The 51976-nt window shown below is 41.6% G+C and carries 42 protein-coding genes and 3 pseudogenes; 18 read left to right on the plus strand and 27 right to left on the minus strand.

What is annotated here, in order from left to right:
• Positions 1 to 60: 60 nt before the first annotated feature.
• The 19 genes and pseudogenes from V7K89_RS33135 to V7K89_RS33220 form a co-directional block, all read right to left on the minus strand.
• Positions 61 to 1020: an extracellular solute-binding protein gene (locus V7K89_RS33135; RefSeq protein ID WP_335194977.1), complete on the minus strand. Its 960-nt coding sequence runs from the start codon at positions 1018 to 1020 to the stop codon at positions 61 to 63.
• Between the two features lie 629 nt (positions 1021 to 1649).
• Entirely contained in the window at positions 1650 to 2264 is a 615-nt protein-coding gene (locus V7K89_RS33140; protein WP_335194979.1) for an alkaline phosphatase family protein, read from the minus strand.
• A 406-nt stretch (positions 2265 to 2670) separates the two neighbouring features.
• Positions 2671 to 7443 (minus strand): esterase-like activity of phytase family protein, encoded by a 4773-nt coding sequence (locus V7K89_RS33145; protein WP_335194981.1) that lies wholly within the window; start codon positions 7441 to 7443, stop codon positions 2671 to 2673.
• Positions 7444 to 7920: 477 nt separating this feature from the next.
• Entirely contained in the window at positions 7921 to 13341 is a 5421-nt protein-coding gene (locus tag V7K89_RS33150) for a phytase (protein WP_335194983.1), read from the minus strand.
• Between the two features lie 176 nt (positions 13342 to 13517).
• On the minus strand, positions 13518 to 14081 hold the full coding sequence (locus V7K89_RS33155; protein ID WP_335194984.1) for a hypothetical protein: 564 nt from the start codon (positions 14079 to 14081) through the stop codon (positions 13518 to 13520).
• A gap of 504 nt (positions 14082 to 14585) precedes the next feature.
• The gene (locus tag V7K89_RS33160; protein WP_335194986.1) at positions 14586 to 15362 is read right to left on the minus strand and encodes a COP23 domain-containing protein; all 777 of its coding nucleotides are present in this window, start codon (positions 15360 to 15362) and stop codon (positions 14586 to 14588) included.
• Positions 15363 to 15731: 369 nt separating this feature from the next.
• A pseudogene (locus V7K89_RS33165) lies at positions 15732 to 16457 on the minus strand (Uma2 family endonuclease).
• Positions 16458 to 16722: 265 nt separating this feature from the next.
• On the minus strand, positions 16723 to 17061 hold the full coding sequence (locus V7K89_RS33170) for a pentapeptide repeat-containing protein (RefSeq protein WP_335194988.1): 339 nt from the start codon (positions 17059 to 17061) through the stop codon (positions 16723 to 16725).
• Positions 17062 to 17308: 247 nt separating this feature from the next.
• The gene (gene psb34, locus V7K89_RS33175; protein ID WP_335194990.1) at positions 17309 to 17479 is read right to left on the minus strand and encodes a photosystem II assembly protein Psb34; all 171 of its coding nucleotides are present in this window, start codon (positions 17477 to 17479) and stop codon (positions 17309 to 17311) included.
• A 235-nt stretch (positions 17480 to 17714) separates the two neighbouring features.
• On the minus strand, positions 17715 to 17885 hold the full coding sequence (gene psb34, locus V7K89_RS33180; protein WP_335194992.1) for a photosystem II assembly protein Psb34: 171 nt from the start codon (positions 17883 to 17885) through the stop codon (positions 17715 to 17717).
• A gap of 278 nt (positions 17886 to 18163) precedes the next feature.
• Positions 18164 to 19804: a mucoidy inhibitor MuiA family protein gene (locus tag V7K89_RS33185; protein ID WP_335194994.1), complete on the minus strand. Its 1641-nt coding sequence runs from the start codon at positions 19802 to 19804 to the stop codon at positions 18164 to 18166.
• A gap of 275 nt (positions 19805 to 20079) precedes the next feature.
• The gene (locus V7K89_RS33190) at positions 20080 to 21006 is read right to left on the minus strand and encodes a LysR family transcriptional regulator (protein ID WP_335194996.1); all 927 of its coding nucleotides are present in this window, start codon (positions 21004 to 21006) and stop codon (positions 20080 to 20082) included.
• Positions 21007 to 21253: 247 nt separating this feature from the next.
• Complete coding sequence (locus V7K89_RS33195; protein ID WP_335194998.1) at positions 21254 to 22048, minus strand: BMC domain-containing protein; 795 nt, start codon at positions 22046 to 22048, stop codon at positions 21254 to 21256.
• Positions 22049 to 22105: 57 nt separating this feature from the next.
• Entirely contained in the window at positions 22106 to 22861 is a 756-nt protein-coding gene (locus V7K89_RS33200; RefSeq protein ID WP_335195000.1) for a transferase, read from the minus strand.
• Positions 22862 to 23019: 158 nt separating this feature from the next.
• Positions 23020 to 23277 carry a ribulose bisphosphate carboxylase small subunit gene (locus V7K89_RS36225; RefSeq protein WP_442941833.1) on the minus strand — a complete coding sequence of 86 codons (258 nt, stop codon included), beginning with the start codon at positions 23275 to 23277 and terminating at the stop codon, positions 23020 to 23022.
• 96 nt (positions 23278 to 23373) lie between these two features.
• Positions 23374 to 25041: pseudogene (locus V7K89_RS33205) on the minus strand (ribulose bisphosphate carboxylase small subunit); the annotation flags it as partial.
• Between the two features lie 167 nt (positions 25042 to 25208).
• On the minus strand, positions 25209 to 25511 hold the full coding sequence (locus V7K89_RS33210; protein ID WP_322729866.1) for a EutN/CcmL family microcompartment protein: 303 nt from the start codon (positions 25509 to 25511) through the stop codon (positions 25209 to 25211).
• A 6-nt stretch (positions 25512 to 25517) separates the two neighbouring features.
• Positions 25518 to 25862 carry a carbon dioxide-concentrating mechanism protein CcmK gene (locus tag V7K89_RS33215; protein WP_335195004.1) on the minus strand — a complete coding sequence of 115 codons (345 nt, stop codon included), beginning with the start codon at positions 25860 to 25862 and terminating at the stop codon, positions 25518 to 25520.
• A 91-nt stretch (positions 25863 to 25953) separates the two neighbouring features.
• Positions 25954 to 26262 (minus strand): carbon dioxide-concentrating mechanism protein CcmK, encoded by a 309-nt coding sequence (locus tag V7K89_RS33220; protein WP_012410633.1) that lies wholly within the window; start codon positions 26260 to 26262, stop codon positions 25954 to 25956.
• 657 nt (positions 26263 to 26919) lie between these two features.
• Between V7K89_RS33220 and V7K89_RS33225 the strand changes: the two genes are divergently transcribed.
• From V7K89_RS33225 to V7K89_RS33240, 4 genes are all read left to right on the plus strand, one after another.
• The gene (locus tag V7K89_RS33225; RefSeq protein WP_335195005.1) at positions 26920 to 28776 is read left to right on the plus strand and encodes an NAD(P)H-quinone oxidoreductase subunit F; all 1857 of its coding nucleotides are present in this window, start codon (positions 26920 to 26922) and stop codon (positions 28774 to 28776) included.
• Between the two features lie 88 nt (positions 28777 to 28864).
• Positions 28865 to 30370 carry an NADH-quinone oxidoreductase subunit M gene (locus V7K89_RS33230; RefSeq protein WP_335195008.1) on the plus strand — a complete coding sequence of 502 codons (1506 nt, stop codon included), beginning with the start codon at positions 28865 to 28867 and terminating at the stop codon, positions 30368 to 30370.
• Between the two features lie 100 nt (positions 30371 to 30470).
• Positions 30471 to 31601, plus strand: coding sequence for a CO2 hydration protein (locus tag V7K89_RS33235; RefSeq protein WP_335195051.1), 1131 nt, complete (start codon positions 30471 to 30473; stop codon positions 31599 to 31601).
• Positions 31602 to 31717: 116 nt separating this feature from the next.
• Positions 31718 to 32449 carry a class I SAM-dependent methyltransferase gene (locus tag V7K89_RS33240; RefSeq protein ID WP_335195010.1) on the plus strand — a complete coding sequence of 244 codons (732 nt, stop codon included), beginning with the start codon at positions 31718 to 31720 and terminating at the stop codon, positions 32447 to 32449.
• A gap of 23 nt (positions 32450 to 32472) precedes the next feature.
• Here V7K89_RS33240 and V7K89_RS33245 read toward each other — a convergent pair whose 3' ends face one another.
• Both V7K89_RS33245 and V7K89_RS33250 read right to left on the minus strand, forming a co-directional pair.
• A complete protein-coding gene (locus tag V7K89_RS33245) occupies positions 32473 to 32937 on the minus strand; it encodes a GNAT family N-acetyltransferase (protein WP_335195012.1) in 465 nt (154 codons plus the stop codon).
• A 132-nt stretch (positions 32938 to 33069) separates the two neighbouring features.
• The gene (locus tag V7K89_RS33250) at positions 33070 to 33837 is read right to left on the minus strand and encodes a Uma2 family endonuclease (protein WP_335195014.1); all 768 of its coding nucleotides are present in this window, start codon (positions 33835 to 33837) and stop codon (positions 33070 to 33072) included.
• Positions 33838 to 33986: 149 nt separating this feature from the next.
• Between V7K89_RS33250 and V7K89_RS33255 the strand changes: the two genes are divergently transcribed.
• Both V7K89_RS33255 and V7K89_RS33260 read left to right on the plus strand, forming a co-directional pair.
• A complete protein-coding gene (locus tag V7K89_RS33255) occupies positions 33987 to 35024 on the plus strand; it encodes a serine/threonine protein kinase (RefSeq protein WP_335195016.1) in 1038 nt (345 codons plus the stop codon).
• Positions 35025 to 35084: 60 nt separating this feature from the next.
• On the plus strand, positions 35085 to 36452 hold the full coding sequence (locus V7K89_RS33260) for a serine/threonine protein kinase (RefSeq protein WP_335195019.1): 1368 nt from the start codon (positions 35085 to 35087) through the stop codon (positions 36450 to 36452).
• Positions 36453 to 36630: 178 nt separating this feature from the next.
• Here the strand turns inward: V7K89_RS33260 and V7K89_RS33265 are convergent, their stop codons facing one another.
• The 5 genes from V7K89_RS33265 to V7K89_RS33285 form a co-directional block, all read right to left on the minus strand.
• The gene (locus V7K89_RS33265) at positions 36631 to 37029 is read right to left on the minus strand and encodes a helix-turn-helix domain-containing protein (RefSeq protein WP_335195021.1); all 399 of its coding nucleotides are present in this window, start codon (positions 37027 to 37029) and stop codon (positions 36631 to 36633) included.
• Positions 37013 to 37312 (minus strand): type II toxin-antitoxin system HigB family toxin, encoded by a 300-nt coding sequence (locus V7K89_RS33270; RefSeq protein WP_334985758.1) that lies wholly within the window; start codon positions 37310 to 37312, stop codon positions 37013 to 37015. The genes V7K89_RS33265 and V7K89_RS33270 overlap by 17 nt, the downstream gene beginning before the upstream one ends.
• A 160-nt stretch (positions 37313 to 37472) precedes the next feature.
• Positions 37473 to 38105, minus strand: a complete 633-nt coding sequence (locus V7K89_RS33275) for a Uma2 family endonuclease (RefSeq protein ID WP_335195023.1) — start codon at positions 38103 to 38105, stop codon at positions 37473 to 37475.
• Between the two features lie 199 nt (positions 38106 to 38304).
• A complete protein-coding gene (locus V7K89_RS33280) occupies positions 38305 to 38667 on the minus strand; it encodes a hypothetical protein (RefSeq protein WP_335195025.1) in 363 nt (120 codons plus the stop codon).
• A gap of 160 nt (positions 38668 to 38827) precedes the next feature.
• A complete protein-coding gene (locus V7K89_RS33285; protein WP_335195026.1) occupies positions 38828 to 39064 on the minus strand; it encodes a hypothetical protein in 237 nt (78 codons plus the stop codon).
• Positions 39065 to 39107: 43 nt separating this feature from the next.
• Between V7K89_RS33285 and V7K89_RS33290 the strand changes: the two genes are divergently transcribed.
• The 10 genes from V7K89_RS33290 to V7K89_RS33335 all read left to right on the plus strand — a co-directional run bounded on the left by V7K89_RS33290 (position 39108) and on the right by V7K89_RS33335 (position 49313).
• Positions 39108 to 39296, plus strand: coding sequence for a hypothetical protein (locus tag V7K89_RS33290; protein WP_335195028.1), 189 nt, complete (start codon positions 39108 to 39110; stop codon positions 39294 to 39296).
• A 26-nt stretch (positions 39297 to 39322) separates the two neighbouring features.
• Positions 39323 to 39601, plus strand: a complete 279-nt coding sequence (locus V7K89_RS33295; protein ID WP_335195030.1) for a hypothetical protein — start codon at positions 39323 to 39325, stop codon at positions 39599 to 39601.
• Between the two features lie 306 nt (positions 39602 to 39907).
• On the plus strand, positions 39908 to 40402 hold the full coding sequence (locus tag V7K89_RS33300) for a hypothetical protein (RefSeq protein WP_335195032.1): 495 nt from the start codon (positions 39908 to 39910) through the stop codon (positions 40400 to 40402).
• 229 nt (positions 40403 to 40631) lie between these two features.
• Complete coding sequence (locus V7K89_RS33305; RefSeq protein ID WP_335195034.1) at positions 40632 to 40955, plus strand: DUF6464 family protein; 324 nt, start codon at positions 40632 to 40634, stop codon at positions 40953 to 40955.
• Positions 40956 to 41246: 291 nt separating this feature from the next.
• A complete protein-coding gene (locus V7K89_RS33310; RefSeq protein ID WP_335195036.1) occupies positions 41247 to 42509 on the plus strand; it encodes an ABC transporter substrate-binding protein in 1263 nt (420 codons plus the stop codon).
• 7 nt (positions 42510 to 42516) lie between these two features.
• Positions 42517 to 43467 (plus strand): branched-chain amino acid ABC transporter permease, encoded by a 951-nt coding sequence (locus V7K89_RS33315; protein ID WP_335195038.1) that lies wholly within the window; start codon positions 42517 to 42519, stop codon positions 43465 to 43467.
• Positions 43468 to 43652: 185 nt separating this feature from the next.
• Positions 43653 to 44576: a branched-chain amino acid ABC transporter permease gene (locus tag V7K89_RS33320; protein WP_335195040.1), complete on the plus strand. Its 924-nt coding sequence runs from the start codon at positions 43653 to 43655 to the stop codon at positions 44574 to 44576.
• A gap of 23 nt (positions 44577 to 44599) precedes the next feature.
• Positions 44600 to 45391, plus strand: a complete 792-nt coding sequence (locus tag V7K89_RS33325) for an ABC transporter ATP-binding protein (RefSeq protein ID WP_335195042.1) — start codon at positions 44600 to 44602, stop codon at positions 45389 to 45391.
• A 173-nt stretch (positions 45392 to 45564) separates the two neighbouring features.
• Entirely contained in the window at positions 45565 to 46548 is a 984-nt protein-coding gene (locus V7K89_RS33330; RefSeq protein WP_335195043.1) for an AraC family transcriptional regulator, read from the plus strand.
• Between the two features lie 107 nt (positions 46549 to 46655).
• Positions 46656 to 49313: a TonB-dependent siderophore receptor gene (locus V7K89_RS33335; RefSeq protein ID WP_442941832.1), complete on the plus strand. Its 2658-nt coding sequence runs from the start codon at positions 46656 to 46658 to the stop codon at positions 49311 to 49313.
• A 305-nt stretch (positions 49314 to 49618) separates the two neighbouring features.
• On the opposite strand, the gene V7K89_RS33340 is transcribed toward V7K89_RS33335, so the two are convergent.
• Positions 49619 to 50470 carry an Rpn family recombination-promoting nuclease/putative transposase gene (locus tag V7K89_RS33340; RefSeq protein WP_335195047.1) on the minus strand — a complete coding sequence of 284 codons (852 nt, stop codon included), beginning with the start codon at positions 50468 to 50470 and terminating at the stop codon, positions 49619 to 49621.
• Between the two features lie 161 nt (positions 50471 to 50631).
• Between V7K89_RS33340 and V7K89_RS33345 the strand changes: the two genes are divergently transcribed.
• Together V7K89_RS33345 and V7K89_RS33350 are read left to right on the plus strand one after the other, a co-directional pair.
• Positions 50632 to 51363 (plus strand): ABC transporter ATP-binding protein, encoded by a 732-nt coding sequence (locus tag V7K89_RS33345; RefSeq protein WP_335195049.1) that lies wholly within the window; start codon positions 50632 to 50634, stop codon positions 51361 to 51363.
• Positions 51364 to 51396: 33 nt separating this feature from the next.
• A pseudogene (locus V7K89_RS33350) lies at positions 51397 to 51876 on the plus strand (Uma2 family endonuclease); the annotation flags it as partial.
• Between the last annotated feature and the right edge of the window lie 100 nt (positions 51877 to 51976).

Raw genomic sequence — 51976 nt, forward strand, 5'->3', positions numbered from 1 at the left:
ACTTAAATGTGTAGCTACACTAATTCGTTTCGGCATTAGTCATCTTTGCACTCACTACTTCTATCGTAAGCGATTATCCGGACATGATATTACTTGAACTTTTTGCTGTTTGGCAGCAATCAACTTTTTCTGCAATGCAAAAGCTACACTCACAGCAAGTAAAATTCCACCAACCCCCTGAGATTCGGGAACTGACTTCGGACTATTAAATCCATACTTTGCTAGTATTTTTTGTCCAGTTGGTGAAAGGATATAATCAGCTAGTTTTGAACCTCCAGGATTCGCATCCTTAAGTACTGTCAAACCATAGTCAGCTTGGGTTTTTAAGTTATCTGGCAATTCTACTATCTGTAAACTTGGTGAAATTTGTTGGGCAGATAAAGCACTGGTGTAATAGACCAAATAGATGTCTGCTTTGTTGATATCTTGCAGATAGTAGACTATACTGCCCCCCGGACTATTCCTCTCTGGCGGCAATGTTCCTGATAATATTACAGCTTTACCATTCAGTTGGGCAAAGCTGCCTGGATTAATTTGTTCAGCTTTGCGAAATACTTCGACTCCGTAATCTCCCAAGGGATCGCTTACAGGTTTGGAAATACCCAATTTAACGTTGGTATCGAGAAACTTATCAAGCAGATTCTCTGTGGTGAGTGACACTTCAGGGGTGGCGATCGCATAGATAGGATTTCTGGCAAACGTTTTGACTTCCCCACTTAAGTTATTTTGATTTAGTACAAGGGCATTACCTAAATCTGCACTGGCAAAGACATCTGCCTTTTCTCCAGCCAACAACCGATCTTTCAATGAACCAGAGGAAGCAAATTCTGTTTTCACAGGAATCCCATATTCTTGGGTAAAAGCACTAGCAACTTCCGAAAGCCCACCCCTCAAGCTACCAGCAGCATATAAAGTCACCTCAGGAGGTGCAGCCAGTGTGGCTGCTAAAGTCTGTTTTGTAAAAGTAAGATTGACAACTAATGCAGTCAGCGAAGCGGCAAGCAAATACTTTTTCATCATTTTTTAATTGCCCATAAGTAAAGAAAAAATCACTTTCTCGTTTTTGATAAGCTAAAACACATATTTCTTGCATAGTCACTCGTGAGGTTTTTTGACTGCTGAGAGTTGACAGTCAAGAGTTAACACTCAACAGCCAACACGACCATATATGATTTAAAAAGTGTGGAACAGCTTAACTAATGCTTAAACAGTCTCGATCTGAGCGTTTAAACTTTATGAATTATTCAACAGTATTGATGGCGTATGCTTTTATACAATTTAGTGTTTTTGGTTGAAGTTATCATACCAACTTGGTTGGATAAAATCAATTCAACTACGTAATTAAACGCTGACTTTATCAAAACTTTAAGTAAAAAGTTTTTTATCTTGATGAGATTACGTACATGACAAGACTTTAGGAGTGACTACGACAATGGTGTTTTTACGATGCCTACAGCGAGCGTACCCTGCTTTTAAAGCGTCTCGTTAGCGCAGTCTCTCGTAGAGAAGAGAAGCGATCGCAATTTATTTGATATCAGGTAAAATGTGGCGTAAAGCTATAATTTGAGGCAGCAATTTGAGGCTAGAAGCATGACTACAGTAGCAATTTTACCAATAAGAGACGCTAGTAGTCTATCAAGCCAACTTTGCTAGGTGATACAGATTTTAGGTAAACTAATTGAAGCCTGTAAAAGCATATCATTATGGCAAAAAAAGTATACCGTAAGTTTGAGTACAGAGAAAGCAGAAAAACTGTGTAGGCGTAGCCTGCCGTAGGCAATGATTGTATTGGGAGTAGGAATAGTACCTGTAGTACCACCTTCTCGGTTAACTTGGGTGACATCTTGGATAGCAACAGGCCCTAATTTACCAACGGCTGCTGTATTGAAACCCTGCGATCGCGCGTAAGCTAGAAGTGACTCTTCATCTAAAAAGTTGTTACCGGGAAACTTTTCGTCGATATCCCCCAAAACCGCATCATTTTCGATAAATGGTGTGACACTACCATTGGCATTAGCACTAGGAAAACCAGTGTAGATAGTGTTACTAAAGTCACCTGTATCACCAAGATAATGTCCTGTGGCGATCGCAGCAGCATTCGGGGTGGTAAATGTGGGAAACAGCGAATGACTATTGGCGAAACTAACTCCTTGCTGACGGATGCTATATAAAGTTGGGGTATCAGTTGGGTTTACAGAACCGTTACGCAAGCCATCTGCAACAAAAATAATCACATTTCTACCATTGCCGTTTGTATCAGCCATACCGATTACTCCTTAAGTATTATGAGCTACGAGCGATACCTACGGTTGGCTACGCCTACGTAGCAATTGTGTGTCTATATGAGCGATTAATTACACTCAACCCAAGCGAAAAATTATTGGCTACAGAGACCTAAGTAGTATTTGGCGACAAAATGCTTAGTGTCTACACAAACTAGTGCAGACAATTAAATGAACTTAACTTTGGTTACTGTTTCAAAAAATAGTTTTTCAATGTTTAAGGAAAGTTATAAACAAGTTAAGATTTCGGACAAAAAGTAAAATAATTTTTAAGACAAAATTACTAATAGATATAAAAAGCGAGGGAATATGATTCCCCCGCATTAGCAAAATCGCTATAGCTTAACTAATGAACTCAGGTTGAATCTAAGCTGTAATCATCTTTTGGCTAAACGATACTCGCAGAAAAAACGAAATCATTTGCTGTAAGGCTAGTTGCTGTAATTCCCAGCAAGGAAGCCAACTCTGTATTTCCAGTTTTCACGATAGTATCACTACCCTGTTGCAGCAGTGTTAAAGCACTAAATTGAGCGATCCCAACACCGCCAAGCCCGATTTTATCAATACCGATCGCAAAATCAGTCACAATATTCTTGCTAATTGGCAGACTGGCGTTAGCAATCCAGAATTGATCGACACCAGTACCACCACTGAGGCGATCGCCACCCCCTTGTCCAGCAAATAGCACATCATCACCATCGCCACCAAATAGCGAATCATTGACACTGGAAAAGAGTTTGTCATCACCAGAACCACCGTAGAGATGGTTATTGCTACCTTGACTCTTGAGAGTATCGTTACCCGAGCCACCGAAGGATAATTGACGCGAACCTTCAACAACTGTCAAAGTATCATTACCTGCTGCCCCAAGTAAATTATTAGTACCATTAGCTTCTACCACGGTAATTTCATCATCACCAGCACCACCATCAGCATTAGTGTTGTTAGCAGGGCTATTTGCGCCAATTAAGACTTGATCGTTATCGTCCCCTGTGGACACCGAGGAGTCACCGCCGACCACCACAGTGTCTTCACCATTCCCAGTCACAATTGTGTTACCTTTAGTACCGTTTACAAAGTCTGCTCCATCACCTGTGAATAAGGTTTGATTTGGTTGAACGGTAATATCATCGCTGCTATTGGAGCCAAATTTAATTTCTTTAGCTTGAGGTTGACCTAAACCAGGAGCAAGGTTAAGGGACTTCTCTAACTTCAGTTCTAGAATCTCATTGTTGTCTATAACTGGATTTTCAGGATCGTTCCCAGGACGACCGATAGAGAAGGGATAGTTGTTGTCATTAGCCACCAAAATGGTATTTTTGTCAACAACCAGAATATTTTCAATAGTTTGGAATGGGAAATCGAAGGTAGTCTTACCGTCCCCATTGAGGTCTTTGGGGTCTTGGATGTTTAACAAGTCTGCAACTTCTTCTTTAGCGACATAGCCATTAGAATCTGTTTTAGACAAGTCTATTTTGTAGATCCTCTTAAATTTAGCCGCAGCCCCTTGATTGTTATCCCGTTCAATGACAAGGTACTCATTATCATTAATGACTGCTAAATCTCCGATGGAATTTGACGGATTATCCAATCTGTAGTAATGTAACTGCTCGCTGTATTTGTGGCTAGCAAGGTCAAATTCGTTAATCCGCAAAGCACCAGGAGTATCACCTTGGACTGTGCCTTCTAACAGCATATAGAGCTTGGTTTTGCTGGCGTTGATTGCTCCGCCTTCAAAACCTTTGGAACCAGCCAAGTTAGCAAAAGCATCTCCTGAAAGTACATCGGGGTTTTGTGGCGATCGCACTACATTATATTGAGGATTGTCTCTGAGTTGATCCCGTACCTTATCTCCGATATCTGGGAAGTCTGTAAATAGTGCATCTACTCCTAATTGATAGAACTGCTGAATTTCTAGCTCTAGCTTACCTTTGTAATCTGCTGCTAAGTATTGATCTTCCGCCCGGAAGGTGTAAGGGTGAACCTGTAACCCTGCATTGTGAGCATCTTGAATTAAAGTAGTAGGAGGTAACGTTGTTTGATCAGCCTCATTTACTACCCCATCTCCATTGACATCATCTGCTTTGCCATCGCCATTGGCATCAGTGCTTTTAACGCTAACAATCATCCGCTTCCAAGGGCCAATGCCATCAGCATAAGTGGCAACTTCAGCCAAGCCTTCTGGAGTTCGCAAGTCGCCATAAGTGCGAGTGTCACCACTGACTTTCAAATCATAAGGCTGACTTTCGATAATCTTACCGTTGATATCAATGTCACTGGCATCTAAAAGTTGCACAAGTGGAATATCTACACCTGCCGCAGGCATAATGCGATCATGCAGTTCTTTAAGGTTACTCACTTCAAAGGACTGGATGAAAATCTGACTTGGGTCAGTAAAGTTATTTGCTTTGAGCGTATCAATGAGTAACTGACTGATGTTTCTGTTTATTTTTTCCGTCGTGCCTACATAAGTAGCTTCATCGGCCAAATAGGTCGGATGCTTAGTTTCCGGGTAGATACCAATCTTTTTACCTGTTTCGGCTTCTACTTGCTTAACTAAATCGATGATTTCCGTAAGAGTAGGAATCTCAAATTTATCGTCAAAGGAATGATCGCGGAAAGGTAAACGTTCTTCTGCGCGTAGAGTTTTGATTTCAGCTAAGGTGAAGTCTTCAGCAAACCAACCTGTAATTGTGTTGCCATCTAAGCTTACTGTTTTTTTGCGATCGGCAAACTCTGGATGTTTGTAAACATCTGTGGTTGTATTGTTGAAATTAACAGTGCCATCAGCATTTAAAACTGCTAAAGCTGGCTCATGGCGAGCAATTAGCACACCATCTTTTGTTACTACCAAATCAGGCTCAATAAAGTCAGCGCCTCGCGCAATTGCTTGCTTGTAAGACTCTAAGGTGTGTTCTGGACGATAGCCACTTGCACCTCTATGACCAATGACTAATGGTGCTTCTCCATCTAAAGTTTTGAAGCGATCGGGTGTATTGATGGGAGCCTCTAATAACTTACCAGTGGCATCAAAATGCAGCAAGTAGGGGCCAAACTCGTCTCCAATCCAGATTGTCCCATCTTTATCAAAGACAAATGACTCTACATCAAAGTCTGTACCAGTTAGTAATCTGTCATTAGTTCCTTCGTTAACAATTCCAAAAGGAACTTTGTGGTTAGGGTCAGACAGTTGAATATAGTCTAAAACTTTAACGCTGCCGTCTCCATTTTCTGTTCCCTTAAAATTTGGGTCTAGACGATTGATCCGCAGTAGAAAATCTGCACTATTATCTTTGCTACCGTAACCGTTATCTGACAAGAAGTAGAAAGAGTTGTTATTAGCAAATTGAACACCACTAAAGCCTTGTATTGGCTGTCCTGGGAAAGGCCCGGTTCTACCATTCGCTGAAACGTCTTTGCCAGAAGCAGGCCCATCACTAAAAGTATCAGCAGGTAATGAGGCAAAGCCCACTAACTCAACTTTTGGTACTATTGAGGCAAACATCGTTTGGTAGATGTGGGTTTGATCGTTTAAACCCGCAATTCCTGGAATATCAGAACCGTAGGCGTTATAACCTTTACCTATCAAGCTGTTTAACACTTCAGAACCAGCACCTTGGTAGTAAACAGGTACCGGACGGTTAGTGTGAGTTCCCCAACCATACTTGACAGTGGGATCTGACCCCCAGTAGTGTCCAACTTCTGCTGGGGTATCCAAATTGGTTAATGCTTCAGCACCTTGATTTTTTACTAAAGTCGGAAAGTCACCATCAAGAGTCAGGTAGTGATCGTGGTCAGCTGTAACGATAAGTTGGTTTTCTTCCCAACCACCATTTTTTTCGATCCAGTCAATCGTAGATCCAACTGCCTTATCGAAGTCTAACGTGGTGCCGATCAAATTGTCCATGTTGTTATCATGGGCAGACCAATCGATATCGCCACCCTCAACCATCAACCAGAAACCATCGGGGTCTTTACCCAACACATCTAATGCAGCGTTTGTCAAGTCATTGAGGGTTGGGTTTTCGTTAACCTCTTTGGCAATGAAAGATGCATCCGTCTCTCCGGGAAGCAGTGGACGTGTGGTGTCCACTTTGGCGCTATCACCTTGGTTAGTGAAAACGCTGAACATATCTAAACCAGTAGTGCTGTAGTCGCCGTTGGCAGAACTTACAGGTAAGTTACCATTTTGACCACGCGCACCGTATAGACCGAAGAGGCGATCGCCTTTTTCTGGATCGATTGTCGCCGCCGTTTGAGCTAGTTTCTGTGCAGCATTTTCACCCCGCTCCAAAAAGGTGTAATCGTAGATGTTATTAGTTGGTTTAGTGCTAAGTTCTGTGTAAGTAGATTGACTAATATATTCATTGCTCGTATTCGGCTCAACCCCGTTTGGTAGTAAGTCTCCAGGAGCTGAAAGAGGGTGTCCACCACCAAGTAATACCGTCGGTTGATAGACACGGAGTTGCTGTTGCAGGATGTTGTCTAATGCCGGATAGTCAGCATCATACTTGCTGCGACGGTTAACGTTGGCAGCAGCAGCAGCAGGTGTGGCGTGGTCAATGGGAACTGAAGTTACCAAACCAGTAGATTTACCAACTTCGTTTGCAGTTTTGAGAATTGATTCTAGAGGATTCTCAAAAATATCAACGCCAACAGCGTTGTTGTAGCTCTTGACACCAGTGTACAGAGTTGTAGCGGTGTTTGCAGAGTCAGGATAGCTGTACTTAATATATTCAGGATCGTTACCAGGAGTCCAAGGATTAACACCACCTCTGGTAGGGTCATAACCTACTAGATTTCCAACAACACCATCACTGACTTTTGCACCACCTGTTGGGGTATTACCTGGGTTAAAAGTTGGATCAAAGGTGAAACCAGGGCGAACCGGGCTTTCTCCTGTGATCGGATTAGTACCGTCAAGAGCGGAATTACCATTACCAAAAACTCCATTACTATCAGCGATCGTTGTCCCATAAGTGGTTGCCAAACCGTAGCCTTGGAGTGTTTGGAAGTTGAGTCCTTGACCCTTACCTTGTGTATAAAAATCGTTTAGATTAGCACCTGTCTTACCATTTTGAATCTCTTTATAGATGGATGCAGCACGAGCCATTTCCCAACCCATACCATCCCCAATCATAATGATGACGTTCTTAGCCATGAAAGAAAATCTCCCTGTGTTTAATTGTTGAGATGGTCTTCGCTCCAGTGGAATCAAAAAAGTAATATGGTGAGTAAAAACTAATAGTTTTAGGCTTCAAAGATGTAATTGACTTGTAAGCTTGTTGAGTCTGAACTATTAAATGTCAACCACCACTACAATTGATATCTCACTAGAGCGTTTTGGTATCAAAAGTAACTATGAAAATTGCATATTAATTAACATACATAGCCAATGTTGTGAAAAAATTGTGGGCTGGTTAAGAAATCTTGTATTGTAATCTTGCACCTAATATGCGATTAACAAACTTATACGTATTTTTAATGAGAAAAAGTTGTTTTTATATATTAAAGCGATGCATTTATTGTCAGTTTTGTCAAATAATAATTTATTTATCTTTAATTGCTTTTACAATAAAAATGGAGTACAGCTTTATTAACTTTGGTTGTGTAATAAAGCTGTAACAAGGCGAACAAATTAAGCGACAATACTGCCAAAGAAAACGAAGTCATTTGCTGTGAGAATATTTGCTCTAATTCCCAGTAATGAAGCTAACTCGGTATTTCCGGTTTTCACTAAGGTGTCACTACCCTGTTGCAACAGTGTTAAAGCACTAAATTGAGCGATACCAACACCGCCAAGCCCGATTTGATCAATGCCGATCGCAAAATCAGTCACAATGTTCTTGCTAGTTGGTAGACTGGCGTTAGCAATCCAGAATTGATCGGCACCAGTACCACCACTGAGGCGATTTCCACCCTGTTGACTAGCAAATAACACATCATCATCATCGCCACCAAACAGGGAGTCATTGACATTAGAGAAGAGTTTGTCATCGCCAGAACCACCGTAGAGACGGTTATTGCTACCGTTACTCGTGAGGATATCGTTACCTGAGCCACCGAATAATGATTGACGAGTACCTTCAATTACTGTGAGATTATCATCACCTGCTGCTCCAAACAAATTATTGCTACCACTGGCTTCCACCACGCTAATAACATCATCACCATTGCCACCATCAGCACTGGTATTTTGAACTGAGTCATTTTGACCAATAAATATGCGATCGTTACCATCTTCCCCGGAAACTGAAGAGTTACTGCCTGCAAGCACTGTGTCATCACCGTTTCCAGCCAGGATTGTGTTACCTTCAGCACCTTCTACAAAGTCTGCTCCGTCACCTGCACTAAAGAATTGTCCTGGCTCAAGATTGACAGTATCGCTGTTACTAGAACCAAAACCGTTTGGGAAAGTAGGCTCTACAGTTGTCAGATTATTAGGTAGTTCAAGAATACCGAGTTTTTCAGCAGCCGTATTACCCGTAATATTGAAGTCATTGTCGTTAATCAAGGCTAGGGTGTTGGGTGCTACCAATGCTAGACCTTCTAACTTTTCCACCCCGGTGTAACCCAACTGAGCAGCATTAGCGATTAGACTTTTGGTGACAGGGATAATATTGGCAGTAGCTAACTCCGCAGAGGTCAGTTGTTCAATAGTTTTACCAACTGGCAAGTTAAAGTTAGCAGGGTTGTTGATGTTGGTCGCCCCAGCTAAATCAATTTGGTAAATTAATTTATTGCCAGCAGATGTAGCATTGTCGTCTCGCTCAACTATTGCAAATTTGCCGTTACCCAAAGAAACTGCATCGCCAATCTTATCAGTTCCCGGTAGACCTTCTAGGCGATATAAATACTCTCCTGTTACTTGCTTGGTGACAATATCAAACTCTAGAATTCGTAAGTTGAGAGAACTTTTGGAAGTCGCGTCATTGGCGACATCTGGATTATCGATCGCACTCTGAATAAAGGCATATAATTTATTACCTTCTAGTGCGACAGCTTCAAATCCTCGGTTATTGCGGCGTTGGGCATAAACTGCTGGCAATACCTCAATGCCAAAAGTTCCAGCTGGTTGATCCGGGTTGGGTGCTGTGGCAGTTCCTTGAGGGATAAAGCGGTCAATCAGCTTACCATTAACATCAAAGTGGTAAATTGCCGGACGGTACTCATCCACCAACCAGTAATCTCCATTTTCTGCAACTACAATTCCCTCTAAGTCAGCACCCAAAGGATCGTTAGCTAGAACATTGTTGTCTAAGTCAACGGCAATTTCATCTGTGTAGGCTAAACCGTTTCCTACAGCTTGCAAGTTAGGAAGTCCCGTTAATGGGGTTGTTCCATTTTGGCGCAATAGTTCTGTTCTTTTGGTAATGCTGATTTCACCTGTGGTGCGGTTGAGTTCAAAGCTGACTATTTCTGGTTGGAAGTCGGGTAATAAAAATGGTCTTTTGACACCATCAGGTTCTCCGTTGGGGCCACGATCTGTATTGGTGACAAATTTCAGGTTGCCATTTGCTGCAAACCCTTGGAAATATAACCCAGAAAAACCACCCAAGAAAATATCTTGATTTTCAGAGGTTGTGCCTAGTTTGGGTAGATTTTCAAACTCATAGATGGTCAGCTTGGGTTGAGCGACAGGATTGCGAGGATCGTAACTAGTAGTGTCGATATTTAAAGAATTAGGGAAAGAATTGGCAATATTTTCCCAAGGCACCAGCTTAAAGTTAGAACTGACGTTTTCACCATCAATGGTCTTGGCAGGTTGATTGGAGCCGTCTTGAGTGATAAATAAACCAAATGGGAAGTTAGGCCCCAGTGGCACGTTAATGACATCAGCACCATCTGACTCTTGGACGCTATCAATTGATCCATTGTTACCAATGGCAAAGTTACCCACGTATTCGTTATTACCTTCACGAGTGTAGGCAACAAAGGTACTATCGCCTTGGCTGGATGCTAGCAGGTAGCCTGTACCGTTTTTGCCGTAGTAAATGGTCAACCCTTCAGCGTCATCGGTGAGGTGAGAACCACCTTCAAAACGAACGCGGTCAATCAACTTGTCTGTTGTGCCACTATCTGGTTCTGCGTTGAATTTCCAGATGCCCACATCTTCTTGGGCTATGTAGAGAAAGCCGGTTTCTTGGTCAACCACCATACCCTCTGTTTGAGGAGAACGCTCAGCTGCGGTGGGCGAGGGGATGGTGAACTCCCGCACCAGTTCAGCACCGATTTTGCCATTACCTTTGTCAATTAGCTTGAACTGAGCTATATCTCCAGTTTGTCGGCGACTGGTAAAGACATAGTAATCATTAGTTACGGGGCTACGGTATAGGGCAAGTCCGTAAGAACTACGAGTGGATGCAGAATAAGGAGGTTCAAAAGGCAATCCTTGGAAAATAGTACCAATATTGCTATCGGTGATATCTTCCAAATACTGACCGGAAGTGGTGGGGTTGGGGTTAATTTTGAAGATTGCTAGTTTATCATTTTGGCGATCGCTAGCTACGGCAATATCAACAGATTGATTGCCTAATTTAAAACCGTATTGCAGGTCAATGTTATTGTAGCGAATGCCACCAGGATTAACTGTTTGTAACAAATTACCAGACAAGTCATAAACTCGCAATCCAGCATTTTTGACTGAGGTTAATACTAGGCTCTCGGCAGAATTTGTCGCGTTTACATAGATAGCAGGATCGTCAGCATCAGCACGTTGATCCACTGGTAGGGTTTCATCGTCCAATAAATCGGGACGAGTTTCTACTCTGGGTGCAGCAGTTGGAACTAAGTCTGCATTCAAAGTGAGGATTTGGGTAAATTGGCTTTGGTTGAAGTTGTTATCACTTACCAGCACAATCGACTGGCTACCATCTGCTAGTTTGGGGCCAAAGGTAATACCTTCGATGTTATCTGTACCGTTAGGCAGGTTTAAGTCATTTAAATTCAACAGCAGACGTTTTTGAGCGGGTTTGATAGTAGCTAGTTGTTCAGTACTCAGATTGTTGAGAGAATCGTAAAAGCTAATGTCAGTTGCACCTTGCAAAGAAACTTCATAGATTTTGATCGTATTACCTACACCTTGTGCAAAAGAACGTTCTAACGCTAGTAATGTGCCACGATTATCTATTGCTAATAAATCTGCTAAACCATTGTCAGCGGAGCCTGTGCTAGGGTTAGGCGGTTGGGCAATTGCATCAGTAATGTAGAGGTATTCTTTTTCTGGTTGTCCAGTAACCAGATTGTATTGCAGAATCCGGGAAGGGCTGCCACTAGTGAGCGAAGCCTTTAATCCGTCTTGGGACAGCGCGTTTTCAGTGGCGGTAAATAGAGTTTTCTCATCGGATGTGATGGTGAGGCTTTCAAAGGCTAAATTATTATAAACACCTGATGTCTGCGTGTCATCTGCATCGACAATGCCGTTGCTGTTGGTATCTTCTACTACTGGCAAGAATTTTCTAGGGATAGGTAGCGATGCTACTTCTTGCCCCGTAGTCAGCGAAAACTCTTTAATAAAAGGATTGGTAACGCGACCAGTAGCAGGGTTGACTTCGCCTTCAGAAGAGATGAAAACAGTACCATCGTTAGTTAAAGCAATACCTTCTGGGTCGAGGCTGTTGGTTGCAAAAAAGTTGCCATTGATATCTTTTAGGGTTGTAACATTAGTAAAAATCACCCCGGAATCGGTAGCAGTGAAGGTATAAAAACGGGCAGGGGCAACTTGGGAGCGATCATCTGAGATTGCATAGTAGCGGTTGTTAACTGCATCGTAGGTGACACCAGATAGTCCCCCTAGTGCAGTCGGTGTTCCATTGACAGTTCCCGCCACGCCAGCAGGAATAAAGCCTGTGGTAAAAGTACTCTGCTCCACAAATCCAATATTAGGAATGGTTTTACCTGGTTCGGTTGTCCCAGTTTGCACATCTGCAAATACTAGACGATGGTCAGAACTAGGGAACGGAAAAGTACCTACTGGGGAAAATGTTGGATCAGTATTTAGAGGCCAAAATACTCCTGAGTCAGCAATTGTTAGGTCACTTGAAGGTAGCACATAGTCAGTCTGCAGGTTTCCGGGAGTATTATCAGCAAAGTCTGCGGTGTCAAAGCTAGGATTACCTTTTTGGTTAGTGTTTGCACCACCCTGCAAATCTGCTTGTTGGAGACCACCTAAACTGGTAGGGACGACATTAGTATTGATATTGGAATTTTGCAAGAGTTGGCGAATAGCGTTATCAAAACTATCACCATCCAAAGGATCAGCATTTTGGTCACCCACAATCACAAAGCTTGACCCAGTATCAATACCACCTGTTTTACCCTCGTCATCATAAATGTAATTAGCATTACCAGGGGTTATGTAGTCTGCCCAAAAGCGGATCTCGTCGTGATTACGCTTACCGTTGCGGTCTTCCGCGCCATCAAAGGTTGGGGGCGTGGGGTGGCTGGCGAGGATGTGAATTGTTTCGCCGTTTACCTGGATGGGTACATCCCAGTGACTTTTAGAAGAAAGGCGTAGAACTGCCAATTCCTCCTCAGAATACCAATCATTTGGCTGTGGTGTTGTCGGCTCATCAGGAAGCAAAGCATTGGGCATATCCTTCCAAAGGAAGTTTTGGAAGCTGCGGATGTTAGCAGTGTCGATAGGATATTTGGATAGCAGCAATATCCCGTATTGACCAGGAAAATTCCCAAATCCGAAAGCATCATCACCGTATCCAGCTGTACCTGGGCTTGTAACCGCTGTACCGTCGTTATTTAAGTCCAACCCAGAGGCAATACCTGTATTGGAAGGAGCGATGTAGAAGTAAGGGTAGTCAACGGGTGTTGTACCATTCTGGCTGAGGGCTAGGTAATTTTGCCGCAATAGTTGAACTGCCTCCGGTGAATAGTCAAACTCGTTAATTAGCAACACATCCGGGTTATTACGCTGAATGATTTCTGCAACTGCCTTTGCTTGAGCATTGTCAGGAGTAGACAAATCACTGACTAATTGACCTTCAGCGTTCCGATTTAGGGAAGCATTGAACTGGGAAAAACGAATTGTATTAGTAGTTACCATGTTTAATTGTGAGATAGATTCCAGACATGAGACTGCTTTGAAAATTGGGAGGTGGAATAAGGAACCGCAGAGGCGCAAAGTGTACCAAGAAATCGGAATTTGAGAGATATTTTGCGGAAGTTCTATTAAATCTGCATTAAACAAAAACAAACCGAGTATCTGTTGTTTGCTAGTACTTAAATTTCCTCTGATGTGCCAAAGTTTGCAGTAAGTGAAGCAAATACCACAACCGTATTGCTGGCAGCGCAGAAGTCAGCAACGACAAATAAGCGATCGCTTCTAGGATCAAAGGCGGATATTTCGGCTCCATTAGTACTGGTGAAGCCACCAACTTTCTGCAAAATGCTGGAGTTCTTGTTGGTAATCGTAATATTTTGGGAAGTTGTTTCTGCTTCAGTTCCTGAGTTAGAGTTGACGGATAAATTGACTGTAGGATTTTCACTAGCGATCGCAAAGTTTGTGGTGTTAGGAATTACCGTCGCCCCGTTACCTCCGACATCAATTGTCCAATTAGCACTATTGTTAACAAACGCTTTATTGCTGACAAAACTGGCTTGTCCACTACGGAAACCAGTATACTGACCATAGTCAGTGCTACCAATGGCGGTTGGACTCGAAGCTGTGCCATCACTGAAATAAATAGTTGTATTCGGATCTATATCTACAAATGTGACAATAGACCAGCCATCTTCATCAGTATTGAAAGAGGTAAAAGCAATATCGCCCTGTATCAAAGCCATTAACAACGTCTCCTTCAATTTATTTCGTATTGTTTGAAAATCGCTTGAAAAGCTGATGTTCAGTAATAATTTGCCAATACAATCAAGTCACATTGACAATTCCAATATCATTATCAAAAAAACTATTTATTATTCAAACAAACTACAATTTTTACTAGTATTAATTCATATTCAGCAACCTCAACTTATCTCAGCAACATTAAGAAACTGCTAGCAAAAGGTTAAAAGAACAAATATTTGGTATTGAGTTGCCTTCAGAATATACATCTGGATTTAGATGCCCGACTTCTCGAAGAAGTCCGGGAGGTAGTAATACCAATTCAAAATTCATGCATTAAGAAAGCCAGACAGAATAAAGGTTTGGGAGTATGTATCTGTCGCATTCATTTCTCAAATTGGTATAATTTTATGCCCATAAAAAAAGACGGACAAGATGCCCGCCCCACAATAAGTAGTTGGATATTTTTTATTTGAAAGTCATTTTGTATTAAAAGCCACTCTTGCTTACCGGAACTTACCAGGATTTAGACGAGCACCGTTAGGTTGAGACTGACGACGAATTGCCACTCCACTCCGCAAATTGTTTCCAGTTCCGCCATCTTGGCGATCGAGGAAAGGTTTCAAATTAATCGCACTTCTAGATGAACTAACCCGATTATTGCCACCGCCTAGAAGTGTACGTCCTAAATTATATAATTCGTTGCCTCCACTACTGCGATCGCCATAAGTGTTAACGGCTATAGTCTGCTGTCCACTGTCAGCAGTAGTCAAGTTTTGAAAAATGCTATTGCGGATAACATAGGGATCTTTCCCATTGGGGACTGTTAGCACAATTCTACAGGTTGGGTTAGTTTCAGTTGTGACGCAGACAATATTTTCGTTATTTTCTACGGCTGTCTGGAGTTCTTGTAAGCCATCTGGGCGATAAAGTTCTAAACGGCTAGCAATTGCTGCACAACGCCTTTGTGCATCCCAACCACCGCCCAAAGCCGCAGGTGCTGCCCAAGGAAAGAATTGTCCTGGTTGACTTTGGGGCTGATACATGACAGTATACTGTCCATTGTAAATCTGACAAGTAAACCGAGTTGTACCGTCAGCTGAGGGTGGTACGCCTGTCGATGTGTCTATTGGGACTGGTGCTGATGTGCCGCCTGATGGTACTGTTGGTACTACTACACCATCGCCATTAGAATCATATTGTGCCATTGCTGCCGAATTGCCCAGACACAAAGATAAGCCAAGACTGCCCAAAGATATCAACCGCAGCATTTGTGATGACATAAATCATCCTCCAAGAGAAGTAGGTAGGGAATTGATAGTTTAAGTGACGAATAATTTTAGCTTTTGATTCAGCAAAAACCTATTTTTTCTTCTCTTGCTTTTTTTTCTTTGAGTAGCTTTTTCATCCTTGCTTGAATTTCTGTATGACACTCCACTATTTTGTAAGCTTAACAGTTGTAGCTACTACGCGTATAGTATTTATTTACTTCAACTGAGTCACTCAAATAGTTGAAAATTTTATTTGTGTAGCTGTAGTCACATAGGTTATGACAGTATTGAGCGCTCAAAGTCTTGAAAAACTGGGTTTTTACTCAGCACGGGCTAAACGCCCCGCTACCGCTAACAGCACTCAGCACTTTGCTATATATGCTAAGGCAAATTATTTGGATCGATACCTTGAGATTGTAAATAGGCAATTAGCCGTTCTTTTTGTTGGCGTTCCTGTTCAATTTGTTCCACTGCCCAAAGTAACAAATTACCTGCCTCATCCCACCAGCGCAACCAATAACCAATTCTGGCTTCTTTTGTTCCTTGCCAAGTTCCCAGAAATAAACTCATTGAATCAATCCAATGACGACCATTTTCATCAGGTTGCTTTAACTCGTAGCGCCTGTTTTCGAGTTGGTAAAATTCTAACAAACCACCATAAGGGTCAAAAATTATATAAATTGGGACTTGAAGAATCTGCTCGTAAAAAAACTATTTTCCTGGTGGATAGGTTCGTTTAAAAGAGTATTCTCCACCCTCAGTATCAGAGAGAAATTCCATCACAATTGCCGGAATATCTCCATCTAAATTGGGTGTATAGCTTTTGCGTTCTCCTAAAACCTGATTTACCGATGGTACATAAACCCAGTCGGGTGCTTTAACAACAAATTGCCCGTTTATCGTCGCACAAAGTCCAAAATTTGAGGCTATTAACATCTGTGGTTGGATGAAACCACTTATCTCAAGACTTTCGTGCAAAGCACCAGCCAATAGTGGCTGACCTGTATTTTCCACTGGTTCATCCTCTAGCTGAAAATCTGCAGGCAATGCTTCCCAAGATATTATCAATTCTGTTGAAGATTTAGCTTCACCGAGTTGGGTTGCCATAAACACCCCCCTTTTATTGATTTGTCTTTATTTTATGGCTGACCAGTGGTTTGTTGCTGACGGGGTGATAAAAAAACTAGGATGCAGATAAAATTGCATTGATTCTCAACTAACAACAGTCTCACCAGTCGTGATCGTCGTTGAGGATACTTCCATCCTCCAAAACAAGACCTCTGACGCGAGTACCAGTCCAGTCAACATTACTCACATGCTTGGCACCACTCATATTAGTGTTACCCAGCCAAGTTTGAGTGATAGAAGCGGATCACAATTCAGCACCTCTCATGTCACTATCCATGAACTTAACAACATCCAAACAAGCTTTAGTCAAATTGGCTCCACTCAAATTAGCACGAATCAATTTGCACTGACCCAAGTTAGCACCAGTCAGATTAGTGTTACTCAAATTGGCATCAGTAAGATTAGCACCAGCCAAGATAGTATCAGTCAAGTTGGCTCCACTCAAATTGATTCCACTCAAGTCAATATTAATAAAAACATCTTCCATTGGTTCGGAGCCGCTGATATTAACACCACTGAGATTGAGACCGCTAAAATTTATTTCCCCAGCAGCATATCTTCTTCTCAATTCTTCTCCATCCATAATTTACCTCCCATATTAATCAACACGTTTATGCTATTGCTTTGAGCGATACCAGCGACGAACTGTGACGCTTGTTCGTCCTTAGTGTCTCTCCTTGGAAGAAGACTCGCTAACACACTTGTTTGACAATATAATACACTCGCCGTTTGGGATGGATAAAACACAAAAAACCCCAGCAAAACTAGCTGAGGTAAGGTCGAGAAGTGAGATTAACGATGAGATACAGCGATACCCAAATCAAAAAATCTTAACTAACGCTAAAACCAACCAAAACTAAAGTTGTGACGATTAAAGTTGCAAAAAGACCCTGTAAGACATATTTACGTTGTTCCCAAATTGCTGGGTACTCAGCGTAGTACATCTGAGGTTCTGCTGCGTAGTTGTTGAGAATGCCGTTTTCGTTAATGGTGGTGTACATAGTTTTTTGTTTTCTTTGTTTTGTTATCTTATGTAACTAAATATAACAGTTTTGTTACAAATCATCAATAAGACTTGACAAAAAAAGACTGATGGTAGATATAAAACTGACTTATCAGCATACCACTACTGTTTAAGGCATACGTAAAATACAAAAAACCCCGGCGAAACTAACCGAGGTAACAGAGAGAAGTATGAATGACGATGAGATACAGCGATACCCAAATCAAAAAATCTTAGCTAACGCTAAAACCAACCAAAACTAAAGCGGTGATGATTAAAGTTGCAAAAAGACCCTGTAAAACGTATTTACGTTGTTCCCAAATTGCTGGGTACTCAGCGTAGTACATCTTAGGTTCCGCTGCGTAGTTGTTGAGAATGCCGTCTTCGTTAGTGGTGGTATACATGGTTTTTTCTCTTCTTTATTTACTTATGTAACTAAATATAACAATTTCGTTACAAACAGTCAATAAGACTTGACAAAAAAAAGACTGATGGTAAATATAAAGCTAACTTATCTGCGATCGCAGATTCTGGCGAAGCGGTTCTAAGCAATGAAAGCAGGTTGTATATAGTCCTCTTTTACCACTCTAGACAGAGGAAAAATAGCGATCGCATTGTAATGACGGGTAAAAAAATGGTGAATTAGAAAATGGAACTTGGAGAGTTTATTTTTTAAGATTTCCTAAATATCTAACCCAACTACCATTAAGTCGGGCGGATATTCAACATTAAACTGGTAATATATCTCTTGTCGTTCTTGGGCTGGAAGAGTTAATAGCCATTCTAAAATCCCCATTTCACCAAGTTGAATTTGTGGGTTGCTGCGACTGAGACGGATTTTAATTTGCTCGTTGCGGCTAACTGGCAATTGTTCAGTGAGTTTCAGATTTACTTCTCTGTCGAGTAAGTTAATAATTATCAATCGATAACTATAACTAATCCGCCGCTGATTGCTAATAAATCTTTTATCTACCAGACGTTCAGCTAAATCGCGCTCAATTTTTAAACCTTCATCAATTCCTAAATTCAGTTTAAATTCTTGCCCTGGTGAAATATTCTCCAACCTAGTACTACCGACAAAAACGTTGTCGTGGAAAATATTCGCTTTACCTGGTAACAAAGTCGCACCGTTGGGACTATTTTTCACATTCGCTTGTAGATAAGCAAAACTTACCAAGCGCGGCATTGCTACATAATCGAAGCTACAAGAATAATCATCGTTGAAAATTGTAGTTTTATGGGGTGCGCCATCACTGGGAATGTTACCACCATCATTCAGTTTAAAGGTAACTACACTCCCTTCTTTAGATACTTCTGCTGTAACAGTTTCTGCTGCAATAAGACTATCTTCTGTAACTTCATCTTCTTCTTCTTGCCAATCTGTAGCAGCAGAAGCAGGCGGCTCTGGTATGCTAGGCAGTGGTGGTGGCTGGGCAGCAAATCGAGCTCGTCTTTGTTGTCGCGCTATTCGTGGACGTGGGGTATCAATATACCAAGGTTCAAGTTTGGGTGGAAGTGTACCTAATCCTGGTTTAGCGGTAGAAAGGGTGAGATTTGCACCAATCCAGTCTTCGCCAGTGCTTTGGGTAATTTCTGCAAGGTAACTCAGATGTACAATATTGCTGGTAGTGCTAAAACGCAAGTCATAAAGCGGATTCCAGCTAGCGCGATTTACAATGTAGGATACCTCTAATTCAAATTCACCTTCACCTCCGACTTCAATGGCTACAACTAAGCTAAAACTTTCTTTAGGATGGGGTGTTTGGATTATTTGCAATGAGGTGTGGAGTGCTTGCAGCTGTTTGTCTAATTCCTGCTGTTGAGTTTTGCATTCTCCAGATGCGATCGCATATTCACTATACTGGCTTCCGAGAAAGTTGAGGAAATCCAAAGTTTCGCTGAGGCTGAGATTTTTCCGAGACAAACTCTGTGCAAAAGGTTCTTCTGTTTTTTCACGTAAGCCGACGATAAAACTAGATTGCAATGCTAAAGCATCCACCTGAGCTTGCAGGTGGCGTTTTTCTGCTTCTAATTGCTGAATTTGCCTTGTCAAATGTGCTACTCGCTCTGCTAGAGGTTCAGTAGTATAGATGCGATCGCTACTAACTCCCACCAAGCGCACCTCTACCGTACCTGTACCGCTAACCCGAATAGACTCAGTTTCTAGAGTCATTGGCACTGGGGTAATTACTAATTCCTGTTCAATTCCTGTTAAATCAACTACACCCCGCCGTGTAACCAATGCTCTGTCAGAATACACGGTAACAGCTACAATCTCGCTTTGTACTGTTTTGCGCCAAGATGGTATTTCCGGGTTAAACACTACCAGTTTTCCCCCATTTTTAATGATTCTGCTGGTTAATTGTTAATGTTTACCAGTCTAACAGTTAACCCCTATAGAGTAAAACTTACGCAAAAAACCTCTTGAACTCTTATTCCTCTGTGTTCTCTGCGTCGCGCCAGTTGCTTCAAGTCGGGGAACCCGCCCAACGCACTGGCTTCTCTGTGGTTTAATTTTCCGTAACCTGTGCGTAAGTCCTGTAGAGAATTCGTAATTTATAAATTACAAATTACGAATTATCTTATCCGTGAATTGGTTTATAAGGTACTATAAACAGTATCAGCTTTTTGTTTAACAATATTTTTTGCCGCTGCTAGTAGATACTCATAATAGGCACGAGCGACGATAGATAGCTGCTTGCCAGATGGGTAAACCATGTACCAATCCCGCTGAATGGGGAAGTGTTGCACATCTAAAATGCTGAACTCTGAAGCGTCTGATAGTAAGGTATGACGTGATAAAACAGAAATTCCTAAACCACCTGCGATCGCTTGTTTAATTGCTTCATTACTTCCCAATTCTAGCTTGACTTTTACCGTTATCCCTTCTTCTTCAAATAGCTTTTGGACGGCGCGACGAGTTCCTGAACCTGGTTCCCGCATAATAAAAGGTTGGTTAGACAGGCGTTGTATAGGAATATTTTTTTCTTTGGATAAAGGATGATTAGTTGGTGCAAAGACTATCAAGGGATTTTCTAGAAATGGTTCACAAGTCACATCTATATTGTCTGGAATTTGACTCATAATATATAAGTCATCCAGATTCTGACCCATCCGTTCCAAAATTTGTTCGTGATTTGTAACTTGCAGCGAGATATCAATCCCTGGATAAAGTTCGCAAAATGGCCCTAACAAACGTGGGATAAAATATTTTGCTGTTGTAATCACTGCCAAACGTAATTGTCCTTGTTTTAGCCCTTTTAAATCTGCTACCTTCATTTCATACTGGGCTATATTGTGAAAAATCTGCCGACAAGTAGCAAATAATTCCCGTCCTGCCTCCGTCAGATACAATCGCTTCCCTACTTGCTCAAATAGTGGCAAACCTACCGATTTTGTTAGTTGCTTGATCTGCATAGAAACAGTAGGTTGAGTGAGAAACAATTCCTCAGCAGCACGAGTGAAACTACTGTGCCGTGCCGCCGCCTCGAACACCTTTAATTGGTGTAGCGTCGCTTGGTTCAAAGGTGATTCTCCTATATATAGCGATTAACAGATATAAAACTAGTATTGCTGAACACTGGCAAATAGATATAGTAATGCTCACAGAAAGTTACGAGTTTTATCATAGATAAAACTCTATTATTTATATTAAAATAAAGGTATTTTAATTATGGATTGAAGAAGCTATTATTCAGAATAGCTAAAGCGTAAGATGCCTTCCATCTAAACGATGAATGCTGGATGATGATTTTTTAAAATTCATCTATCATCATTCATCATTCCATAATTCTTCTTGAACTTTTGTAGGTAGTTTAGTTAAGTCTGGTAATCTTAGTACCTCGATTTCCGCAACTTGTTCTTTTTCTTTAATATTCACTGGCAAGTTTAACGGTTCGCTTTCTTCTATCCAGCAGCTTGCCAATGGCAAAGTTTGCTCCATTTCATCCAGCGGTCGAGGAATTACCATCACTGCATTTAATTCCCCAATGCGTTCTGCTTCAAACATTCCTGCTTCCACTGCTACCGCCACATTTGCTACAGAACCACGAATAATTGCTGTACACAAACCCCCACCAATTTTTTCATAAGCTGCTAAATGAACATCAGCAGCTTTGAGCATAGCATCACACGCTCCGACCATCGCTGGAAATCCTCGCGTTTCTACCAAACCAATTGCTTGATTACTCAGACGGCTGGAATTGCCCTCTTGCATTAATTTAGTGAAACGGGTTGTGATCGGAAGTACTCTATCTAGGTTGGGATAAGGTCGGGGAATCACTAAGCTAGAAACCAATTGACCAAACTGTTCAGCCGTTTGCACGCCTGATTCTACCGCCAGACGCACGTCAGCAATTCCACCCCGGACGATCGCAGTACAATGACCGCCACCAATTTTTTCATACCCTACCAGATGAACTCCAGCCGATTTCAGCATCATATCCGCCGTCCCAACGATCGCCGGAAAGCTCTGGGTAGAAACTAAACCCAAAGCAGTATCTTGAAAGGTTTCTCGACTACTCGCTCCCTGGATACTGCGAATAGACCGTTGATTATATGTTTCCATGATGAATTCTCCAAAATACGGAAAAAGCCGACAACTTACAATTAACACTTACTCGAACTAATCGTCAGAGTTTGGGTCGCTCAAGGATTGTCTATGAGGAAACAGTGTAGTCAACAGTCTGTTTATACTCCCTTGTCCATAAATTTGAGTCCCAAAACCGTTAGGGGATTCTGCGGCTGGCTGACTAGGGTCTAAGTTCTGTTCTGTAGACGGTTGGGCGGCTTTTGCCAAAGTTGAGTCAGCATAATTCGTTGGTTCCTCCACAGGAGGAGGCTGACTTTCTGGAGTCACAGGAGATTTAAAATAAGAAATCGACTTGTTTTGTTTGAAATCTACAAAAGCCGAAGCTGAGAAATTAGTTACTCCACCGGAGCGATTTTCCTCTTCCTTCGGTGATGGTGCATTTGTAGTAGAAGTTGGGTTATTTGTAGATGGTTCTGACTGCTTTGTCAGGGCAATCTGCCGACTGGTGTCTCCTAAAATGGAACCAGGCGGTATTACTTGTCCAGGTTCAACCGAATAGTTAAAAACTGTAGTCGCTGAACCAATACAAGCATTTGCGCCAATTTTGCCCTTGCCAATCATCAAAAAACCTGCTCCCAGGTTTGCACCTGCTTCTACTTCTAGGGTGCCTTCATGGACTTGGAGAATTGCTCCCATGCCAATACAGACCCCTGGCCCAATGACGATCTTGCTGTTTACAGCTGCTTGGAGGATCACCCCAGGTGCAAGTACCGCGCTTGGATGAATAGTCACCTCACCACTAATGTAAGTATCAAAGTTATTGCTGAGGCGCAGTAGCGGCACAGACATGGAAATTTTAACCTCGGAAGCCAGATGTAGTTCTGAGTGATGAGTGGTGAGTGGTGAGTGCTGAGTAATTAGTATTTTCCAAAATCCGAGTTTACAGTTGGTATGACTGGTGTCTTTAAAGTGTTAACTCAGCACTCAGCACTTTTAACTCAGCACTGCTACGGTCTTTGAATAATCGTTTCTAATACGCGACGCTTGGCTTTGGGGTCAACACCAATTAAGCGCACATATTCCCCTGGATATTCGTGGAGATGCCCTTCTATAGCGGCGATCGCTTCTCTTTCTGAAGATGCTTGAATTTGACCGATACTATTCCAGGAATTTATCCGGAAGCGGCGCTCATCCACGTGTTCAAGGCTAATTTTAGACCCGCTAGCCAATAATTGCCGCAGTTGGTCTATGACTTCACTACTCAAGCGGGTACTGGTAGCTGTTGCTGTAGCAGTAGTGGAGTATGCACTGCTACTGCTACTAAATGATTTCTGACTGCTAGATGAGGCTACTTGATCGTTTGGACGTTGGATAATAGTCTCTAATACCCGCCGTTTGGCTTTGGGGTCAATACCAATTAAGCGTACATATTCCCCTTGGTATTCGCCGAGGTGTGCTTCTATAGCTGCGATCGCTTCTCTTTCTGAGGAGGCTTGGATTTGACCGATACTAGTCCAGGAATTTATACGGAAGCGGCGCTCATCCACGTGTTCAAGGCTAATTTTAGACCCGCCAGCCAATAATTGCCGGAGTTGGTCTACTACTTCAGAACTCAAGCGCTTACTGCTAGCTGTTCCCGTACCAGAGGGTGCTGTACTACTAGTAAACGATTTATGACTACCAGAGGAAGCTACTTGACCATTTGGACGTTGGATAATGCTTTCTAATACCCGCCGTTTGGCTTTGGTGTCAATACCGATTAAACGTACGTACTCGCCTTGATGACTTGCGATACATTCTTCCAAAGCCGAGATGACTTGATTTGTGGAAGTTGCTTCAATTGGCTTGCAACTAGTCCAAGAACCAGTGCGGAAACGCCGCTCATCTACGTGTTCCATGCCAATTTTGTAACCACCCGCCAATAGTTGGCGGATTTGCTCTAGAGTTTCGCCATTGACTTTGCCACTGCTAGAACCGTTACCATTACCATTATCATTGCTGTAGCTGCTGTAATTGTAACTGTTATTACCACGACTAGCCGGAGCTTTAAAGCTGGTAGCTGGTTTTGCATCATCATTAGGACGTTGGATGATGGCTTCTAGCACGCGCCGTCTACCTTTGTCAATGCCAAACAGTCGGACATACTCGCCGCTATGATTTGTTAAACAGCTTTCTAATGCTGCGATCGCTTCATTGAGCGATCTTGTTTCGATTGGTTGACAACTAGTCCAAGAACCTGTGCGGAAACGTCTTTGGTCTACATGTTCCGTACCAATTTTATACCCTTGCTCCAATAGATACCGCAACTGATCTATTGTTTCTCCACCCAAGCTATTGCTCGACACTTCATTACTCCTTTCCAACTCTAAAACAGTAATACCATTACCTGTATAAGAAGATTTAGCGTTCTCATCCCGAATGGGTGCTATACATTTAGTATCCGCAGCACAGAGATAACCAGCTCGTAATGCTTGATTAATTCCAACCACATGATGAGCAAATTCTTTATCCTGATCTTGCACATCTGGCAAACGGTCAGCTTGCTGTTGGCTGGTAATTATTGCTCCCGAAGGTACATACTTCCCAGCAGGAATCTCTACGTCTTGAATCAAAGCGTGCATCATCACGATGCAACCTGCACCCACCCTGGCATTAAATACCGTAGAGCGAAAGCCAATGAAGGAATTATCACCTACATAAGCTGGCCCGTGAATTAGAGCCATGTGGGTAATGCAAGCATTTTTACCAATCCATACTGAGTATTTATTTTGGTCATCGCCAATTACTCGGCCTTGCTCCAACCCATGAATGACAACACCATCTTGAATATTAGTATTTTCACCCAGATAAAAAGGTGTGCCTTCATCCGCTCTAATCGTAGTCCCCGGAGCAACGATTACATTTGCACCTATTCGCACATCCCCAATTAAATTGGAGAATGAATGTACAAAGGCAGTTTCATGGATTTTGGGTTCAGCTAAATTCCTTGACCACGGGGTTGGGGGTGCCGCCGTGCTGCGGACTGCCATCGCGAGATTCCTCCTGTATTGTCAATTGTCAGTTATCATTAGTCATTTGTCCTCTCTTACAAAGTTCTGATGCCTGCGGCGGGCTGCGCCAACGGAGGAAACCTCCGCTCAGACTTTGCGCTTTGTCATTTGTCGAGAGCTAATGACTAATGACTAATGACTAATGACTATCGATATTGATCTTTTTTGCTGTAAATGAGGCGATCTTCAACGTGAATGGTATCTATGATCGCCACCACTACTGCATCTAATGGACGTTGTTCATTTCCAAGCACTTGACGAGCAACACTGCCACGACTGACAAGTACCCACTCATCTACTCCTGCTCCTACACTATCTGCTGCTACCTCATATTGTGGCAGGATGTTTCCGTCTTCATCCACTAATTGTAACAACAGTAGTTTTACACCTCTAAGACTTGGATCTTTTTGGGTGCTAACTACTGTGCCGCGAACTTTGGCAACTTGCATTACGAATTACGGTCTTCTACCAAAAGGACGAATTGCATTTACATTTTCCCGGAACTGCTCTACGTCTTCGGTATAACGAATTGGGAGGACGTATTCCAAGTTTTCGTGAGGACGAGCAATGATATGAGTAGACAACACTTGTCCACCATAGACTCGCTTTACAGATTCAACTCCTGCGGCCACAGAAGCTTGCACTTCTGAAACGTCACCCCGAACAATTACCGTCACCCGACCACTACCGATTTTTTCATAACCTACTAGAGTAACACGAGCAGCTTTCACCATTGCATCAGCAGCTTCTACAACTGCTGGAAAGCCTAGCGTTTCAACCATTCCCACTGCAATTGACATTAGTTTTAATCCCTATTTCAAAGTTTTTAGCCTTGGACAAAAGTGATGCTCAATTAGGCAAAGAGCGTTAATTACTTTGTTTAAACAGCTTTTAAGTACGGAATTGTTCCACCGCTTCTGTGTAACGTATCGGCAAGACGTATTCTAAGTTTTCGTGAGGACGAGCAATGATGTGAGTGGATAACACTTCACCACCAAAGACTCTTTTTGCCGCTTCAACTCCAGCTGCTACAGAAGCTTGCACTTCCGAGACATCTCCCCTAACTATCACGGTGACGCGAGCGCTACCAATTTTTTCATACCCTACTAAGGTGACACGGGCGGCTTTCACCATCGCATCAGCAGCTTCCACTACTGCTGGAAAGCCCTTCGTTTCAATCATTCCAACTGCAATTGGCATCGCAGAACTCCTACAAAATTAATGCAATCTGTACTATCGTTTGAATTTTTTGACGGGGAGAGCCTGATCTTATAGCTAAGAAAACACTTCCAAATTAAGCATAAGAAAGCTTGGCGTTCCTGGCAATATAAATTACTATAATAGTTTATGATAAGAAAGTTTTAAAAAACTTAACATAAATTTATCTAGGCTTCTGAGCAATTAAAGTTTACTGATTCCTTGAGCAGCCACTTATGCTTTATAATTTCTTTATCACATTTACAAAACGACATTCATAACCAAGGCTAATCCTATCTGACGAGAGGTAAGCAGCGGCTGTATGTTTTACTGTATCTGTCTTTTCTCAAATCTTGTTAGGTGTACAAGGACTAAGTAAAAAATATATAAGTTTTTCAAATATATTGCATAAAGTACTTTGGTCAAAGTAGAAAGACAAATGTAAAAAGGTCAGTGATGTTAAGGCAAGTAAATGCTTTTACTTATGTAAAGTTATATTTTACTTATATTTAATAGGGTAGTGTTAAGTAAAAGTACTTCTGGAAGTGTAGTTAAAATAATAATAAAAAAACATCGATATTTTGATAAATTAATTTTATTAAATAGAAAATTGTTTTGATTTTTTTTAAAATAAAGGCTGAGTTATTAAGGGAAATTTAAATGGATCAATTTCTATTTTCAACAAGTTGGTTTGTGCCTTTGTATAGCTTATCAGGCGCAATTTTGACATTGCCGTGGGGAATAGGAATAATTCGGCGAACAGGCCCAAGACCTGCAGCATACTTCAACTTGTTGACGACCGTTTTAGCTTTTTTCCATAGCCTGCTTGTATTTAAAAATATCTGGGATAGAGAACCAGAAAACTTACTAATCAATTGGTTCAAAGCAGCAGATTTAGACTTATCTTTTTCCTTGGAACTGTCCCCAGTCAGTATTGGGGCAACAGTTTTAATTACAGGGTTAAGCTTACTGGCACAAGTTTACGCTCTGGGTTACATGGAAAAAGACTGGTCGTTAGCGCGTTTTTTTGGGCTACTGGGATTTTTTGAAGCAGCGCTATGTGGTCTAGCAATCAGTGATTCTTTGTTTCTCAGCTATGCCCTTTTGGAAGTCTTGACGCTTTCAACTTACTTGCTGGTGGGGTTCTGGTATGCTCAACCACTAGTAGTGACAGCGGCGCGGGATGCGTTTTGGACAAAACGGGTAGGAGACTTGTTGCTACTAATGGCTGTAGTGACACTTTCTACCTTAGCTGGGAGTTTGAATATTTCAGATTTATATGAGTGGGCACAAACAGCTAATTTAAGTCCAATAACATCAACATTGCTAGGGCTGGCGTTAATTGCTGGGCCTGCTGGTAAATGTGCCCAATTTCCACTGCACCTGTGGTTAGATGAGGCAATGGAAGGGCCCAACCCCGCTTCGGTAATGCGGAACTCTCTAGTCGTAGCTGGTGGTGCTTATTTACTGTATAAACTTCAACCATTGTTAGCCCTGTCGCCAGTTGCCCTGAATGCCTTGGTAGTCATGGGTACGGTGACAGCAATTGGGGCGACATTAGTATCCATAGCTCAAATTGACATTAAGCGATCGCTATCTCATTCTACTAGTGCATACATGGGGTTAGTGTTTTTGGCGGTGGGGTTACAGCAAGGGGGTGTAGCCTTGATGTTGCTGTTAGCTCATGCGATCGCCAAAGCATTATTATTTATGAGTTCTGGTTCAGTCATTTTGACTACCCAAAGCCAAGACCTAACAGAAATGGGCGGTTTGTGGTCACGAATGCCAGCCACCACCACTGCTTTTGTTGTTGGTTCAGCGGGGATGGTAACACTGCTACCACTAGGAAGTTTCTGGGCAATGTTAGCGTGGGCTGACGGTTTCGTGAGTATTAGCCCTTGGGTAATTGGGGTTTTAATATTAGTCAATGGTTTGACAGCATTGAATTTGACGAGAGTATTTAGATTAGTCTTTTGGGGTAAACCGCAACAAAAGACCCGTCGCACCCCTGAAGTTGGTTGGCAGATGGCCTTACCAATGGTGTTCCTCACAGTACTGACTCTGCTTTTACCTCTAATGTTACAGCAATGGTACTTACTACCAGACTGGGAAAGTATTAATTGGTATGTGGTGTTAGCCTTAGTTAGTTCTACGGTAGCGGGGGTAGGTGTAGGGTGTACAGTTTATCTACACAAAGCTTGGTCAAGATCCAGAATCTTGACATGGAGATTTCTGCAAGACCTGTTAGGTTATGATTTTTATATTGACCGAGTTTATCTTGTAACCGTGGTAAGTATAGTAGCATTGCTATCTAAAATTTCTGCTTGGAGCGATCGCTACTTGGTTGACGGTTTAGTAAACTTAGTTGGGTTTGCGACCATTTTCGGCGGACAAACTTTAAAGTACAGCATTTCTGGGCAATCTCAGGGCTATATGTTGACCATTCTAGCAGTTGTCAGCGTCCTGGGTTTTTTCATCAGTTGGTCATTGGGTTTACTAGATAAATTGCCTTTTTAGGAGACGCGATAAATCGCGTCTGTACAAAACGTAGAGATGTGATTTATCGCGTCTGTTATTCTCCCTCATCCCCGCTTACCCGAAGTCTATGCTTAGTGTTTTAATTCTAGTGCCGTTAATCGGCGCAGCTTTAATTGGTTTCTCACCCTCTGGCATCAGTGAGAAATTTGCCCGTAGGGTGGCTTTGGTCATTGCCAGTATTGCTTTCTTGTGGACAATCCTATTAGTAACTCAGTTCCATCCCGGAGAAATTACTCAACAGTTTGCTGAGTCTATCCCTTGGGTAGATGCTTTAGGGTTAAACTATAACCTTGGAATAGATGGTTTATCTTTGCCGTTGCTGGTTTTAAATGGATTGTTAACTTGTATTGCCATTTACAGCAGCGATGAATCCCTACAGCGTCCTAAATTTTATTACTCTTTGATACTGTTATTAAACACTGGAGTGACAGGAGCCTTTCTAGCACAAGATTTACTGTTATTTTTCCTGTTTTACGAGTTGGAGTTAATTCCGCTATATCTGTTGATAGCTATTTGGGGTGGTACAAGACGGGGTTATGCTGCCACTAAATTTCTCATTTATACAGCCGTTTCGGGAATCCTGATTTTAGCAAGTTTCCTCGGCATGGTTTGGCTGAGTGGTTCCTCTAGCTTTGCACTAGCAACTTTAAATACAACAACTTTACCTTTAGCAACACAGCTATTACTGCTAGCGGGAATTTTGATCGGTTTTGGGATTAAAATTCCCTTAGTTCCCTTCCATACTTGGTTGCCAGATGCTCACGTTGAAGCTTCCACGCCGATTTCTGTGCTATTGGCTGGGGTGCTGTTGAAGTTGGGAACTTACGGTTTACTGCGCTTTGGCATGAACTTGTTACCAGAAGCTTGGAGTTATTTAGCTCCTTGGTTAGCAATTTGGGCAGTAGTAAGTGTGCTGTATGGTTCATCCTGCGCGATCGCCCAAAGCGATATGAAAAAAATGGTAGCATACAGCTCCATTGGACACATGGGTTACGTGCTTTTAGCAGCGGCGGCGGCCACACCTTTAAGTGTGTTGGGTGCTGTGATGCAAATGATTAGCCACGGCTTGATTTCGGCAATGCTGTTTTTGTTGGTAGGGGTTGTGTATAAAAAAGCCGGCAGCCGTGATTTAACAATCATCCGAGGATTGCTGAACCCAGAACGAGGTATGCCAGTAATCGGTAGCTTGATGATTGTCGGAGCTATGGCCAGCGCTGGTATACCGGGAATGCTAGGGTTTATTTCCGAATTCGTAGTTTATCGGGGAAGTTTTCCAGTTTTTCCAGTGCAAACCCTGTTATGTATGCTTGGTACTGGTTTAACAGCAGTTTATTTCCTAATACTCGTTAACCGCGCCTTTTTTGGACGCCTATCTGCACCAGTTACCAACTTACCACGTGTGTATTGGAGCGATCGCATACCAGCTGCAATTTTAGCTGTGCTGATTGTGATTTTCGGCATTCAACCTGGTTGGTTAGTGCGCTGGACTGAACCAACAATTACAGCAATGGTAAATACCCAAAACGTAGTAGCAACAGTGTCCTTGGATAAAGCAATGGGGACTAGGGACTAGGGATTGGGGATTGGGGACTGGGGAAAAAGTTTTCCCAATGCCCAATGCCCAATGCCCAATGCCCAATGCCCCAATCCCTAAACTTTTTGGAGAGATAGCAATGGTAACTATTAAAAAGAAAGCTACTCACAATCCTTTAGCTGAGTATATTGAACGTCTACAAAATGGAGATGCATTACTCATTGATAGTCCAGAGAATGTATTGGAAGTTGTTGGTATTCTGAAAAGCTATGGGGTAGTTTTAGATGCTTACTCAATAAATCTTAACTATATTGCCGACTATCAGTTTTTAGTCTTTTTCCCATTTTTTAAATACTTTAATGGACAGGTTTCTTTGCAAAAATTACTCCGTCACTGGTGGCATGACCGAATAAATTTTGAATATGCCGAGTATTGCATGAAAGGCATGATGTGGCACGGTGGTGGCGGACTAGATACGTATTTAGATACACAAGAATTTAAAGAAAGAGCGCAAGCCGTTATCGCAGCAAAATTCCCAAATAATCCCTTTATTATGGCTATTAACCAACTCTTTCCAGATTTCTTAACAGAACAGTTGCGTGTATCTGCTTACTACAGCGGTTTAGGTCAATTCTGGCGAGTCATGGCCGATATGTTCCTCAACTTATCAGACCGCTATGACCGAGGCGAAATCAAATCGATTCCCCAAGTTGTAGACCATATTAAAGCAGGATTAGTGGCAAATGCATCAAACCCAATTACCTACGCTGTCAAAATTCGAGGTAAGGTCTATGAAATAATTCCTAAAAGCGTTGGTTTGACTTTCTTAGCAGATACAGCAATACCTTATGTAGAAGCAGTATTCTTCCGAGGAACTCCTTTCCACGGTACTGTTTCATACAATGCCCAAGGATATCAAATTCCTCCAGATCAAAGTCGATTTCAATATGGTGCATTGTATGCCGATCCTTTACCCATCGGTGGCGCGGGTATTCCTCCTACCTTGTTGATGCAAGATATGCGTCATTATCTTCCAGAATATTTGCACGAAATTTATCGTCGCAGTCTTCGGGGTGAAGATGATTTGCGAGTCCAAATTTGCATGAGTTTCCAAAAATCGATGTTTTGCGTGACGACAGCAGCGATTTTGGGACTGATGCCTTATCCTTCAGATACTAAAGATCCAAATGAGCAAAAAGGTAATCAAGTTTATTTAGAGAAGTGGATGAGTCGGTTCCAAACTTCGCGGTTACTAGATGTGAATAAATGACAGATAATTCCACCATTACTCACAAGGCATTTAAGCAATTTGAGCGCGACAAATTTTCTGTTGTAGCTCAAGAATACGATCGCGCGTAAGCGAAGCTCACCGCAGGTATCGCTGTTGTGACTTCTCAAGTAGATGAAGCCATATTGGATGCCGTGGGAGCTAAGTCTGGTACTCGCTTGCTAGACGTGGCTTGCGGCACTGGGTGGCTTAGTGCCGCAGCGCTAAAGCGGCAGGCTATAGTCACAGGATTAGACTTTGCAGAGAAAATGGTGGCCATTGCCAAAGGGCGATGTCCTCAAGGGTCATTCTATCAAGGGGACGCTGAAAACTTAACTTTCGAGTCGGGCCAATTTGAGGCGGTGGTTTGTAACTTGGGTATTCTCCATTTCCCAAACCCAGAAAAAGCGATCGCTGAATCCTTTCGCGTACTCAAACCGGAAGGGCGCTATGCTTTCACTTGCTGGACACCGCCAACACGCAATCCATTTATGGCTCTGATACTGGGTTCGGTGCAGACTTATGGCAGCATGAATGTGAACTTACCTTCTGGGCCACCCCTGTTTCGCTTTAGCAACCCCACTGAATGCGAAAGGGTTTTAAGCGCCGAAGGATTCACTCAGGTATCTCTCACCGAACTACCCATCAAGTGGACTTTCTCTTCACCTGAAGATGTGATGCCAAAGATTATTGTAAGTTCGGTGCGTTTGGGGTCGATGTTGGCAATGCAAAGCGATGAGCAACGGCGTAATATTGAGAACGCAATTATCGAGGGAGCCTCAAAGTATGTCACAGAAAATGGTGTGGAAATTCCCGCTTCTATGATGCTGACTCTCGCTTACAAACCATAAGCTAGAACAACCTTTGAATTTAGTCAATTTTTTAAGTATTTTTCCATGACAAAATTTATCAGCTTTTGCCCTCTACGCTCTACTTCTTGTTTTTTGATAACAATAAATCCCTGACTTTCAAAAAAAGGTTTAGCTGTAATACTGGCTTCTGTAAATAACTTTTCCAACCCTAAAGAGTTTGCTTTTAATTCAATCTGTTCTAAGATTTTCTTACCAACACCTTTCCTTTGAAAATCTTTATGACAATAGAAACGATCAATATGACCATTAGCCTCTAACTCTCCAAAACCAATAATTTTGTCTTCTTCTGCTATATAAGTAAACTTACTTCCTAAACTTTTAATCCAAACTTCAATATCCATGTTTGCTGGTGCCCAAGCAGCTACTTGTTCTTGTGTGTAATCGTGGATATTCACTTCATGAATAGTGTCGTAGAACAATTTCATAATTTCTTCAGTATCAGCTATTTCGTATATTCTTAATTTCATAAAGAAAGTAATTAATCACAAATAATCCCTCTTCTAAAAAACAAGGCAGGAGGCAGAAGGGAAGAAGATTTGACTTGTTTCTTCCATCCATTCCGTTATAGATGTAAATAAGTAGTTGATTTTTGATCAATATTATGCTTCTGGTTCAATGCCGAGCGATCGCAATTGAGCAATCAGAATCTCATTTCGTTGGCGTTCTTGTTCAGCACGTTGGCGTTCTTGTTCAGCGCGTTGGCGTTCTTGTTCGGCTCTTTCTTCACCAGTCAACAACAAATTACCTTGCAAATCCCACCAGCGTAGCCAAGGTAATTCCATATTCTGATATTGTCCTTGCCATATACCTAATTCAAGACCCAAGGGTGTAATAGAATAATGTCCACGTTCATTTGCTACTAATAACTGATATTGTCCACCAACTAATTCATAAACTTCCACACTGGCTTTACTTACTTCATAAATGCCGTAAAAAGCTGGATGAATTACTTGCTCATAAATCCAAAATTTGCCCTTCCAAGGAGTTTTGTCTCGTTCTTCGCTACCATCTCCAGAAACAAATTCCAAAGCAATCAACGGTGCAATAAATTCTCGCCACAACACATAAGACCTTCGTGAAAGTCCATCCAATGAAGGCGGTACATTCGGTACAAAAAACCAGTCGGGTGCTTCTGCGCCTTTTTCTGGGGGTTCGGTCAAGCGCCAGTAAATACCTAAATCCTGGCCGATACAATACTGACCATCGGAATATAACTGCTTCAGCACGGGTGTAATTGAGTCAGTCAGTAAAATGCTTTGAGGATGCTCTTGCCAGTTTTTCACGAATGTACCGTCAGACTCTGGTAGCTGCGTATGGTCAGGAAAAGGAGTAAGTTCGTCGGTGGTTGGATTGGTTGCAGAGGTCATAAGATTACCTTTGCACTGGATAAGGGTTGTTTTTTAGTTTAGCAATAAAGGCAGAAGCAGGGCGATCGCACCAGTTCTGTTAAGCTAGGCTCAAGTTATTAAGGCTCTCTTGTGTGAGAATTAATCTAAGCATTTTGGGAGTTGCAAAGATGGCTTGGGTAGCTGGCGATCGCTTGCAAGGTGGAAAATACACCATTGAAAAAGAGTTGGGAAGAGGACGCTTTGGCATCACCTATTTGGTGAAAAATAACAATGGCGATCGCCAAGTCATTAAAACCTTAAATGACGATTTACTAAATTCCCTGAACCAGTTGGAACGCGGACGACTGGAAACAATGTTTTGGCAAGAGGCGGTAAAACTTACTCAATGTAAACACAAACATATTGTGCAGGTTGCAGAACCGTTCAAAGAAGGAGAACACTGGTGTCTGGTAATGGAGTATGTGGATGGTGTGAGTTTAGCTGACCGTCGCCAACAAATACTTTCTGAATCAGAGGCTTTACGCTACATTCAACAAATTGGAGAAGCACTGATTAAAGTACATGAAAATCGGTTGATTCATCGAGATGTGCATCCAGGAAATATCTTTTTGCGAGTGCGAGAAGGACAACCGGAAGCGGTGCTAATTGATTTTGGTTTAGCTCTCGATTTCGACCATATCTTAACCACAAGTAGAACTAAAGAAACTTCTGAGGGATTTACACCGCCTGAGCTTTATGCTCAACATACTAAACCAACTGGAGCATATAGCGATATTTATTCTCTGGCGGCGACTCTTTATGTACTCCTGACTGGAAAAACACCAGTCAGTGCGCTCAAACGTAAAGCGGACAATGCTCCTTTAGTGGAACCGAAAAAACATAATCCTCAAATTAGCGATCGCACAAACCGCGCAATTTTAACAGGTATGAAGCTAGACCAGAAACAGCGATCGCAATCGATGCGGGAATGGCTCGATTCTTTGGGTTTGACTGGAGAAAACTTGCAGCCTTCAGTAATTGAACCATCTAAAACTAACTCAAATTGGGAGCGAAACATCCAGTTTTGGGGAGTGGTGATAGCGGCGATCGCAGCTTTAGGAGGCTTACTTGCAGGGGTGGGTGCTGTGATGGATAAATTAAAATCCCCTTCGTCTAATAGTCCACCATCAGTATCTCCCAGTCCGTCATCTAGCAAAACACCGTAGAATTAGCTAAACTCTCATTAAAACGCTTGCATTAAAGTAATTTTTTACTTAGAGGTATTCATGCCTTGGATAGCAGGACAACAATTGCAAAGTGGCAAATATGTAATTGAGCAAGTCCTGGGACAGGGGGGATTTGGGATTACTTATAAGGCTTTGCATGTTGAACTAAACCAGATAGTTGTAATTAAGACACCTAATGAATATCTCAGCCACGATTCGGAATATGAAAAGTACATAGAGAGATTTATCCAAGAAGGACGGATACTCGCACGTTTATCAGAAGACCCTCATCCTCATATTGTGGGAGTGATTGATTTGTTTCGGGAAGGTGCTACCCACTGTTTAGTAATGGACTTTGTTGAGGGAGAAAATTTGTTTGAGGCAGTGAGGCGTAAGGGGGCTTTACCAGAAGTGGAGATTCTACCTTGCATCCGCCAGATTGGGGAAGCTTTGAGCGTAGTCCATCAAGCAGGTTTAGTACATAGAGATGCCCATCCTGGAAACATCATGGTGCGGAGAAATGGCAAAGCCGTCTTAATTGACTTTGGAATCGCTAAAGAACTTTTACCTAAAACTTTGAGTTCAAAGGGTATTGCAGGTAATGAAGGGTTTGCGCCTTACGAGCAGATGAGCAGAGGCAGTCGAGAGCCAACGGTCGATGTTTACTGTCTAGCTGCCACACTATATTATGCAGTGACAGGTCAACGTCCCACAACTTCTCTAGCTCGCAAGCTTGATGATATGTCTCTGACTCCACCTAAACAAATTAATCCAAGCATCAGCGATCAATTAAATCAAGCAATTCTCAAAGGTATGGCGCTGGAGGCAAAAGACCGCCCTCAGTCAATGCAGGTATGGTTGAATATGCTAGAAGCACCAAAAGCAACACCTCCACCATCTGTTGCTCCAGTCCATAAAAAAGAAGTTGTTCGTTCCAAAGCCAAGCTATTAGAGCCAATTCCAAGTAAACTAAGTACTAAATCATCTAGAATTATTCCCTGGGGCCGGTTGATTGGTGTATTGTTAAGCTACCTATTGACAGGCTACTTGTTAGTAGCGTCTAACGCTCCGTACATAGTTTGGGCTGAGGCTTGGGCTTGGGCTTGGGCTTGGGCTGGGGCTGGGGCTGGGGCTGGGGCTGGAACTGGGGCTTGGGCTGTGGCTTGGGCTGTGGCTTGGGCTGTGGCTTGGGCTGGGGCTGTGGCTTGGGCTGTGGCTGTGGCTGGGGCTGTGGCTGGGGCTGGGGCTGTGGTTTGGGCTGTGGCTTGGGCTGGGGCTGTGGCTGGGGCTGTGGCTGTGACTGGGGCTGGAAATAAATTACTAGAATCTTTTGGCAAGTTTCATATTTTTCTAATTTTAGCTAGCACTTCTAGTCTAGGCTTGGGTTTGGGATGGTTAGGACATAGGATTTTTAATACAGGTTCATAGCTTACTCAAGCTTTAGAAGCTAAATGACAAAAGATTTTGTAGCTGTTGTATCGAGTGGAAAAGTGATGTCTAAGGACAAGCTGCTGCGCGTCTACGCACCTTTAACCTCATACCAAAATATTAAATTTTCGGCTCAATACCAAACGCTGGTTTTAAGAGCGTTGTTATGGAAGATAAGCTAGGTAAATAAACTGATATCTACATTAAAATAGTCCGCCAACGCTTTTGCTTGAGTTTTACTAATGGTGCGATCGCCATTAACAATTTGCGAGGCAATTTCCCATGAACCAATTACTTCAGCTAATGCTTCAGTTGTAGTATCGCGTGCGTCCATTAGATGTACTAACATCGAATTGGGTGTACCTTGGAGGATTGGGTAATGGGTATCTTCAAACTGCTCAATTAAAGTCACCAACAGTTGCAACAGCATTTCTTCTTCTGGTGTACGATTGGGACGATGTTCTAAGGTTAATGCAAGTGCGATCGCTTGTTCGTTTTCTGCATCCGTAGTAATTATTTTTGGCTGATATTCGGCTAGCAATTTACCATAAGATTCTGGATTAAAAGTACGGGTCATTTTTCCATTTATCCTTATCATATTCAGCGTGAGTCAGGACATATTTAATATAGATTCTTTGAGTTTCGTAAACAATATCAGCAATCAAACGGTAATTGTTTCCTTTAATATTAAACACAGTGAAGTTACCAACTGCTTCTGCTTTTGGGTAAATAGCCTGAACTTCAAGCAGATTTTTCCATTCAGCTTTAGTTGCTATCCTATACCAATCATAAAGTACTTCCCTTGCATCTGCATGTGCCTCACAAAATTCTCGTAGAATTCTGCGACTAATAACGTGCATTTAAATTTACTCTGATTACGATTCTTAAATTTTCTCTTATGCTGTCACCATTTGGCATTGTTGAGTGATAGCCAACGCTAGGTAAAAACAATCATACACAGTCTGCCCTAGTGCGTAGGCGCAGCCCGCCGCAGGCATCGCCATGACATATCGTAGTTAACTATGCTAATTTTTCTCTAACCCAAATACGAAAAGATTTCAACAAAGCAACCTCACCCATGCTTTGACTTTGCTGAAGAAATTTACTCATCTCATTCACTGAAATCAGAGGAAAAGCGATGCTAGATTTACACTCAACATATTGCCCTGCTTGCAACTGATAAAATTTCAAATTTTGCCCATCATATCGCCAAAGTTCATTTATAGCTAACGCTGCGTAAATATTAAATTTATTAATTGAACTATTAGTAATATCAATCTCAATTGCTAAATCAGGTGGTGGATCTATTTCTAAATTTAGACTTTTCTTACCTCTAACTCTTGGTTCATTTTGTATATAGTAGCAGTTATCTGGCTCTATCCCTTTTCTTGCTAATTTACGCTTCAATGTTGTAGAACCAGCACTTTTAATTTCTCTTCCTATTTCTTCAGTCAAAGCAAATATCAAGCGGTCAAATTGAATTTTGGGATTTTCATGTTCAAAAAGTGGTGTCATGATTTCTAAAGTACCGCTATCATAAGCAAACCGAGAGTCTCTATCCTCACCTGTGTCTTTTAGCAAGGCTTCAAAGGTTTCCCAGCTAATGTTATGTAGTACTGTTCTTTGTTCTGCAGGTGTTGACTGGACTAGCATATTAAAATACTTCTTTCATGACAATTTCAACGCCGAGCGATGTCTAACGACAAACCGCTATGCCTCTAAGCAATATTTCTCTAAAACTCAAGCGATCGCTATTTAAATGTTATCTTTTTTCTATTGGTTCACCACCTAACCAAGAATCTCCCGAATTCAATTCGAGAGAGTGTCAAAAAACCCAAATGTATTGTCTTTATCAAATAACAACCTCTTGCTTCGGCTTCCGCGCTGGACGCTTGCGTTCGCTGCGACGAACGCCCCCTGCCATTTTGTACTCATCGCTATTCTTGCCATACTTTGCAGCTACGTTGACTAACATATGTTCTGTTAGTTCCATCAGCGACTTTTCGGCTAATTCTAAAGCTCCCTGAGTTAGATCCACGGTGGAGAGGCTGGAGTTATAAGCTTCCAACTTGTCCTGTGTTTTTTTGATGGCGGTGGCAAAGCTGTCAATAGTGACTCCATTACCTAAATCTAAGCTGGGACTAATTGATTTCAAACCTGCAATCCGACGCTGTGCTCTATCAAGTGCTTTAGACCCACGTTTTGGACGTGACATATATAACTTTCCTTTTATTAATCATGCACTAGGATAAAAACTGAGTTATATCCTTGTCTTTACACCATTAGGATAAACAAAATCGGGGTGATTAACACCCGCAATATTCAGTAATATATAAAGTATTTAATACAAATAATATTATATTTGTTACGTGAATTTATTGATATTTATCTGAATTCAACAAACGACTGCCCGATTTCAACAAACGACTGCCCGAATTCAACAAATGATCGCCCGAATTCAACAAACGATCGCCTGAAATCAAGAAACGACTGCCCGAATTCAACAAATGATCGCTCGAATTCAACAAACGATCGCCTGAAATCAAGAAACGACTGCCCGAATTCAATAAACGACTGCCCGAAATCAACAAACGACTGCCCGAATTCAACATCGTACTTCTCGTTTGATTGCAGTATGCAACTCCTATTTAATTTTTGCGAAGCTCGGTGCGCCTTTATCTCGCTTTGCTGATGAAGATTCCCTGCGATCGCCCTGATTCTTCATGCTTAGTCTATGTAAAAATATTTAGAAAATTAATTTTAAAGTATAAAAATATACTATATAATAAAGATATAAGAAAGGCGATCGCCCTCGCGCAAGAGTCTGCGATCGCCTTCTTTTAACCCCAAAATCGGAGTCAAATATTATCATGGCACAATCAAAAAAGTTCGCCAAATCACAACCAGCCCAGTTTCTGGGCAGACAAGGCGGTGACATACCTCCTTTTCATTCATCTTTCCAAGACTCATCACCTAGAAGAGAACGGATTAAACATTTATTAATTGGTTCACCCAAAGCTGTTACCGGCACCATTCACTTGTTGCATGTTTTGGGCTATGCAAATGTAGGTGATTGGAGTCCACTACTACCAACAGCTAATCTTAATGAAGTTATGAGTATTTTAACCCGTCAGATTTTGACGCAATAATTCATACTGGGGTGCCCTTTGCACCCCTAAATCCCATATTCTGCATGAGTAATTGTACTCAATTTTTCCCTTTTGCAGGTTGCTTTGTCAAAATATGAATAGTGATTAGCCGGACATGATATAACGACAAACTGCTATGCATCTACGGAATATTTCTAAACTCAAGCGATCGCTATGAAAGGGAATTGGGAAGGGGACGGGCAGTTTTGGCTTTAAACAAAACCGGGGTGGGGTGATTTTATAGTACAAATTTACTAACTAGCTGCTAAAATGCTTTAAAAGTCAGCTAGCCTTGCTTGAGGTAGTATGAAAAAAATTCCAGACACGGACAAAAAGCCCATTTTGCTGTTCCAGCCTACATTTGTAACTACTGCGATAGTGCCACTGCAACCCCAAGAAAAAAAAATCATCAGTGAACAGGAGCGTTTTATAACGCAAGTCGAACGCATCAATCAGATGGCGGAAGAGTTAGAAGTAGCGATATTAGAGTTGAAAGCGATCGCTAACAAAATGAATACTCAAAAACGTTGCCCATTCTTGATAAAGGAGCTATGCAAAAATATTTGTCAGTATTTCGCAGTTAGCATCCCTTGGGTGAAACAAAAGTCTGACGAATCATTTATTTTGACAACGCGAAAAGTTGATTTATTCCGAGCCGAAAGAGAAGCTACACTGCTAGCACAGCAACTTCGTCAGCAAACCAGAAAAAGATTAGCATCGCAGCGACACAGAAAAAACAACAATAAAGCTGAAGCTGACACAAAACGCTTCTTCAAAAAGGTATTAGTCAACAAATCTTAAAATTATCAACATTCAACGGCAGATCACCCCTGAGGTTGTAACAGTTATGCTGGTTGAAGTGGCAGAAGGAACTTATTCCTCAAAATTGCTAGATACTACACTGCCATTATTTCTTTGCAACCATAGTTGGTGACAAAGAAACAAAGCCGCCCTAATATTTGCACTTCCGTAAAATCAGAGTGTAAACATCAGGGACAATCAATCAGCGCCCAAAGGAGGTAAAAAGAAGGTGTTAAAGGCACTTTTAGTAATTGCCATTGGTTTTTTACCGTCCCTGTTTTCCCTGTGGATGATGCGTAAAACCCGGCGATCGCGCTTGCGGATGAGGCAAGCAGCGATGAATTTTCCAATAGTACAGGGACGGCAAAACCTTAGACCTGTGGAAGGCGATCGCTATTATTTAGAAGGGGTAGGTTATCTAATTGGCGATATCAGCTGCAAATATAATGCCCGATCTGGCTACATGCGTTGTGCTGTCAATCCCGAAGGCCCATGTAACGGTTGCCGTCACTACGAACCGAAAGAATTAACTAGTAATGAAAAAAGCACTTAAGATTCCTCACTCAATACTCAACCCACCTAAGATTGTCTGGTTAACACAGACGCCCTGATGCAGATAATTTTCCAGCGACTTCATAGCACTAGAACCAGGTAATGATAAAATCATTACTAATTATAATAATTTGTATTTACAAGCACTTTGAGTATTTCTCTTTGCATGGTGAAATAAGAATGATTTAATAGAATTCGTGCAAAAGTGTAAATCTGCATCATTTTGTTTGCAGATTATGAACTTTGCTATTAACACTTGCCGAATATCTCATAACCAGATGATTATCCAACGATGAACAACGCGATCGCTCGGACAACAGCATTATTATCAACTTGCGCTTTGCTACTAACAGGCTGTGGTGGTGGCACTAGCACAGTGACAAATTCTTCAACTAATAGTCCTAATAGTACCCCAAATAACACTGCAACCAATACGCCAGCGACAACAGGTACATTATCAAGTGCTATTCCCATCGGTATTGGTGTTGCCCAAACTAGCAATGTGGCATTACTCGGTCAAGAGCAAGTTGCTGGAGCTAAACTTGCCCAGAAGTATTTTAATAGCAAAGGTGGTGTTAATGGTACACCAATTAAATTAGTTTTTCAAGATACTAGTGGTGATGAAGCAGGAGCAATTAATGCTTTTCAAACTCTAATTAATAAAGATAAAGTTATAGGAATTGTCGGGCCAACTTTGTCACAGCAAGCTTTTAGTGCCGATCCGATTGGCGAACGGGCAAAAGTACCAATTATTGGCCCATCAAATACTGCTAAAAATATTCCCGAAATTGGTGATTACGTTGCTCGTGTTTCTGCACCAGTTTCCATCGTTGCGCCTAATTCTGTGAAAGCTGCACTTAAGCAAAATCCCCAACTGAAAAAAGTCGCAGTTTTCTATGCTCAAAATGATGCATTTAGCAAATCAGAAACGGAAATTTTTCAGCAAACAGTTAAGGATCAAGGGCTAGAATTGGTAACAGTGCAAAAATTCCAAACCAGTGACACAGATTTTCAAAGCCAAGCTACCAATGCAATTAATCTTAAACCAGATTTGGTAATTATTTCTGGCTTGGCTGCTGATGGTGGTAATTTAGTTAGGCAATTGCGGGAACTGGGTTATAAAGGTTTAATTGTCGGTGGAAATGGTTTAAATACATCGAATTTATTTCCAGTTTGTAAAGCACTTTGTGATGGGGTATTGATTGCTCAAGCCTACAGTCCAGAACATCCAGGTGAAATTAACGCGACGTTTCGTAAAGCCTATATTGAAGAATATAAAAAAGAACCACCCCAATTTAGCGCCCAAGCTTTTGCAGCAGTGCAGGTTTATGTCGAAGCACTGCAATCTTTAGATAAGAAAAACAAAATCAACAAACTACAGCTACCAGAATTACGAACGCAGTTAAACAAACAAATACTTGCAGGAGCATACAATACACCGTTAGGCGAAATTGGTTTTACTCCTACAGGTGAAGTTGTACAAAAAGATTTCTATGTTGCCCAAATCAAAATGGAAAAAGATGGAAGTCAAGGTAAATTCACATTTTTAAAATAGTTGCTAGATGAATATCAATCTCTTTTTGCAGCAATTATTAAATGGGTTATCCATTGGCAGTGTCTATGCAATTTTTGCCTTGGGATATACCTTAGTTTATTCTATTTTAGGCATCATCAATTTAGCTCATGGCGCGATTTTTACCTTGGGTGCATATTTCACTTATGCACTTATGGGTGGGAACTTTGGATTTAATGGCTTGCTGGCTAATGCAGTCTTACCGATAAAATTACCATTTGCTATATCCTTAATTTTAGGAAGCACTTTGGCGGGATTGGTAGGGGTAGTGATGGAACGTGTTGCTTTTCAACCTTTGCGCCGTCAAGGCTCCGATCCCTTGCTAACTGTTGTTTCCAGCTTGGGGGTAGCAGTGGTAATTGTGAATTTAATCCAGTATTTAATAGGCGCGGAAAGTTACACGTACCCCGCAGATACTTACGGTAATTTGCCACCTGCAATTAACTTTGGTAGTCCAGAAAACCCAATTCCGATTCGCAGTGTTCAGGTGGTAATTTTTACTGTATCAGTAGTGATTGTGGTAATTCTTACCTATTTTATCAATCGAACTAAATATGGTAAAGCAATGCAAGCGATCGCAGAAGATCCAACTACAGCTAGTTTGTTAGGAATTAATAGCGATCGCTTTATCATCCTAACATTCTTTATCAGCAGTTTTTTAGCAGGATTAGCAGGAACTTTAGTCGCTTCTAGTGTTAGTATTGCTGGGCCATATTTCGGGATTGCTTTTGGATTGCGGGGTTTAGCGGTAATTGTCTTAGGTGGTTTAGGTAGTATTCCTGGTGCAGTGGTAGGAGGTTTGTTAATTGGATTAGTTGAGGCGTTTGTCCCTGCTGAATACTCTGGATATAAAGATGCAGTAGCCTTTGGAATTTTGTTTATTATGCTATTAGTTAGACCTCAAGGTTTGTTAGGACGGCGGTTTATTCAGAAAGTTTAAAGAAGCATAACACCATGAAAACATACATCAAACAAAAATTAACTTTCAAGCAATTTAAGGTTCAGAACAAATTGTGTCATTAACTTTTTCTAAATTGCTGCTGACAGCAGAGCAAATATTAATAGCTTAATAGTTGATAAAAGCAATAGTGTGATTTAAATTATATGAAAATATTTTAAAATAAAATGGCTGATTTTTTCGCTACTTACGCTTCTTTAATTGTCTCTATGGTATTGGGGGCACTACTAGGGTTATCACTTTACTTACCGCTAATGACAGGACAATTGTCTTTAGCTAGTCCTGGATTTTATGCTTTAGGTGGATATATTGCCGCAATTTTATCTACAAAAGTTTTCATATCCAGCAGTAGTTTATTTCCGATTCCATTGTTGTTATTGGAGATGTTGATTGCGGGTGTAATTTCTGGTTTATTGGGTGTATTAGTGGGAATTCCAGCATTACGATTACGAGGAATTTATTTAGCGATCGCAACTATCGCTTTTGTGGAAGTTCTGCGTGTCATTGCCCTGAATCTAGATATTACAGGCGGTGCTGTCGGAATTTTTGGCATTCCTCAACCTTTCCAAACACAACTTGAATATTTATGGATTGCTCTACCTTTACTATTAATTAGTATGGTGCTACTTTATCGTTTAGAACGCATCCGCGTTGGAAGGGCTTTCATTGCTATCCGCGAAGATGAATTAGCTGCGGGTGCAATGGGAATCGCTCCCACTTATTACAAAGTTTTAGCATTTACGCTAGGGGCTATACTTGCAGGGGTTATAGGTGCAATTAGCGCTCACTTCCTTAATACCTGGAATGCTCGTCAAGGTACTTTTGATGCCAGTATTATATATTTAACTTTTGTTTTAATTGGTGGTTCAAGAACTTTTTTAGGTCCGGTAATTGGAGGTATGGTATTTACAGCCTTACCAGAGATTCTGCGAAGCCTAGCTGATACTGGTGGTTTACCTAATTGGTTAGTACAATTTTTGCAAGATGGTAGATTAATTATTTTTGGCTTCCTCATAGTAATAGGTACAATCTTTTTTCCCCAAGGGCTAATTACTCCAGATATTTTTCAAAGACGCAAAACTAAAAAGTGAGTTATTCATAATAATATGCAAAAATGGCACATAGTATTCCAGAAAATAATAATAGTATTGTCTTAGAAGCAAGAGCATTAACTCGTCGCTTTGGTGGTTTAGTGGCGGTAAATAATGTATCTTTTAGTGTAAATAAACATGAGATTTTTGGACTGATTGGCCCTAATGGTGCTGGCAAAACAACACTGTTTAATTTGATTACTGCCTTCATTGCACCTTCTAGCGGTCAATTAATTTATCAAGGTGCAGAAGTTTCTCAACTGCGTCCTCATCAAATTGCGGCTTTAGGTATTGCCCGTACCTTCCAAAATATCCGGTTATTTGGGGAATTATCAGCGTTAGAAAATGTGATAATTGCCCGACATTTACACACTAAAAGTAATATGATTACAGGAGTTTTGGGATTACCACCAGCGCCTAATCAAGAGTTGAAGACTAAGCAAAAAGCTTTAGATTTATTGGATTTAGTAGGATTAAGCGATCGCGCTGACGAAAAAGCCAAAAACTTTGCCTATGGCGATCAGCGTCGGCTAGAAATTGCCCGTGCTTTAGCATTAGAACCGCAAATTTTACTTCTTGATGAACCAGCGGCGGGAATGAACCCTAACGAAAAGCAGCAATTGAGTGAATTTATCCGTAGCCTACGCAATCGCTTTAATTTGACGATCATCCTTATAGAACACCATGTACCATTGGTTATGGGTTTGTGCGATCGCATTGCTGTATTAGATTTTGGTCAATTAATTGCCTTGGGTGAACCAGCAGTTGTCAGAAATGATCCAGCTGTCATTGAAGCTTATTTGGGAAATGAATGATATCTAACTATCTGCTTAAATTACAAAATCTGTTGTAGTTCCTCAATATTATTTCTAGTTACAACATTCCGTAAAGTGGTGACTGAAAACTCTCATGAGCGATACCGACCGTAAGCTCTGCTAACGCCGTACTAACTTATAATTAATGATAAATTTTATTATTATCATTAACTATGACCATTACCCTAACGTTGGAACAGGAAAGAGATTTTTGGGCAGAAGCTAGACAAAATAGCCAGCAAAACTCGTTAGAGCCTTATGAATCTTATTCTCAAATACCCAGGCAACTGGGCAAAGGATATAGCCGAAGTATAGAAGTGCATCCCCAAGTATGGCTGGGGATTGGTAACTACGAATACTACGATGACATACTGGAACCAGGCTGTGAATGCGTTCACCCTTTAGAATTTGCTGTTAGTATTTCAGGAACAACTATAGATGAATTTGGAGGGCAATTAGGAGAAGGATACACACTCATTTCAGGTGGTGGCATTCAACGAAATATGACTTTTTTGGCTTCTCAAGCGCAGGTGGGTATTGGTGTCAGTATGCCTGTTGAGTTGTTGGCAACCTTTTTTCCTACAGGGGACGGAGAAATTCTACCGCAACTACGTTTTTTGGCAAAAGGTAACGAGTGGCAGACATTGCTCTACCCAAAAACTACAATAGCAATACAGACAGTGGCACAGCAAATAGTCAACTGTCCCTACCACGGGATGACAAAGCGTTTGTATTTACAGGCGAAGGTGCTAGAGTTGATGTCGCTGCAACTTGCCCCCTTCTTAGCTGATCAAGGTGGACTGCAACCACAACCACGATTTAGAGCTGGAACTGTTGAGCGTATATACCAAGCAAAAGAAATTTTACTCTCCCGCCTAGCTAATCCACCATCATTATTAGAATTAGCACAACAGGTGGGAGTAAGCGATCGCACCCTTCAACGTGGTTTTCAGCGACTCTTTAATACTACCGTATTTGGTTACTTGACAGACAAACGCATGGAGCGAGCAGAACGCTGGCTTAGAGAAGGAAATCACACAGTGCTGCAAGTGGCAATTATGACTGGTTACTGCAATCCCACACACTTTAGTGTTGCTTTTAAACGTAAGTTTGGTATTTCTCCAAGTCAGTGTTTGTTGCCAGAAAAGTCTGTTTGACGATGATTAGTTCTGTATTGGGGTAGACGCGACTCATCCAATTCCTGTAATCTACATTTCGAGTTTATTCAGAAACCTTCTCAACAAAGAGGGTTTTGGTTACTGGAATGTGGGGTATTATTGTGAGAAGTCAGCGGTTGTCATCTATTATTTGGCTGTGGTTGGTGATCAGTTTTCTGCCATTGTTGATGGCACAATCTGTACGGGCACAAGTAAAACAAAATTCGCCAACAGTAATTACAAAAATTAAGCAAGTCAGTGAGATGGAACGCCCAGCCACAACTGTTAGCGGGTTGTTTTCTCAATCGCCAACCCCACAAGCAACACCTGCAAGTGAAGTTGTGCAAGTGACGGCAGTGAAAGCTAATCCCACCGCACTAGGTGTGGAGGTGATTCTACAAACTAGCAAAGGGGAACAATTACAAGTTACTAATCGCAGTACTGGTAATAGTTTTATTGCTGATATTCCTAATGCTCAGTTGCGCTTACCGTCAGGCGAGGCATTTACATTCCGTTCAGAAAAACCACTTGCGGGAGTTACTGAAATAACAGTAACAAATTTTGATGCAAATACTATTCGGGTGACAGTCATAGGTGAGGCAAGCTCACCAAAAGTCGAATTATTTGACAGTGATGAAGGTCTTATCTTCGGATTGACAACTGCTGCATCTACTGCACAGCAGCCACCCCAAACACAACCAACACCTGAAGTTGAGCAGCCAACAAACCAAAATCAGCCACAGCAACCATCGGCAGAAAGCGATCAGCCAATTGAGCTGGTGGTTACAGGAGAACAAGATGGATACAGCGTACCCGATGCGACCACTGCGACCAAAACCGATACACCCTTGCGCGACATCCCACAATCAATTCAAGTTGTACCCCAACAGGTACTCAAAGACCAACAAGTCACCCGCTTGAACGATGCTTTAAGAAATGTTCCTGGTGTAATTACAACATTGGGATCATCTGGCAATACCGAAGAAAGTTCATTTACTATTCGGGGCTTTGATAATGGGACTTTCCTCAGGAATGGTCTGGCAGATCCTCGGGGTAGACGATCGCTGGAACTTTCCAATATAGAGCGAGTGGAAGTCCTCAAGGGTCCAGCTTCAGCTCTGTTTGGTGATGGTAGTCCGGGTGGCACAATCAACTTGATTACCAAGCAGCCCCTCGCCAATCCTTACTATGCCCTTGAAGCAACGGTTGGAAGTTACAGCTATTATCGGGGCGCTGTGGATCTATCAGGGCCTTTAAACGATACCAAAACATCGCTGTATCGACTGAATGTGTCCTACAAAGATGCAGGCAGTTTTATCGATTTTGCTCATGATAAAAATCTACTCATTGCGCCAGTTTTTAGTTTTGCAATTGGTGAGCGAACAAAGCTAACTCTGGAAGGAGAGTATATAAGTGCAGACACCAATCGATTGTGGCTACCAGCCGTCGGCACTGTACTACCTAACCCAAATGGGAAAATACCACGCAACCTGAACACTAGTGGACCTAACAAGAATGACAATTATGTTCATGAAGACATTGGTAGAATTAGATACAGTTTAGAACACAAATTTAGTGACAACTGGTCATTAAAAAACGCTTTTCGGGCAACATTTTATCATTTTGAAACCAGTGCTTTTCTACGTGATGGTACTCCTCTCGAGGATAACCGAATACTAAATCGAGTATTTAATCAAGGAGAGTTTAATGACGAGGCTTACAATCTGGCTACAGACATCATTGGCAAATTCTCAACTGGCTCCATCCAGCATCAGTTATTGTTTGGATTTGACCTAAGTAGATTCTCTTATGAATCTTTATTTAGGAATGCTAATGCAGCACCCATTGACCTGTTTAACCCAGTGTATAACCAATCCATTGGTGAAACTACCAGTACTCCAAATAATTCCTCTCTAACAGATGCACTGGGTATTTATGTCCAAGATCAGATCGCGCTAAGTGAGAATCTGAAGTTGCTGTTGGGTGTTAGGTTTGATGCCTTTAAACAGACAGATGGAGATTTGGTGGCAAACACCGAAAGCAGCCAGTCAGGCGATGCATTTAGCCCTCGTTTCGGTATTGTCTACCAACCTATAGAGCCAATTTCACTCTATGCCAGCTACAGTCGCTCGTTTACTCCAGCGATTGGAATTAGCTTTGATGGCAGCACCTTTGAACCAGAACGTTCTACGCAGTATGAAGTCGGGGTTAAGGCAGATTTGAATCAGAGAATTTCTACAACACTTGCTTTCTATAATCTGACTCGCTCGAATGTCTTGACTGAAGACCCAAATAATCAAGATTTTGCGATTCAAACAGGTGAGCAGCGCAGCCGAGGTATCGAATTCAACATTGGGGGGGAAATCTTACCCGGTTTGAATGTGATTGCAGGTTATGCTTACACGGATGCCAAAATCACCGAGGACGAAACTTACACACCAGGTAATCGCCTCAACAATGTACCAAAAAATAGTTTCAATTTGTGGACGAAGTATGAAATTCAATCTGGTAGTCTCAAAGGACTCGGCTTTGGTTTGGGATTATTCTATGTGGACAACCGCCAGGCAGATTTAGAAAATTCCTTTGAACTACCGAGCTATTTCCGTACTGATGCTGCCATTTTCTATAAACAAGGACAACTCCGCGCACAGCTTAATTTCAGAAATCTGTTTGATGTGGATTATTTTGAGTCTGCTAGTGATCTTTTGCGTGTTTATCCTGGCGAGCCGTTCACCGTACAGGGCACAATTTCGTGGGAGTTTTGATCTTCTCTAGCCCCTTGAAAAGGCTACCATGTACACACAAGTTTTCTCAGAAGAGTAACAAATTTGATGTTTACTACTTTGAGGAAGTGCCGATAGTATAGACAGTGTGTATCCTGACCCATCGTTTGCAGTTTTGAGAACAGTTTCGGTGTAGTTTTAAGAAGGCTAGAGGGCAATCAGTCTTTGGGTTGAGCAATTAGTATGTCCAATTCCCTTGAAGATTTGAATAATTTAGGCAGATAATAATTGTGAAAAATTTAAAGGCGATGTCTACCGACAAGTCGCTGCACGCCTACGCTGTTTGCTCAAGTAGATAAAATACTCACAAATTCCTCTAAAGAACTCACAGCGATCGCGCTATCCATTAAAGTTTCTAATTGCTCCACATTCTTGCCCTCAAGCCTTATTTCTGCCTCATGGGAAATTTCACCAAAGCGTTGTTCTAATACCCGAATTAGCTGCTGTAGCGTACCTAGATGAAGACCTTGCTGAATACCTCTTTGCTCAATTTCCTGATACCAAGGCGATTCTCGCAATACTGCCATATCCCACCTCATGATTTGTTGCACTAAAGGCGTGTCTAACACAAAGCTAGCAAAAAATGCCAGCAATGATTCTAATTCGTTCAACTCTTCATCTGCTCGTAGCGCCTGTAATGCGCGTTGCACAACTGATACCTCTCCCCCTCCTTGCAGGATTGGCACAAAGGGTAACAACGATGGTAATGGTTGCCCAAATACTATCTCCGCATCGATTTCCCACAAATTAATCACGCGATAATCTTGGATAGCACGTAATCCCAAAAATTCCTGCTCGTAGCTACTGTCAATAGTTAAGGTGGATGGGGGCGGTAAAATGTTGATCAGTACTGGGTAAGTTGGCAATCGGTAGCGTTCTTGTGCTAAGGCAGTGTATGCTCTCATCCGTAGAGGGATCTGTGCTGTGTAACGCAGTTGTAGTTCATTTAGTACTAGAAAATCCCCGTGAGTAGCACTGTACGCTTTCACCAACACATCCGTTTCGCGGCTAATCCAGTGAAACTCAGAGCCGAGAATTTCTTTCGCCACGACTTCAGGACGCTGTGTCACCCACTTTACCCATGCATCGGGAGCTAAATTAATTAGTCGCTTGCTACCAATATCTGCTACTTTTGCCACAGGACGCTTGATATCTTTATCAGTAATTAATAGTACATCATATGGATTGCAGTATTCTGTCGTTAATTTTTAAGTTGAAGCAATATCTAGGCACTGTTTTAAGAAATGTATGATTGATGTATCTTAGGTTTTGAATCAACATTTCTGAATATAAACCGCCCATGAAAGCCGATAGTAAGCCAAACTATACAATTTTAGAAGTTCAAGAACTTGATGTAAATTATGGCGGCATCCAAGCTTTGAAAAAGATTAATTTAATTATTCAAAAAGGCGAGGTAGTTACTCTAATTGGTGCTAATGGTGCAGGAAAAACAACTACACTCCGCGCCATATCTAAAGTAGTTAATCCTAAGAGTGGCGTAATTATCTATAATGGACATAATATTAACCGCCACCAAACTCACGAAGTTGTACAACTTGGTATCGCCCATTGTCCTGAAGGAAGGAGAGTATTAGCGCGGCAAACAGTATTTGATAATTTACTTTTGGGTGCTTATATTCGTTCTAATCAAGCAGAGATAAAAGCAGATATTCAGCGCCAATTTGAGCTATTTCCACGCTTGTCACAGAGACGCAATCAACTAGCAGGAACCCTCAGCGGTGGCGAACAACAAATGTTAGCGATCGCTCGCGCTGTCATGAGTAAACCACAACTGTTGCTTTTAGACGAGCCTAGCTTAGGTTTAGCACCTGCGATCGTCCGAGAAATCTTTTCTATTATTGAAAATCTGCGAGCTACAGGTGTGACTATTTTGTTAGTTGAACAAAACGCTAATTTGGCACTACAAATTGCTGATCGCGGTTATGTTTTAGAAGCCGGTTCTATTACCTTAACAGGTGCAGCATCAGAATTAATTAGTGATGAGCGAGTTAAAAAAGCTTATTTAGGATGATTAATTAAATTAAAAATTTAAATGTACAAATACATGGTAAAATTACCAACTAAACCCATAAGTTTAGATGAGTTTTTGAAGTTATCAGAAACAAAACCTAGCTCAGAATACATCAAGGGTCAAATTATTCAAAAGCCAATGCCTCAAGGAAAACATAGTAAATTACAAGGTAAGTTAGTCACAAGTATAAATGAAGTAGGTGAAAGTCGAAAAATTGCCTTTGCTTTCCCAGAATTGCGATGTACTTTTGGCGGACGTTCAATTGTCCCTGATGTAGCTGTGTTTGCTTGGGAACAAATTCCTCTAGATCAGCGTGGAGATGTCGCTAATGTCTTCAAAACATATCCAGACTGAACAATTGAGATTCTTTCACCAGAACAAAGCCAAATTAAAGTAACTGGAAATATTCTACATTGTTTAAAACATAGTAGTCGTTTGGGTTGGTTAATTGATCCAGGCGATCGTTCTGTTTTAGTTTATCCACCAAAGCAGCAACCAGAACTTTTACAAGAATCATAAGAAATATAGCAGTTCCTGCTTGAGTGCAATACAGTATGGGATGATGGAGTATATCAACGTCTAAGTGCCTGTAGAATGAAACCTTACTCCTGTG

Source organism: Nostoc sp., assembly GCF_036917515.1.
Classification (GTDB): domain Bacteria; phylum Cyanobacteriota; class Cyanobacteriia; order Cyanobacteriales; family Nostocaceae; genus Nostoc.

Coding starts and splice junctions, on each gene's coding strand:
- V7K89_RS33295 (WP_335195030.1), top strand. CDS start 39,323: ATGGCACAATCAAAAAAGTTCGCCAAATCACAACCAGCCCAGTTTCTG.
- V7K89_RS33220 (WP_012410633.1), bottom strand. CDS start 26,262: ATGCCAATTGCAGTTGGAATGATTGAAACGAAGGGCTTTCCAGCAGTA.
- V7K89_RS33155 (WP_335194984.1), bottom strand. CDS start 14,081: ATGGCTTTGATACAGGGCGATATTGCTTTTACCTCTTTCAATACTGAT.
- V7K89_RS33215 (WP_335195004.1), bottom strand. CDS start 25,862: ATGTCAATTGCAGTGGGAATGGTTGAAACGCTAGGCTTTCCAGCAGTT.
- V7K89_RS33330 (WP_335195043.1), top strand. CDS start 45,565: ATGACCATTACCCTAACGTTGGAACAGGAAAGAGATTTTTGGGCAGAA.
- V7K89_RS33335 (WP_442941832.1), top strand. CDS start 46,656: ATGTGGGGTATTATTGTGAGAAGTCAGCGGTTGTCATCTATTATTTGG.
- V7K89_RS33325 (WP_335195042.1), top strand. CDS start 44,600: ATGGCACATAGTATTCCAGAAAATAATAATAGTATTGTCTTAGAAGCA.
- V7K89_RS33310 (WP_335195036.1), top strand. CDS start 41,247: ATGAACAACGCGATCGCTCGGACAACAGCATTATTATCAACTTGCGCT.
- V7K89_RS33135 (WP_335194977.1), bottom strand. CDS start 1,020: ATGATGAAAAAGTATTTGCTTGCCGCTTCGCTGACTGCATTAGTTGTC.
- V7K89_RS33300 (WP_335195032.1), top strand. CDS start 39,908: ATGAAAAAAATTCCAGACACGGACAAAAAGCCCATTTTGCTGTTCCAG.
- V7K89_RS33255 (WP_335195016.1), top strand. CDS start 33,987: ATGGCTTGGGTAGCTGGCGATCGCTTGCAAGGTGGAAAATACACCATT.
- V7K89_RS33275 (WP_335195023.1), bottom strand. CDS start 38,105: ATGCTAGTCCAGTCAACACCTGCAGAACAAAGAACAGTACTACATAAC.
- V7K89_RS33225 (WP_335195005.1), top strand. CDS start 26,920: ATGGATCAATTTCTATTTTCAACAAGTTGGTTTGTGCCTTTGTATAGC.
- V7K89_RS33250 (WP_335195014.1), bottom strand. CDS start 33,837: ATGACCTCTGCAACCAATCCAACCACCGACGAACTTACTCCTTTTCCT.
- V7K89_RS33280 (WP_335195025.1), bottom strand. CDS start 38,667: ATGTCACGTCCAAAACGTGGGTCTAAAGCACTTGATAGAGCACAGCGT.
- V7K89_RS33230 (WP_335195008.1), top strand. CDS start 28,865: ATGCTTAGTGTTTTAATTCTAGTGCCGTTAATCGGCGCAGCTTTAATT.
- V7K89_RS33315 (WP_335195038.1), top strand. CDS start 42,517: ATGAATATCAATCTCTTTTTGCAGCAATTATTAAATGGGTTATCCATT.
- V7K89_RS33270 (WP_334985758.1), bottom strand. CDS start 37,312: ATGCACGTTATTAGTCGCAGAATTCTACGAGAATTTTGTGAGGCACAT.
- V7K89_RS33260 (WP_335195019.1), top strand. CDS start 35,085: ATGCCTTGGATAGCAGGACAACAATTGCAAAGTGGCAAATATGTAATT.
- V7K89_RS33200 (WP_335195000.1), bottom strand. CDS start 22,861: ATGTCTGTGCCGCTACTGCGCCTCAGCAATAACTTTGATACTTACATT.
- V7K89_RS33195 (WP_335194998.1), bottom strand. CDS start 22,048: ATGGAAACATATAATCAACGGTCTATTCGCAGTATCCAGGGAGCGAGT.
- V7K89_RS33345 (WP_335195049.1), top strand. CDS start 50,632: ATGAAAGCCGATAGTAAGCCAAACTATACAATTTTAGAAGTTCAAGAA.
- V7K89_RS33170 (WP_335194988.1), bottom strand. CDS start 17,061: ATGGATGGAGAAGAATTGAGAAGAAGATATGCTGCTGGGGAAATAAAT.
- psb34 (WP_335194992.1), bottom strand. CDS start 17,885: ATGTATACCACCACTAACGAAGACGGCATTCTCAACAACTACGCAGCG.
- V7K89_RS33285 (WP_335195026.1), bottom strand. CDS start 39,064: ATGTTGAATTCGGGCAGTCGTTTGTTGATTTCGGGCAGTCGTTTATTG.
- V7K89_RS33235 (WP_335195051.1), top strand. CDS start 30,471: ATGGTAACTATTAAAAAGAAAGCTACTCACAATCCTTTAGCTGAGTAT.
- V7K89_RS33210 (WP_322729866.1), bottom strand. CDS start 25,511: ATGCAAGTTGCCAAAGTTCGCGGCACAGTAGTTAGCACCCAAAAAGAT.
- V7K89_RS33160 (WP_335194986.1), bottom strand. CDS start 15,362: ATGTCATCACAAATGCTGCGGTTGATATCTTTGGGCAGTCTTGGCTTA.
- V7K89_RS33150 (WP_335194983.1), bottom strand. CDS start 13,341: ATGGTAACTACTAATACAATTCGTTTTTCCCAGTTCAATGCTTCCCTA.
- V7K89_RS33245 (WP_335195012.1), bottom strand. CDS start 32,937: ATGAAATTAAGAATATACGAAATAGCTGATACTGAAGAAATTATGAAA.
- V7K89_RS33320 (WP_335195040.1), top strand. CDS start 43,653: ATGGCTGATTTTTTCGCTACTTACGCTTCTTTAATTGTCTCTATGGTA.
- V7K89_RS33140 (WP_335194979.1), bottom strand. CDS start 2,264: ATGGCTGATACAAACGGCAATGGTAGAAATGTGATTATTTTTGTTGCA.
- V7K89_RS33145 (WP_335194981.1), bottom strand. CDS start 7,443: ATGGCTAAGAACGTCATCATTATGATTGGGGATGGTATGGGTTGGGAA.
- psb34 (WP_335194990.1), bottom strand. CDS start 17,479: ATGTACACCACCATTAACGAAAACGGCATTCTCAACAACTACGCAGCA.
- V7K89_RS33265 (WP_335195021.1), bottom strand. CDS start 37,029: ATGACCCGTACTTTTAATCCAGAATCTTATGGTAAATTGCTAGCCGAA.